At 45.7% G+C, this 57671-nt stretch carries 53 protein-coding genes (1 of these 53 only partly in view); 19 read left to right on the forward strand and 34 right to left on the reverse strand.

The genetic code is table 11. From position 1 onward, the window contains the following. Positions 1-277: 277 nt before the first annotated feature. A complete protein-coding gene (gene bioH, locus AB4375_RS05835; protein ID WP_017063077.1) occupies positions 278-1054 on the reverse strand; it encodes a pimeloyl-ACP methyl ester esterase BioH in 777 nt (258 codons plus the stop codon). Between the two features lie 93 nt (positions 1055-1147). Here bioH and AB4375_RS05840 point away from each other — a divergent pair, with 93 nt between their 5' ends. The 4 genes from AB4375_RS05840 to cysQ all read left to right on the forward strand — a co-directional run bounded on the left by AB4375_RS05840 (position 1148) and on the right by cysQ (position 4260). Then, positions 1148-1861, forward strand: a complete 714-nt coding sequence (locus tag AB4375_RS05840) for a ComF family protein (protein WP_170962812.1) — start codon at positions 1148-1150, stop codon at positions 1859-1861. 109 nt (positions 1862-1970) lie between these two features. Beyond that, positions 1971-2555, forward strand: a complete 585-nt coding sequence (nfuA, locus tag AB4375_RS05845; RefSeq protein WP_004741449.1) for a Fe-S biogenesis protein NfuA — start codon at positions 1971-1973, stop codon at positions 2553-2555. 289 nt (positions 2556-2844) lie between these two features. Further along, entirely contained in the window at positions 2845-3396 is a 552-nt protein-coding gene (nudE, locus tag AB4375_RS05850; protein WP_372051184.1) for an ADP compounds hydrolase NudE, read from the forward strand. A 36-nt stretch (positions 3397-3432) separates the two neighbouring features. Continuing rightward, positions 3433-4260: a 3'(2'),5'-bisphosphate nucleotidase CysQ gene (gene cysQ / locus AB4375_RS05855; protein ID WP_017062477.1), complete on the forward strand. Its 828-nt coding sequence runs from the start codon at positions 3433-3435 to the stop codon at positions 4258-4260. Between the two features lie 119 nt (positions 4261-4379). Here the strand turns inward: cysQ and AB4375_RS05860 are convergent, their stop codons facing one another. The 12 genes from AB4375_RS05860 to gspC form a co-directional block, all read right to left on the reverse strand. Then, a complete protein-coding gene (locus AB4375_RS05860; RefSeq protein WP_017063075.1) occupies positions 4380-5159 on the reverse strand; it encodes a type II secretion system protein N in 780 nt (259 codons plus the stop codon). Between the two features lies 1 nt (position 5160). Then, entirely contained in the window at positions 5161-5649 is a 489-nt protein-coding gene (locus tag AB4375_RS05865; RefSeq protein ID WP_017062479.1) for a type II secretion system protein M, read from the reverse strand. Between the two features lie 20 nt (positions 5650-5669). Further along, positions 5670-6899, reverse strand: a complete 1230-nt coding sequence (gene gspL / locus AB4375_RS05870) for a type II secretion system protein GspL (RefSeq protein WP_372051185.1) — start codon at positions 6897-6899, stop codon at positions 5670-5672. Continuing rightward, positions 6868-7917, reverse strand: a complete 1050-nt coding sequence (gene gspK / locus AB4375_RS05875) for a type II secretion system minor pseudopilin GspK (RefSeq protein WP_017062481.1) — start codon at positions 7915-7917, stop codon at positions 6868-6870. Before gspK ends, gspL begins: the two co-directional genes overlap by 32 nt. After that, entirely contained in the window at positions 7901-8668 is a 768-nt protein-coding gene (gene gspJ / locus AB4375_RS05880) for a type II secretion system minor pseudopilin GspJ (RefSeq protein ID WP_372051186.1), read from the reverse strand. The genes gspK and gspJ overlap by 17 nt, the downstream gene beginning before the upstream one ends. Then, positions 8655-9050 carry a type II secretion system minor pseudopilin GspI gene (gene gspI, locus AB4375_RS05885; protein ID WP_372051187.1) on the reverse strand — a complete coding sequence of 132 codons (396 nt, stop codon included), beginning with the start codon at positions 9048-9050 and terminating at the stop codon, positions 8655-8657. The genes gspJ and gspI overlap by 14 nt, the downstream gene beginning before the upstream one ends. Then, positions 9037-9630, reverse strand: a complete 594-nt coding sequence (gene gspH, locus AB4375_RS05890; protein WP_017062484.1) for a type II secretion system minor pseudopilin GspH — start codon at positions 9628-9630, stop codon at positions 9037-9039. Before gspH ends, gspI begins: the two co-directional genes overlap by 14 nt. A 78-nt stretch (positions 9631-9708) precedes the next feature. Next, on the reverse strand, positions 9709-10152 hold the full coding sequence (gspG, locus tag AB4375_RS05895) for a type II secretion system major pseudopilin GspG (RefSeq protein WP_017062485.1): 444 nt from the start codon (positions 10150-10152) through the stop codon (positions 9709-9711). An 88-nt stretch (positions 10153-10240) separates the two neighbouring features. Beyond that, positions 10241-11461, reverse strand: a complete 1221-nt coding sequence (gene gspF, locus AB4375_RS05900) for a type II secretion system inner membrane protein GspF (protein WP_017070113.1) — start codon at positions 11459-11461, stop codon at positions 10241-10243. Position 11462: 1 nt separating this feature from the next. Then, complete coding sequence (gene gspE, locus AB4375_RS05905; protein ID WP_017070112.1) at positions 11463-12965, reverse strand: type II secretion system ATPase GspE; 1503 nt, start codon at positions 12963-12965, stop codon at positions 11463-11465. After that, complete coding sequence (gene gspD, locus AB4375_RS05910) at positions 12965-14986, reverse strand: type II secretion system secretin GspD (protein ID WP_017070111.1); 2022 nt, start codon at positions 14984-14986, stop codon at positions 12965-12967. Before gspD ends, gspE begins: the two co-directional genes overlap by 1 nt. 41 nt (positions 14987-15027) lie before the next feature. Continuing rightward, positions 15028-15909 (reverse strand): type II secretion system protein GspC, encoded by an 882-nt coding sequence (gspC, locus tag AB4375_RS05915; protein ID WP_017070110.1) that lies wholly within the window; start codon positions 15907-15909, stop codon positions 15028-15030. A gap of 331 nt (positions 15910-16240) precedes the next feature. Between gspC and hslR the strand changes: the two genes are divergently transcribed. The 4 genes from hslR to AB4375_RS05935 all read left to right on the forward strand — a co-directional run bounded on the left by hslR (position 16241) and on the right by AB4375_RS05935 (position 21627). Beyond that, positions 16241-16627 (forward strand): ribosome-associated heat shock protein Hsp15, encoded by a 387-nt coding sequence (gene hslR, locus AB4375_RS05920; RefSeq protein ID WP_017062490.1) that lies wholly within the window; start codon positions 16241-16243, stop codon positions 16625-16627. Between the two features lie 18 nt (positions 16628-16645). Further along, the gene (hslO, locus tag AB4375_RS05925; RefSeq protein ID WP_372051188.1) at positions 16646-17539 is read left to right on the forward strand and encodes an Hsp33 family molecular chaperone HslO; all 894 of its coding nucleotides are present in this window, start codon (positions 16646-16648) and stop codon (positions 17537-17539) included. A gap of 337 nt (positions 17540-17876) precedes the next feature. Next, positions 17877-19502, forward strand: coding sequence for a phosphoenolpyruvate carboxykinase (ATP) (pckA, locus tag AB4375_RS05930; RefSeq protein WP_017062492.1), 1626 nt, complete (start codon positions 17877-17879; stop codon positions 19500-19502). 154 nt (positions 19503-19656) lie between these two features. Further along, positions 19657-21627, forward strand: a complete 1971-nt coding sequence (locus AB4375_RS05935) for an AsmA family protein (RefSeq protein ID WP_372051189.1) — start codon at positions 19657-19659, stop codon at positions 21625-21627. Between the two features lie 47 nt (positions 21628-21674). Here AB4375_RS05935 and AB4375_RS05940 read toward each other — a convergent pair whose 3' ends face one another. The 3 genes from AB4375_RS05940 to AB4375_RS05950 are packed head-to-tail and all read right to left on the reverse strand — an operon-like array spanning position 21675 to position 23974. After that, positions 21675-22610 (reverse strand): bifunctional GNAT family N-acetyltransferase/hotdog fold thioesterase, encoded by a 936-nt coding sequence (locus AB4375_RS05940; RefSeq protein WP_017070107.1) that lies wholly within the window; start codon positions 22608-22610, stop codon positions 21675-21677. A 16-nt stretch (positions 22611-22626) separates the two neighbouring features. Next, positions 22627-23061, reverse strand: a complete 435-nt coding sequence (gene dtd / locus AB4375_RS05945; RefSeq protein ID WP_010433531.1) for a D-aminoacyl-tRNA deacylase — start codon at positions 23059-23061, stop codon at positions 22627-22629. Then, positions 23033-23974 carry a virulence factor BrkB family protein gene (locus tag AB4375_RS05950; RefSeq protein ID WP_032546408.1) on the reverse strand — a complete coding sequence of 314 codons (942 nt, stop codon included), beginning with the start codon at positions 23972-23974 and terminating at the stop codon, positions 23033-23035. The genes dtd and AB4375_RS05950 overlap by 29 nt, the downstream gene beginning before the upstream one ends. A gap of 204 nt (positions 23975-24178) precedes the next feature. Between AB4375_RS05950 and AB4375_RS05955 the strand changes: the two genes are divergently transcribed. After that, entirely contained in the window at positions 24179-24820 is a 642-nt protein-coding gene (locus AB4375_RS05955; protein WP_029235679.1) for a DUF2959 domain-containing protein, read from the forward strand. 31 nt (positions 24821-24851) lie between these two features. Next, positions 24852-25382, forward strand: a complete 531-nt coding sequence (locus AB4375_RS05960; protein ID WP_017063061.1) for an AAA family ATPase — start codon at positions 24852-24854, stop codon at positions 25380-25382. A 163-nt stretch (positions 25383-25545) separates the two neighbouring features. Here the strand turns inward: AB4375_RS05960 and typA are convergent, their stop codons facing one another. Continuing rightward, entirely contained in the window at positions 25546-27381 is a 1836-nt protein-coding gene (typA, locus tag AB4375_RS05965) for a translational GTPase TypA (RefSeq protein ID WP_017070104.1), read from the reverse strand. Positions 27382-27943: 562 nt separating this feature from the next. Here typA and glnA point away from each other — a divergent pair. The 5 genes from glnA (at position 27944) to AB4375_RS05990 (ending at position 35598) form a co-directional block, all read left to right on the forward strand. After that, positions 27944-29353 (forward strand): glutamate--ammonia ligase, encoded by a 1410-nt coding sequence (glnA, locus tag AB4375_RS05970; RefSeq protein WP_017059221.1) that lies wholly within the window; start codon positions 27944-27946, stop codon positions 29351-29353. A 214-nt stretch (positions 29354-29567) separates the two neighbouring features. After that, complete coding sequence (locus tag AB4375_RS05975; protein ID WP_017059222.1) at positions 29568-30137, forward strand: DUF4124 domain-containing protein; 570 nt, start codon at positions 29568-29570, stop codon at positions 30135-30137. Positions 30138-30305: 168 nt separating this feature from the next. Further along, positions 30306-31382: a nitrogen regulation protein NR(II) gene (glnL, locus tag AB4375_RS05980; RefSeq protein WP_019826501.1), complete on the forward strand. Its 1077-nt coding sequence runs from the start codon at positions 30306-30308 to the stop codon at positions 31380-31382. Positions 31383-31503: 121 nt separating this feature from the next. Beyond that, positions 31504-32907: a nitrogen regulation protein NR(I) gene (glnG, locus tag AB4375_RS05985; protein WP_017059224.1), complete on the forward strand. Its 1404-nt coding sequence runs from the start codon at positions 31504-31506 to the stop codon at positions 32905-32907. Between the two features lie 108 nt (positions 32908-33015). Further along, on the forward strand, positions 33016-35598 hold the full coding sequence (locus tag AB4375_RS05990; RefSeq protein ID WP_372051190.1) for an EAL domain-containing protein: 2583 nt from the start codon (positions 33016-33018) through the stop codon (positions 35596-35598). An 83-nt stretch (positions 35599-35681) separates the two neighbouring features. On the opposite strand, the gene hemN is transcribed toward AB4375_RS05990, so the two are convergent. From hemN to AB4375_RS06015, 5 genes are all read right to left on the reverse strand, one after another. After that, a complete protein-coding gene (hemN, locus tag AB4375_RS05995; RefSeq protein ID WP_372051191.1) occupies positions 35682-37073 on the reverse strand; it encodes an oxygen-independent coproporphyrinogen III oxidase in 1392 nt (463 codons plus the stop codon). Positions 37074-37419: 346 nt separating this feature from the next. Then, positions 37420-37908: a DUF2489 domain-containing protein gene (locus AB4375_RS06000; RefSeq protein ID WP_017060164.1), complete on the reverse strand. Its 489-nt coding sequence runs from the start codon at positions 37906-37908 to the stop codon at positions 37420-37422. Positions 37909-37914: 6 nt separating this feature from the next. Then, a complete protein-coding gene (gene yihI / locus AB4375_RS06005; protein WP_017060163.1) occupies positions 37915-38472 on the reverse strand; it encodes a Der GTPase-activating protein YihI in 558 nt (185 codons plus the stop codon). After that, positions 38472-39110: a class I SAM-dependent methyltransferase gene (locus AB4375_RS06010; RefSeq protein ID WP_372051192.1), complete on the reverse strand. Its 639-nt coding sequence runs from the start codon at positions 39108-39110 to the stop codon at positions 38472-38474. The genes yihI and AB4375_RS06010 overlap by 1 nt, the downstream gene beginning before the upstream one ends. A gap of 557 nt (positions 39111-39667) precedes the next feature. Further along, a complete protein-coding gene (locus tag AB4375_RS06015; RefSeq protein ID WP_012602993.1) occupies positions 39668-40285 on the reverse strand; it encodes a cytochrome c in 618 nt (205 codons plus the stop codon). A 148-nt stretch (positions 40286-40433) separates the two neighbouring features. On the opposite strand from AB4375_RS06015, the gene yihA reads away from it, so the two are divergent. Next, the gene (yihA, locus tag AB4375_RS06020; protein ID WP_372051193.1) at positions 40434-41096 is read left to right on the forward strand and encodes a ribosome biogenesis GTP-binding protein YihA/YsxC; all 663 of its coding nucleotides are present in this window, start codon (positions 40434-40436) and stop codon (positions 41094-41096) included. Positions 41097-41314: 218 nt separating this feature from the next. Further along, positions 41315-41914, forward strand: coding sequence for a hypothetical protein (locus AB4375_RS06025; RefSeq protein ID WP_017081700.1), 600 nt, complete (start codon positions 41315-41317; stop codon positions 41912-41914). A 507-nt stretch (positions 41915-42421) separates the two neighbouring features. On the opposite strand, the gene polA is transcribed toward AB4375_RS06025, so the two are convergent. The 3 genes from polA to hemB form a co-directional block, all read right to left on the reverse strand. Then, positions 42422-45220 (reverse strand): DNA polymerase I, encoded by a 2799-nt coding sequence (polA, locus tag AB4375_RS06030; RefSeq protein ID WP_372051194.1) that lies wholly within the window; start codon positions 45218-45220, stop codon positions 42422-42424. A 679-nt stretch (positions 45221-45899) separates the two neighbouring features. Then, complete coding sequence (locus AB4375_RS06035; RefSeq protein WP_017070100.1) at positions 45900-46334, reverse strand: GNAT family N-acetyltransferase; 435 nt, start codon at positions 46332-46334, stop codon at positions 45900-45902. A 76-nt stretch (positions 46335-46410) separates the two neighbouring features. Next, the gene (gene hemB / locus AB4375_RS06040) at positions 46411-47454 is read right to left on the reverse strand and encodes a porphobilinogen synthase (RefSeq protein ID WP_017060158.1); all 1044 of its coding nucleotides are present in this window, start codon (positions 47452-47454) and stop codon (positions 46411-46413) included. 208 nt (positions 47455-47662) lie between these two features. Between hemB and AB4375_RS06045 the strand changes: the two genes are divergently transcribed. Then, positions 47663-48424: a TatD family hydrolase gene (locus tag AB4375_RS06045; protein ID WP_017063053.1), complete on the forward strand. Its 762-nt coding sequence runs from the start codon at positions 47663-47665 to the stop codon at positions 48422-48424. Between the two features lie 288 nt (positions 48425-48712). On the opposite strand, the gene tatC is transcribed toward AB4375_RS06045, so the two are convergent. From tatC to rmuC, 7 genes are all read right to left on the reverse strand, one after another. After that, a complete protein-coding gene (tatC, locus tag AB4375_RS06050) occupies positions 48713-49468 on the reverse strand; it encodes a twin-arginine translocase subunit TatC (protein ID WP_372051195.1) in 756 nt (251 codons plus the stop codon). Between the two features lie 148 nt (positions 49469-49616). Then, positions 49617-50024: a Sec-independent protein translocase protein TatB gene (gene tatB, locus AB4375_RS06055; RefSeq protein ID WP_017060155.1), complete on the reverse strand. Its 408-nt coding sequence runs from the start codon at positions 50022-50024 to the stop codon at positions 49617-49619. 3 nt (positions 50025-50027) lie between these two features. Beyond that, positions 50028-50282 (reverse strand): Sec-independent protein translocase subunit TatA, encoded by a 255-nt coding sequence (tatA, locus tag AB4375_RS06060; protein ID WP_017060154.1) that lies wholly within the window; start codon positions 50280-50282, stop codon positions 50028-50030. 53 nt (positions 50283-50335) lie between these two features. Continuing rightward, the gene (gene ubiB / locus AB4375_RS06065) at positions 50336-51970 is read right to left on the reverse strand and encodes a ubiquinone biosynthesis regulatory protein kinase UbiB (RefSeq protein ID WP_052880270.1); all 1635 of its coding nucleotides are present in this window, start codon (positions 51968-51970) and stop codon (positions 50336-50338) included. Continuing rightward, the gene (locus AB4375_RS06070) at positions 51967-52572 is read right to left on the reverse strand and encodes an SCP2 domain-containing protein (protein WP_017063051.1); all 606 of its coding nucleotides are present in this window, start codon (positions 52570-52572) and stop codon (positions 51967-51969) included. Before AB4375_RS06070 ends, ubiB begins: the two co-directional genes overlap by 4 nt. Before the next feature lie 98 nt (positions 52573-52670). After that, the gene (ubiE, locus tag AB4375_RS06075) at positions 52671-53450 is read right to left on the reverse strand and encodes a bifunctional demethylmenaquinone methyltransferase/2-methoxy-6-polyprenyl-1,4-benzoquinol methylase UbiE (RefSeq protein WP_026012235.1); all 780 of its coding nucleotides are present in this window, start codon (positions 53448-53450) and stop codon (positions 52671-52673) included. A 65-nt stretch (positions 53451-53515) separates the two neighbouring features. Continuing rightward, positions 53516-55048 (reverse strand): DNA recombination protein RmuC, encoded by a 1533-nt coding sequence (gene rmuC, locus AB4375_RS06080; protein WP_017070099.1) that lies wholly within the window; start codon positions 55046-55048, stop codon positions 53516-53518. Positions 55049-55186: 138 nt separating this feature from the next. Here rmuC and AB4375_RS06085 point away from each other — a divergent pair, with 138 nt between their 5' ends. Beyond that, entirely contained in the window at positions 55187-56080 is an 894-nt protein-coding gene (locus tag AB4375_RS06085; protein ID WP_017070098.1) for a DMT family transporter, read from the forward strand. A 145-nt stretch (positions 56081-56225) separates the two neighbouring features. On the opposite strand, the gene AB4375_RS06090 is transcribed toward AB4375_RS06085, so the two are convergent. Together AB4375_RS06090 and uspB are read right to left on the reverse strand one after the other, a co-directional pair. Beyond that, positions 56226-57419 carry an NAD(P)/FAD-dependent oxidoreductase gene (locus tag AB4375_RS06090; RefSeq protein WP_017070097.1) on the reverse strand — a complete coding sequence of 398 codons (1194 nt, stop codon included), beginning with the start codon at positions 57417-57419 and terminating at the stop codon, positions 56226-56228. 250 nt (positions 57420-57669) lie between these two features. Continuing rightward, positions 57670-57671: a 2-nt sliver of a universal stress protein UspB gene (gene uspB, locus AB4375_RS06095; RefSeq protein ID WP_009848060.1), read on the reverse strand. Its footprint extends 322 nt past the window's final position; only 2 of the gene's 324 nt are visible here; its start codon lies off the right edge, out of view; its stop codon straddles the right edge of the window (only 2 of its three bases are visible, at positions 57670-57671).

A 57671-nucleotide genomic window follows, 5' to 3' on the forward strand; every position in this document is an offset into this window, starting at 1 on the left:
AACTTACCGCAATCAGCTCAGGAGAGAGTTAGGTCTGAGTATCATGCTGTGCATTGGTGTTATACCAATCGTAGTAAATAACTGCTCATCCTAGCTTGTTAAAATGCTCGATAACTGCGTTAGAACTTTTGATTGTAGAATAACTACTTATCAAAACTACTTGTCAAAAAAAAAGCTGCCTTGTTCTCAAGCCTTTTTCCTACGCTATTTTTGAACACTTACTTACTGTGATTGGTATTAGCTTATATATCGACCAAGCCGGATATATATTTAGCAATTATTTTTGTGCGAAGCTGACAAGCTCACTGCAAAAGGCATCCGCTTCGGTCATAAACGGTGCATGCGAAGACTGGGTAAATATGTATTGCTCGGTATGAGGCAAGGCTGTGCCTAAGTCTTTCGCAACCTTGATTGGCACCAATCCATCTAATCGACCATACAAGCGTAGCATTGGTACTGAAATCTCAGGCAGTTGTTCACGCAGATCGACATCCGACAGCATCTTTAATCCTGCCAATAATGAGTCAGGGTTCGGCAACGGGCGAGACAGCACCGCTTGCTTGAGTTGTTTTACATCTTGCCTTGCTGAAGGGCTGCCCATGGCTTGCAATGCCATAAAGCGTTCGATGGTGGTTTGGAAATCTTCAACCAGTTGCTCGGTGAATGCGCTTAATACGTTGGGCTGAATGCCTCGCCATAACACGGGCTCTTTTGCAGCGGCGAATTTGGGAGAACTGGCGACAGTCACCAGCTTGCTCACGTAATCTGAGTGATGGAGAGCCATGTGCGTTGCGACCAAGCCTCCAAGTGACCAACCCACCCAAATCGCTTGCTTTGGTGCTTCGGCCAAAAGCTGCTGAGCAATCTCTTCAAGATCTTGAGCGTGGCAGTGCGCGCTGTGTCCATACCCTGGTAAATCGACAACATGCACTCGAAAATCAGCTTGTAATGCATTAACGGTTTGTTGCCATACCGCACCGTTCATTCCCCAGCCGTGAACCAGTACTAAATCAGGCCCTTGCCCAGAAACATGCCAATATAACGCGTCACTCATTCTCAATATTCCCTACTTTTTCCATCAGCGATAATCCGCGCTTTTCAGTATGGTGAGCAAAAGGAACACCATAACCCAAAAGCATCACGAGCTATGTTATCCGATTGGCTACAAAAACACACACCACGTCTGGTCACACCTCAATGCCACCTGTGCAAACTTGATAAACTGCCCAGTGATACACATCCTCGATGGTGCAATTCTTGTCTCAAACTCTTTCAGCCAGTACCACGCTGCCAACGATGTGGTTTAAAAACACTGCTCACAGTAGAGCAGTGCGGACAGTGCTTATCTCAACCTCCACCTTGGCATCGCCTCTACTGTGTCGGCGATTACACCTTCCCTACAGCAGGTTACATTCAGCAAATGAAGTACGCTGATAAGTTTTGGTTTGCACGTGATCTATCTAAGCTATTGGCATCACGTATCGAATATCCTGCTCCGCTGATCACCAGCGTGCCGCTGCATTGGCGTCGATATACTCATCGCGGCTTTAATCAAAGTAAGCTGCTAGCCGACTACACGGCTCAAGAGCTTGGCGTTGAAAGTGATGTGCTCTTTCGTCGAATTCGCTCAACGGCTTCCCAGCAGGGGCTGACTAAATCCGCACGATTACACAATCTAAAGAGCGCTTTTGCGCTGCGAAAACAAGACGTTCAAGGAACTATCCCCTCTCACGTCGCGATAATTGATGATGTTGTAACCACCGGCAGTACTGTGTATCAATTATGCCAATTACTACTTGAAGTGGACGTTAAAAGGATTGATATTTACTGCATCTGCCGCACTCCTGAGCCCTCTGGATAAAAGCTGTGAATCACTACTTGTACAGCAATCCAACAAAAAAGGGCTGAATTACAAATCTGACAGGAGTAGAATGGCGCTAATAACCTACAAATCTACTCAGGTATTCGTCGTGTCAAATATTACTATTACAGAAACAGCTCAAACTCATTTTGCCAATCTGCTGTCACAGCAGCCTGAAGGTACAAACATTCGTGTGTTCGTGGTAAACCCGGGTACACAAAACGCAGAGTGTGGTGTTTCTTACTGCCCAACAGATGCTATCGAAGCGTCTGACACAGAGCTTAAATTCGAAGCTTTCTCTGCATACGTAGATGAGCTAAGCCTACCGTTCCTAGATGAAGCTGAAATTGACTTCGTTACTGACAAAATGGGCTCTCAGCTAACGCTTAAAGCACCAAACGCTAAGATGCGTAAAGTCGCAGACGATGCACCACTTCTAGAACGTGTTGAATACGCAATTCAAACACAAGTTAACCCGCAACTTGCTGGTCACGGCGGTCACGTTAGCTTGGTAGAAATCACTGAAGACGGCGCAGCTATTGTAGCATTCGGTGGTGGTTGTAACGGTTGTTCTATGGTTGATGTAACGCTAAAAGAAGGCATCGAGAAAGAACTTCTTCAACAGTTTGAAGGTGAACTGACTGCTGTTCGTGATGCAACTGAGCACGATCGTGGTGAGCACTCTTACTACTAATCACTGATTTAGTGTTAGTTGTTATTTGAAAGGTTGATGCGCAAGCATCAACCTTTTTTGTTATGTGGATAAGCAAGTTAGGACTATCGCGTTCTCTCTATACTCTTTTGCTATACAACCATATTTTCACCTCGTTACCATCTTGAGTAAGGTATTCAAGTGATCGTAATCGATTCCTGCTTCAATAATTTTCGGATATGAAAACTCGGATCTAGGAACTCAAGGTCATTTCCCCTATATTAGAATGACTTTATAAGAAAGAATTCCAATGAGCTAAGGAGCGAGCGCAATGACGAAAAGGACCAAGCCAGAGATTTTGGCTAAACAAACTGTCGCTCAATCAAGACTATTCTCTATCGAGTCTCTCGACTTACGCTTTTCAAACGGCGAAGAGCGCACTTACGAACGCATGAAGCCCAGCGGGCGCAACGCAGTGATGATGGTTCCTATTACTGAGCAAGGCGATATTCTATTAGTACGTGAATATGCAGCGGGAACTGAACGCTACGAACTTGGCTTTCCAAAAGGGCTGATTGATCCAGGTGAGCAGCCAAACGAAGCCGCCATTCGCGAACTCAAAGAAGAGATAGGCTTCGGTGCCAACAAGCTTACTCCGCTGAAGGAAGTGATCCTTGCACCCTCTTACTTCTCTAGCAAAATGACGCTGTTTATTGCAGAAGACCTCTACCCAGAAAAGCTAGAAGGTGATGAGCCAGAGCCTCTCGATATTGTGCGCTGGCCACTTGCTCAAGCCGAAGAACTGTTAACACATCTCGATTTCTGTGAGGCTCGGAGTATTACAGCCCTGCTTTTAAGCCTTCGTGTATTAAACAATAACTAGAACATTCAGGCTCGCTCTAAGAGTAAGAGAACATTTATGCCAATAACAAAAGATTTGTCTCACCTCCTACCCTCTGTCATTGAGATTGCTCGCTCTGCTGGTCAACTCATCTTAGAGATCTACGAGAAAAAGGATTACGAAGAGTTCATTAAGAGTGATGACACTCCAGTAACCAGTGCCGATCTTGCAGCACATAAGCTGATATTAAAAAAACTCAGTGAATTGACGCCTGATATTCCCGTATTATCCGAAGAAGACGCCGACATCAGCCTAGAGCAACGCTCTCAATGGGATCGCTACTGGTTAGTTGACCCACTGGACGGCACCCAGGAGTTCATCGCACGAAGTGGTGATTTCGCGACAATTATCGCCCTAATCGAGCATAACAAGCCAGTGATGGGCGTGGTATACGCACCCGTTTCAGGTGTGAGCTATTACGCTTACAGTGGCAAAGGCGCTTGGAAGATCCCAGACCTTAATGACAGCGTGAAAATCAAAACGCATCGTCACGAGCTGCCAAACCAGTCAATCGCCATGGCGATCAGCCGTCGCCAGGACATCAATCGCATCACTAGCCGTATGAGCTCAGCATGGAATTATGATTTGGTTCCTCTAGGCTCAGCAGCGCTTAAGGCCTGTTTAGTCGCAGAAGGCGCTGTGGATTGTTATCTGCGCCTTGGACCAACCGGAGAGTGGGATACCGCCGCAACGCAGTGCATTGTTGAAGAAGCTGGCGGACGTATCTTAAGTACTCAACTAGAACCGCTTTCGTACAATGAAAGAGAAACGCTAGAAAACCCGAACTTCATTGTACTCGGTGATGCAGATTTACCGTGGGTAGAAATTTTGCAAGGCAAAGACTAGGCGAGTTTGCTCCCTTTAACTGTCAGATATCCTCTAGATTCTCAGAACAAACAAAACGGGCACCTCAGTGAGGTGCCCGTTTTTTATATCTCGTAATTTAGTGACCCTTAGCCGTTTAGCTAAAAACGACCTTGATAAGTAAACTGGTACTTACCTTGGCTATCAGGATTACCCAACCATTTAAGCTGATTTTGCATCGTTGGCGGGAATTCAACACCCGGTTTAAACCACGCTGCAGATGTGTAGCGCTGGTTAGATGTTAGACTCGCTGAGAACTCACTGTCTACTTGAGTGCTCTTCTGAACGCCTTTGGCTGCAATTGTACTGTCTTCACAGGTTATGTCCGCAATCACAGGACCAAGGTCTAACGAACCAACAGGTGAATCGACTGCAGCACCAGACCAAGCCACAGTACCTTCACCAGACTGACACCAAGGTTGAGCATGAACCGCATGCTTGATCGTCAGCTCAACCTTTCCACCAATTGAAACCGGGACTGGAATGGCTGGGGCGTATTTCATCACGTTCATAGCAGGCATTGAGGCCACTAAGTTCTCTGCATACGCGCCACTCATGCTGTACCCGACACGCCCTTTACCTGACAAGTTCATGTCGCTGTTACGACCAAAACGAACCGCTAATTCAGCTTTGGCTTGGAAGAGTTTAGAGAACTGAAAGTCCCACTGTACTGAACCGTAATTAACACGCTGCCAGGCGATATTATTGGCGCTGCCCTGCCAAACCGTTCCTTCAACACCTTCAATATTCAAGCCACGCACAGCCGGTGCATGTTTGAGTACAAAAGAGGCCGGTAGATGCAGCAACAGACTAACCGAGAAAAAGACAATAAAGATGCCGCCAAAAAGTAAACCTAACTTCAAAGATAAACCGCGTTTCACATTAACCTCGTTTAAACTGTAGTCGGTTGACCTCAATAACCCCTGGGTTATCGGAGCGATCAATGTCCATAAACTCAACTTCGACACCCTGCTTCTCTTTCAAGTATGTCAGCCAATCTAAGAACTGATTAAAAGGCACAGGTTTCACCCAGACTTGCAGCATCTCGCCACGTGGTTGCACACGTATCAGCTCGATATTAAAGCGACGCATAGAAGCAGGCACAGATTGATTCAGAGGTTGACTGGCACTAATGCCGCCACTGCCTCGTAGTTCAACCACTTCATTGGCTTTATTGGTTACCCAAGCCAGTAGTTGCTTCTCGCTTTGAATGCGGGTCTGCGCAAGTTCAGCTCGCTGACTGAGTGGCTGGATTAGCCCCCAATAAACGACACCGACCACCAATAGAATTGAGCAACCAATCACTAATCGTTGCTCTCTTTGACTTATTGAAGTCCACCACGCTTGGAGTGGCTCAATCATATTTCTCATCACTGATCTCCTTACGCAGTTTATTGACGGGGTTTAAGGGTAAAGCTACCAAATACGGCATCACCATTACGATTCAATGGCCCTTGCTCAACGGTAAACTTCTCTTCAAGTTTCACTCGCGCAGTCTCGAAATATTGGAAGTCAGTACTTTTCGCTTCCAATCTCACCTCTGAGCGGTTGCCGTCGTAGCGAATACTATTCACTTCGATGGCTTTCACTTGTCCTAAAGTTTCTGGCAGTAACGCTAGCCATCCAAGTAAGGAATCACCATCACCCGAGCCACCATACTTCTTAGCTTCGTCGTTCATCTGGCGCTTAAGGTAGCTGACCGTCGGAATACGTTGCTTGCCCGGAAGTACGCTTCTAAAAATACGTTCACTCTCCGTTCGGTACGCTTCGGCTTGTGCTTCGTACTGCTGAACCTTTAAGACTTGCTGAGTGACGATCACCGCCACCAGCAAACAAGCTGCGATCGCTACTTTTTGCCATACACGCCAGTACTTACTGAATGAAGATTTGGTTTTAAAGGTGCCAGTCAGTAAGTTTACGCCACTTGTAATGGCTTGTTGGCTCAGTAAAGACATCACCAGTTCCGCAGGTTTAGCTCGCCACTCAATGCCACTTTGCAGTTGAACGTCATCACTTGGCAGTGCGGTGTAGCTAAAAATCGTTGGTGATTGCTCTTCGTCATCTAAGGCAACCCAATCGCTTTGTAAGAACATCGCTAGCCACGCCTCATTGATCGACACTGCTTGATAGTTGCTTTGACGCAATAACCAATGTTGGTCGATCTGCAGCGCACTGATGCCCTGATCTTCTAAAGGCAACGCTAAGGTATCAGGCAATACTTTACGAAAGATAATGTTCGCTTCGCGGAAAGTATCCAGCGCCTGCTTAAGCCAATAACGTTCCACACCACACACTGTCGCGTGCGTTGCGTCTTTCTCTAAAATAGTCAGGTGTAAGTCTTCGATATCTTGTGCGACTTCGTCTTCTAATAAAAACGGCAGCATAGAATCGAACTGGCGAGCAGCACCTTTCGGGATCTCAACACGCTTAATTAAGCATTCATTTCCCGGCAATAAAGCGATACAGCTACGCTTTTCAGCGTAAGGCGTTAACTCATCCAGCTGCTCCCAGCTAGACAGTTCGCCACTTGCTATCACTTCTTGTTGGCTTGTCGACCAAACTAACCACTGCACAGGGCTTTGTGGTTCGCTACTCAGTCGAACGGTCAGAAACTCGCTCACTGATTCCTCCAAAACGACGGCGTACTACCGTCACTGTTTCTCGATTACTACTATAGAAAAGCGTCCGTATACGTACACGTGACTGCTCAACTAATACCTCTGCATCTAGCTCAAAATAGGCGCTATCTACAGTTAAATATGCTTTCGCTTTTTTGCTGACTTCGGCACTCACACCCACAATAGCAGGCTCAGCCATAAACGCATCCACCGTATCCCAACCATCGAATGGGCGTTTGTCTATCAGCTGTTTGGCATCCGATTCACTTAAGCCGGGGGCAAACATCGCTTCCAATAACGGCGCCTGCTTTTCCGTAAGAGTATTCACATTCAAACGGAAATCGTCGCTCGGCAGAGCACAAACAAAGGGGCGAACCTTATTCATCACCTCACCAGTGACTTGATAAACCGAGCGTAGCTCGGACTCATCGGCCATTAAGCCATTCGCTGCCAAATAAGATGGCTTCATCGCCTCATAAGTACTGTCTTCTACACCAGCTGAAGAGGTGGTTCGGGTATCACTATCAACAAATTCCCAGCTTGAATGTGCAATAACCTCGGCCTGATAAGGCTCAACATCTTGGTTTTCCAACAAGGTTTGCCAAACCGTAATTAAATAAGGTGTTTGGTTACTTGAAGTCGTCGCCACACCAGCCAACGCATTGAGATTAAAACATGCCTGAGCATCAACAATACGGCCTTTAACTTGACCATAATCCAACGGGTATACCTGTTCTTCTAACGCCCATGGTTGACTCAAGTTGACGGTATCACTGTCTTTGTAGCTTTGCCTAATGCCGTCTTGCACCAGCGCTTCGACACCAATGCTGTACCAGTAAGCCTGTTGGTAATTCAGTTGATTGCCCACGCGCTTAAATTGAGTAAACAGGCGTTCCGACATACTGCCTGCGATGGTTGCCATTATCGCCAGTAGCATCAGGATAATGATCAGCGCAACACCTCGCTGCTTGCGCCCCATGGCAGACCTTGTCAGTGCAAACTTATTAGTTCGATGAGTCATTATTCCCCTCATTACTACTTGAAGAGTCACTGTTTGAAGAATCATCGGCCTGATCTAGCGTGCCACCAGGGGTGAGATAAATACGCTCTATCTCACCATAATCTTTCAAGGTTAGCTTTAACCTTACCGCTTTCGGTAGCGATTTGTCGGCTTGCCACTCTTTCCCCCAGCGGCTTCCGTCATAAAACTCGAATTCCAAGCTTTCAACATCATCAAGCAAAGGCGTAATCACACCTTCTTGTCCTGCAGGAGTATCGGGGTAGCGCCACCACACACGCTCAAGCGTTTCTTCTTTAATGCGGTAACCCACTTTGGTGACTTCTCCGCGAGGAAACTGCTGCTGTGGGTTATGCCAGCCAAGGCGAGTAAACATGATGCCAACGCTGTCGGAATCCAGTAAATACTCTTTAATTAAGATCAGCTTAGATGATGCTTCTTCACCGTTGGTACGAAATTGTCGTACCGCCATCTGGCGAAAATCATTATCTAAAATGACTAAGCTACGTTGCAGTTGATTTAAACGAGCACTGCGCTCGATTGAAAGCTCGTTGCTGCGCTGAACCTGATTGACTACCTGATAAGCCGCCATGCTTAACGTGGCAAAGATAGCGATCGAGACCAAAACCTCAATTAAGGTAAAGCCTCTCCCTTTCGAAGATAGTCCTTGTTTACGAGGCACACGCTTATTGGCGGATATGCTCTTACTTAGCGACTTGCTCTGAGCTAACGACACGCTTTTACTTGACCACATAACTGCGCACCGTGACCACTGGAGAAGCTTGTTTACTGGTTGCCACACTCACATCAAACGCCTTTAATAAATCATCGCTAGTATCGATTGGCGTGACCTTCCAAAACCACTCTCTCTCGGCCAACTCTTGTGTGCCCTGCTCTTTTTTTAGCTTCTCAGGATGCAGCATCACCAAAGCCATTTGATTATCAACGACCATAGCCGCGAAGGTTTTTTCTTCGAGATAACTGAGGGTATTGATGTGCTGAGTAACAGCACGAATCACACTGATCGCCGCAGTCGCAAAGATAGCGAGCGCAACCAATACCTCAAGCAGCGTCATTCCTCGAGAACCAAGGGGCATACCACGAAAACGATAAGGAGAACGGTTATTCCTCTTCATCTTCTTCTCCCGGTTCTAGCAGTCGAATCACACCATTGTCCAATACTCGAATACGCCAACCATCTTGTATGGTGTCTCCGGTATTTGGATAAAACGACAATACAAATGGCGTCATTTCAGCACTCGACAAGATGTAGATCTGTGGTGGTTTCGGCTTCTTTTCCTCTTCAAGATCAGCAAACATATCTTCATCAAACAAGCTTCCTGGGTTGAACAACCGATCATCGTCTTCCCATGCGCCACCACCTAAGGTCAGTGACAATGCGAGTTCTTCCGGTAGTTCAGTTAAAGAGGGGATTTTTTCAAAATCGACTTCTTGCCAGCCTTCAGACTTAAGCGCCATCAGTACATAGGTCGATTTCTTTTCATCAACTCGAACGCCAAAATCTAAGCCGCTCAAAATAGCCTCTTCATTGAGTAATTGAACTCGCTGATAAAAGCTTTGAGCGTATTTTTTAGCAACATCTTTGCTATTGGTAGGAATGGTCGCGATCACCGCAACCGCCGTTACTGACAGTAGTACCAACACCAAGAGAATCTCAATCAAGGTGAAACCTGGCTGTGTTTGCTTAGTTTTCACCTTTAGACTCCATCTGTTTACGTCCTACCATCAATAACGTATCAAGCATCAATAACGAATCAAACAATAAGCTGAAGCTTATTGGAAATCCTGCATGTTCCAGTTGCCGATATCCGCCGCAATACCTTCACCACCTTCTTGGCCATCAGCACCAAGAGTGAAAATATCAATAGTGCCGTTATCACCAGGGCTTAGGTATTGGTACTCGTTACCCCATGGGTCGTTTGGCAGACGCTTGATGTAGCCACCGTCGCGGTAGTTACGAGGCTCTGGGCTGCTTGGCTTAGAAACCAATGCATCAAGACCTTGATCCGTTGTTGGGTAAACGCTGTTATCCAGTTTGTACATATCTAGCGCGTTCTCTAGCGCCACAATATCAGTGATGGCTTTTTGTTGGTCAGCCTTCTCTTTGTTACCCAATAGGTTAGGTACAACAAAGCTCGCCAATACGCCAAGGATAACCACAACAACCATCACTTCTAATAGGGTAAAGCCTGATTGTTTCTTCATTCTGTTTTTCATTATTTTCTCCAAATTACAGACAGCGAGTTGAAGGTAATAATGTCCTTCTTCTCGTTAATCCAAAAACTAACGTCTTATGAGCAGTTGATTAACCACTCATCAAATTATTCATTTCAAGCATCGGCATCAGAGTCGCCATCACAATGAACAGCACTAAGCCTGCCATCAAAGCGATAAGTGCTGGCGTAAAGATACCTAACGCGATATTCACGGTCGATTCAAAGCTTTGATCCTGGTTATCTGCCGCTCTTGTTAGCATTTGCTCTAACTGACCACTCTGCTCACCACTGGCGATCATATGCAGCATCATTGGAGGGAAGAGTTTGGTTTGATCGAGCGCTTTACGCAGGCTTGCCCCTTCTCTAACACTGTCTGACGCCTGCAGTACTTGTTGCTTCACATGGTGATTCGACATTACATCAACCGCAACCTTCATCCCCTCAAGGATAGGAATCGCACTCGAGGTACAGATAGAGAGTGTTCGTGCAAAACGAGAGGTATTAATTCCTTTCGCGATCTTGCCGATCAGTGGAATGCTTAATAGCTTGCGATCCCAACTCATGCGAACACCCGGCTTTTTCAGAGCGGTCTTAATCAACACAATCACACCGATGATCAACAACAGTAATTGGATGCCCCAATTCTGGATAAATTCACTCGATGCCAATAAAAATTGTGTCGATTGAGGAAGTTCTTGGCCCATTTGGATAATCGGTTCAACGATCTTAGGTACCACGGTTGCCAGCAGGAACGAAACAATCGTCACCGCAAACACCACCAGCACCACAGGGTAGATCATCGCTTGCAGCAACTTAGAGCGCATCTTCTGACGGTTTTCTGCGTAATCAGCCAGTCGCTCCAATACCGCATCTAAGTGACCCGATTTCTCACCAGCCGCGACCATGGCTCTAAACAGTTCATCAAAGATATGTGGGTAATCAGCCAAGCTATCGGCTAGCGAATAACCTTCCGTTACCTTCGAACGAACCGCCAGTAACATGGTTCGAATACGTGGCTTTTCAGATTGCTCCGCCACGGCTTTCAAGCACTCTTCTAGCGGCATGCCTGATTGCACCAAGGTGGAAATTTGGCGAGTAATCAAAGCAAGGTCTGGCGTGCTGATACCACGCTTAAAGCTGGTCGAAGGCTGTGCACCTTTCGTCGTTTTAGCTTTAGCTTCGGTCATCTCAACCGGCATCAAGCCTTGTTCTTTGATTCTTTGGCGAGCCTGACGAGCATTATCTGCTTCAATTGAGCCCTTTTTGCTCTTACCCTTGGCATCCAGCGCTTTGTATTCAAATGCCGCCATACTAGACTTCCTTGGTCACACGCATCACTTCTTCTAAGGACGTTACCCCTTTCAGAACTTTGCTCAAGCCATCATCTCGAATACTTGGTGTTGTGCCACGAATTGCTTTCTCAATCGCCTGTTCGCCAGCCTCACTGTGAATCAGTTCTTGTACCGAATCGTCAATCATCAATAGCTCATGAATACCAGTACGACCTCGATAACCCTTATGGCCACACTCTTCACAACCTTTGGCATGGTAAAGCGTCAGGCTTTCTTTCTTCTTCAACCCAAACAGTTTCTTCTGCTCTTTATCGGCTTCATAAGGTTCTTTACATTCGTTACATAAAGTACGAACCAGGCGCTGAGCCAAAACACCCAGCAGTGAAGAAGAGATCAAGAAAGGTTCAATGCCCATATCACGCAGACGTGTAATCGCACCAACGGCAGTATTGGTATGCAGAGTCGACATAACTAAGTGACCTGTCAAAGAGGCTTGGACAGCGATCTCTGCGGTTTCCAAATCACGGATCTCACCAATCATGACCACATCAGGATCTTGACGAAGAATCGCACGTAAACCACGCGCAAAGGTCATATCAACCTTAGGGTTCACTTGTGTTTGACCAATGCCATCGATATCGAATTCGATCGGGTCTTCAACGGTTAAAATGTTTCGTTCATTGCTGTTGAGTTCTTGCAGGCCAGCGTACAAGGTCGTCGATTTACCTGAACCTGTCGGGCCGGTCACCAAGATAATGCCGTGTGGGCGCTGAATCAGCTTACGGAAGTTTTCATGGTTTTCTGCTGTCATACCTAAACTGTGCAAGTCTAGACGAGTGGCGTTTTTGTCCAACAGACGCATTACCACACGCTCACCGTGCGAAGAAGGCATGGTTGAAACACGAACATCAACCGCTCGGCCACCAATACGCAGAGAGATACGGCCATCTTGTGGCACGCGCTTTTCCGCAATATCCAGTTTAGCCATAACCTTGACACGTGAAACCAATAGCGGAGCCAGTTTACGGCTTGGCGCTAGAACATCACGCAGCACACCATCAACTCGGAAACGGATACAAAGTGACTTTTCAAAGGTTTCGATATGAATATCCGAAGCACCTTCTTTGATCGCCTCACCCAGCATCGCATTGATTAACTTGATGATTGGCGCGTCGTCTTCTGATTCAAGTAAGTCTTCGTCTTGAGGCAGTTCTTCCGCTAGTGAGAAGAAGTCATCACTATCAGCACCAATGTCTTCCATGAGCTGACGAGCTTCTGACGAGTCACGCTGATAAGCATCGGTCAGTTTTTTATCAAACTCATCGAGAGTAATCGCTTGTGGCGTGAAACCATTTTTCACCACTCGACTCACTTCAATGATCGCCGCCGATTTCAGTGGCTCAACATAATAAAGTATCGGTGCGCGCTCTGGATGTTGATACTCCAACACCATCTTATAGCGATTCGCAAAGCTAAACGGCAAGCGCTGATAAGTACGTGCCGCCCCTACCAATTCAGCCATTATTCTGTTTCCATCTGATCAATGAAGGCTTGAAGTTCAGCCGGGTAATTCATGCTTTCGCCAAATTTAGGCAGTACCGGGATGTTATCGTCTGCCATTAATTTCAGTCCTTGCTCAGCCTTGTACAACTGCTCAGCACGGATGAAGTTGTATTTACGCTGCGTGATACCATCGGCTGTCATACCATCACGAATAATGGTTGGTTTGATGAAGACCATTAGGTTCTTTTTCTCAACCTGAGTACTGGTTGATTTGAACAGGTGTCCTAGAACAGGGATATCGCCCAAGAACGGCACCTTAGATTCACTTTCCAGCGCTCGCTCGTCAATCAAGCCACCCAGCACCAGCATTTGACCGTCTTGAACAATCACTGACGTATTTAGCTGACGCTTAGCAAAACGAACATCTACTGCCCCGTTTGCGCCTAATACGTTCGATACTTCTTGTTCTATTTGCAGCTGAACTGAGTCACCTTCATTGATTTGTGGCACGACTTTTAGCTTGATACCCACTTCTTTACGTTCAACCGTTTGGAATGGGTTATCGTTACTTGAGCCTGCGGTCGAGCCAGTTAAAACAGGCACTTCTTCACCAACGATAAACGATGCTTCGCCGTTGTCCATTACAGTAATACTTGGAGAAGATAGAATATTTGAGTTGGAATCGGTGGCTACCGCGCTGATCAAGGCAGTCCAATCCCCCAGAGCAAGGCTCACGGCTGCACCGTTTACACCGGAAAGTGCAGAGGCTAACGTTGAATAGTCACCTGGAGTTGTCTTTTCGATGGCAACCGGATCGCCATTACTGTCAAAAGTATAATCTGTTGTGGTTGTGTCTTTCGCTTCTTCTAGACCCACCATCACACCGCCAATCGACGCACCGGTATTGCCATACTGAATCACAGCACCAGTATCAAGGTTACCCCATTGCACACCAAGGTTAATGCCATCACCCTCTGCCATCTCGACAATTAGGGCTTCAATCAATACTTGAGCACGACGAATATCCAACTGTGCGATCACATCTTGCAGCGCGTTCATGATGTCTGGTTGGGCGGTAATAACCAAAGAGTTTGTATCACTGTGAGCTGAGATCACCACTTTGTCACGTTGAGATGAGCTACCTTTAGTTGATGTTTGCTTCTCTGATTGCAGGTTGTCCGACACGCCTTTCAGCACATCGACTAAATCTTCTGCTTTGGCGTATTTAAGGTAAATTACTTGGTTGTTGCCCTTGGTTGCCATTTCCACATCAAGCTGTTCAATCAACCTTCTTAAACGGCTACGTACCTTAGGGTCACCTGAGATAAGGATCGCATTGGTACGTTCATCGGCAACTAATTTAGGTTGTAGGAAGGCTGGTGTGTTTTGGGCATCTGTGGTTTTGCTTAGTGCATCAACGATACGTACCATTTCTGCCGCAGAAGCATTCTTTAGCTCAACGACTTCAATCTCTTTATCACCCGCTTGGTCAACACGCTTGATGATTTCAGCTAAACGGTTTACTACCGCCGCTCGGCCTGTAATAAGGATGATGTTGGCTGGGTCGTAGTGCACAACGTTACCCGCGCCTGCATTGTCGTTTAGTTGACGAAGCAGAGGAGAAAGTTCACGAACCGATACATTACGAACCGTCACTACACGCGTCACTACGCTATCACCAGTGATTGAATCACGGTCACCAACAACGGGGATCGCCGAAGTTTTAGAGTCTTTGGCTTTGATAATCTTAAGAACACCCGAGTCCATTTCAACGACTGCGTAGCCATACACCTCTAGTACGTTTAAGAAGAAGCTGTAATATTGCTCTTCATTCAATACGTCGTAGCTGCGTACATCGATTTTTCCGCGCACCGATGGATCAACGATGATGGTCTTCTCTAGGTTACGACCAACAATATTAATAAACTCTTGAATATCAGTGCCTTTAAAGCTGGCACTAAAATCACTCGCGATGGCTGCGGGTGTGCAGATCAAGCTTCCTGCCAATAACCATGCACTTTTCTTAAACCAATGCTTCACGTACTTCTCCTACACTTTCGTCCTTCGTTAGACGCAAAGTTTTAAAATTCAATAAACACTTCATGTTGTTGACCATCTCTCTCGACCACCAGATTTAGCTCTGTTAGTTCTGAGATGGAACGGAATATGTTGCCCATAGCAGCAGGGTCTGTCAGGTCTTGTCCATTTAACTGAGTGGCAATATCTCCGTTTTGGAGCCCAACAGAGTTAAAAAGTTCTGAATCTTTGCCAGGGCTCACACGATAACCGATCACTTTATCGTCACGCTTCACCTGAGACAGTCGAACATATTGGAAGATTTGTTGCGGATCTTTCATTATCTTCGCTTTAATTTCATCAAGCTTCTCTTCTGCTGAAGCCGGATTATTACCACGAACCGAAGAAGAGCTACGAGGTGGCGCAGGCGTTGATACAGCCAAACGCTTGTACTCAATACCTTCAAGCATCAAGGTTTCGTCTCGTCCTGAGTTATCAATGATAACGCGGTCGATTAATACCGCTTTTAACTTGGCTCGAGTGCCTTCAATCTCTTCATTAATTCCGTAGGTCGCTTGCGTGCCGCGATTGGCGATCACCGCTAAGCTCAGTTTTGGATTCGAGCTCGCGACTGCACCCACTAAAACGAGGTTTAATCGCGTCTTAGGCGCATCTTGGATAACTTGCTGTTCAACCACAGCGGGCGTGCTTGGGTTGTAAGCACCAAACATGTTGCTCTGCTGCAAAGAAGAGATATCAAGGGTCGATTGAGGTGCTGAAGACGATGAAGCCGTTGCTGTCCAAGGCGCGATAGTTTGCTCAGCAGGTTCGATAAACCATGCAAGCTGCCCTAAGATCCATGCGGAAGCTGCAATCAATACACAACAGGTCGCTAAGCTTAGTTTCTGCTGAAGTACAAATCCATTCTCTAATAAGCGGCTCAACATAGGAGAATTCCCTACGCGATTTTTGAGCTCTAAAAAGTTCACTTTCCTAGTCCCTTTTCATGACGACAAACGCTGCAAATCATTAAACTTTCAGCTTTTTTATTCATTCGTTCGATACCAAGCTTATTTAAGCAATAAGATCCTGAACTATATCATAGCAAATCGATAAATCGGCATAACATGGCTATTTTGTATTATGACTTGAAAAAAATGCCAACCGCCTCCACTTTAAGCTTCTACTTAATGTGATAAGCATCATCAAAAACATGTTGCGCACTGTTCGTTACAGTTAAACCGCATTCATTTCTCACTTAATAAGGCACAGCCCTATATGAAAACTGCTAATGAAGCTGTCAGACTCGATAAATGGTTGTGGGCAGCTCGTTTTTACAAAACCCGGTCTATTGCTCGCAACATGGTCGATGGTGGCAAAGTCCACTATAATGGTCAGCGCAGCAAGCCAAGTAAAATTGTCGAACTTGGGGCTGTGATTACACTGCGCCAAGGTAATGAAGAAAAGACGGTAACGATCGAGAAAATCTCAGCCCATCGTGGTGGAGCCCCGATCGCTCAAACCCTCTATGAAGAAACCACCGAAAGCTTGGCAAAAAGAGAAGAGTTTGCACAACAGCGCAAGCTAAATGCTCATAGCCCAGCACCAGAACGTCGTCCAGATAAAAAGCAACGTCGTGACATCATCAAGTTCAAGACTCAATAAGCTAGAAGGAATAGCCAAATGGCAGACCCAATGTCTACAAGTAATGTTTTAAATCGCTACCTATTTGAAGACCTATCAGTACGTGGTGAATTGGTACAGATGGACGAAGCGTACCAACAGATTATTTCTAGCAAGGAATACCCAGCTCCAGTACAAAAGCTGTTGGGTGAGCTACTGGTTTCAACGACGCTACTAACGGCGACCCTAAAGTTTGAAGGTTCTATCACGATGCAGCTGCAAGGTGACGGCCCAGTATCTCTAGCAGTTATCAATGGCGATCACGATCAGAAGATCCGTGGTGTTGCTCGCTTTGAAGGCGATATCGCAGACGACGCAGGTCTACACGCCCTAATGGGTAAAGGTCATCTAGTGATCACTATCGATCCTAAGAAAGGTGAGCGTTACCAAGGTATCGTTGGTCTGGAAGGCGAAACGCTTGCTGACGTTCTTGAAGGTTACTTTGCTAACTCAGAACAGCTTAAGACTCGTCTATGGCTGCGCACTGGCGAACATGAAGGCAAAGCTCACGCTGCAGGTATGCTTTTACAAGTTATGCCTGACGGCACCGGTACTCCAGACGACTTCGAGCACCTAGAGCAACTAACCGACACCGTTAAAAACGAAGAGTTGTTCTCTTTAGAAGCTAACGAACTGCTTTACCGTCTATACAACCAAGAGAAGGTTCAGGTATTTACACCTCAACCGGTTGAGTTCTTCTGTGGCTGTTCACGTGATCGAAGCGCTGCGGCTATCATTACTGTTGCTCAAGAAGAGATTTACGACATCCTAAGCACCGAAGGAAGCGTTGGTCTACACTGCGATTACTGTGGCACAAACTACTCGTTCGACAAGAATGATGTTGATGCACTGTACGCAGAAGCAGCAGATAAAGGCAGCAATACGGTTCATTAATTTACGGCGTACCAAAAACACGTAATTTACCCCAAAAAGGTCAGCCCTCAGCTGGCCTTTTTTGTGATCAAAATAGCGCAAACTCCGTAACATCTCGTAATAAAATCACCGCTTAATTTTAATCAATTAATAATGTTCTCGCCCCTAGCGCAAAGGTTTGCGTACAGGATAGACTAGTTGGGCCAATATGTGACGAGACGCTTAAAACCCCATGGCTAATATGGATATTTTTTGAGCTATATCCCTGTTTCCCCCGAGCCTCGTTGCTAGCATGGTGAGCAGATAACAATAAAAAATTATTACAAAATCCCTACAAAATATCCTACAAGGAGCACCTATGACCGTTATGGAACATACTAAGGCTGCACAAATTGATCTAACTAAGCACGGACTGACTGGCGTTACCGAAGTTCTTCGTAATCCTAGCTACGAGCAGTTATTCGTTGAAGAAACACTGCCAGGTTTGGAAGGCTACGAAAAAGGCGTAGTAACGGAACTAGGCTCCGTTGCGGTTGATACTGGTATCTTTACTGGCCGCTCACCAAAAGATAAGTACATTGTTAAAGATGACACGACCCGCGATACCATGTGGTGGTCAGATCAAGGCAAAAATGACAACAAACCGATTACAACTGAAGTATGGAATGAGCTGAAAGAGCTTGTGACAACTCAGCTATCTGGCAAGCGCCTGTTTGTCATCGACGGTTATTGTGGTGCTAACCCTGATACGCGCTTAAGCGTGCGTATTATCACTGAAGTAGCGTGGCAAGCGCACTTCGTTAAGAACATGTTCATTCGTCCAACTGACGAAGAGCTAGCAACGTTCGAACCTGATTTCGTGGTAATGAACGGTGCTAAAACAACTAACCCTAACTGGGAAAAGCAGGGTCTAAACTCTGAAAACTTCGTTGCTTTCAACCTAACAGAGCGCGTTCAAATCATCGGTGGTACTTGGTACGGCGGTGAGATGAAGAAAGGCATGTTCGCAATGATGAACTACCTGCTTCCTCTGCAAGGCATTGCTTCAATGCACTGTAGTGCAAACGTCGGCGAGAAAGGCGATGTAGCCATCTTCTTCGGTCTATCTGGTACAGGTAAAACTACGCTTTCAACCGATCCTAAGCGTGAGCTAATCGGTGATGATGAGCACGGTTGGGATGACGATGGTATCTTCAACTTCGAAGGTGGTTGTTACGCGAAGACGATTCGTCTATCTAAAGAAGCAGAACCTGAAATCTACAATGCAATCCGTCGTGATGCACTACTAGAAAACGTAACAGTTCGTGGTGATGGTTCTATCGATTTTGATGACGGTTCAAAAACTGAGAACACTCGTGTTTCTTACCCAATTCACCACATCGATAACATCGTTAAACCAGTATCAAAAGCCGGTCACGCTCAAAAGGTTATCTTCCTGACTGCTGATGCATTCGGTGTACTGCCACCCGTTTCTAAACTGACTCCAGAGCAAACGAAGTACCACTTCCTATCTGGCTTCACTGCAAAACTAGCGGGCACTGAGCGTGGTATTACTGAGCCAACGCCAACGTTCTCTGCTGCATTTGGTGCGGCATTCTTAACTCTCCACCCAACTCAGTACGCTGAAGTGCTTGTGAAGCGTATGGAAGCAGCTGGCGCTGAAGCTTACCTAGTGAACACAGGTTGGAACGGTACTGGTAAACGTATCTCTATCCAAGATACGCGAGGCATCATCGACGCTATCCTAGATGGCTCAATCGACAACGCTGAAACTAAGGTTATCCCTATGTTTAACCTAGAAGTGCCACTAGCGCTGCACGATGTTGACCCAGCGATCCTTGACCCACGCGATACGTACACTGACCCTCTACAATGGGAAAGCAAAGCGAAAGATCTAGCCGAGCGCTTCATCAACAACTTTGATAAGTACACAGACAACGCTGAAGGTAAGTCACTGGTTGCAGCTGGTCCTCAACTGGACTAATCCAACCATCTGCTCGGGCTTAGCCAAAAGCAAACGCCCAATTTAAAATGATATTTTTGTAGCAAGCCCCTCTTTTGAGGGGCTTTTTTGTTGATGCTTGACCCTTTTTGTTCCACTCTGTTTTAAGACTATTGAAATTTAAGGCTTTCAGGGAATGAAAAAGGTATTCATGGTGTTCGGCATTGTGTTGGCTATCGCCGTTGCAACTATCGCAGCGCTGCTATTAAGCCTGCAGACCCAATACCGTGCGGATGTTGCCAACTTTTTTATCAAACATACGATTGAACAACCTGTATTCATTGAAGATGTTGAGTATCAGGCGCCTTATCACATCACCTTAATGGGCATTACCCAAAGCCAACCAGAAAAGCAAACACCTCTGTATATCGACAAGATCGATCTTTGGTTCAGCCCCAGCTCGATGACAGAGGCCAAACTGGTCTTTGAATCTGTTTTGATCAGCGGCCTACAATTAGAGGCAGACGTTCTAAAAACACTGACTTCTTTATTTACCCAACCAAACATCAAGCTCCACCAGCTGGCCATCAACAATCTCGACTTTTCGACGCCAGAGTTTAATGCGCGAGGCATCGACCTACAGATCTCCGCCCCAACGTGGAACAACGATAACTCGCTGCTACCTTATGGAAAAACCCAACTCTCTGCCTCACAACTGTATTGGCAAGGTGAAGCATTCGATAATCTGTTGATTGACCTAGACTTAAAACCTAGCGATAGCACGCTTTATGGTGCTTCGTTTGACTGGCGTGGCGCCAAGATTTCTGGGCAAGCTGAACAATATCAACAAGATTGGTCGTTGGTGAATGTGACCGTCGATGGCTTACGACTCAATCAGAAACAGACCCAAAACCTACTAAGCAAAGAGTGGGATGTTGCAGGCATTAAGATTAATCACATCAATAGCTTAGATATTCTGCGTAGCGACGTAGAGTGGCAAGATGGCCACCTCGCTGCCTTTGATGCCTCATTAGAAAATATCCAACTGCCTTTTGAAATCTGGAAACAACAGAAAGCCATTTTTTCTCTACAGGCAGAAGGAGTGACCATTGATGATGACATGTTCATCGAGCCAAGCCTCAAGCTCAACCTAGAAGCAAACCGGATTCTGATTGAGGATTTCTATACTCAATTCCTGCAGGGCACTGTTCAGCTCAATGGCGAAGTCGCCCCTAGCAGCATTCAATTGGCGCAGCTCGACCTGCAAGGCATCAAGTGGATTACCGAAAACCAAGATAGCCCTCTACCGGCCGCTCGCCTATTGCCTTGGCTCACACAGCTCCAGAACGTCGAGATTAACCGACTTAATATAGAACGCAGCCAACTTATCCAACTAGCACAAACGCCTTACTGGCAGGTCTCTGGATTACATGTCGAGGGGCATCAAGTTCAACTGCTGCAAGATAGAAAACTGGGCTTGTGGCAAGGGAAGCTGATGGCGAGCGCCAATGATGCCAGCTACCAAAATATTCTCAGCGCACAGCCTGTGGTTGAGATGAATAGCGAACAAGGAAAATGGACGCTGACTCGTCTGTTTGCACCACTCAGGAATGGCTACATTGAAGCCAATGCAACGCTCGATTTTAACCAAATCAGCAAGCCATGGAGCTTAGATATTTCTGCCGATGGGTTACCCATTGCGCCTATGCTGCAGCGACTTGAATTACCACTCGATGCAACCGGCTATGGCGAGTTTGAACTTCAAGCCGCAGGTTTATATGGCGACTCACTGATGCTCGGTTACTCAACCACAGGGCAACTCACTGGCAGCGTTCGCCAGGGTGTGATGACCTTTAATGACAAGCTTTCTGAAACATCGACTGATAACGTGTTTGAAATTCCAGAGCTTAATGCGCATTTTGACCGTGGGCGCTTCACTCTCGAACCGATGCACATTATTGGTGCGTCAGCAGCAGAGCAAGGCGAACAAAGGGTTCAAACGCTCAATGGCGAGGCTTCTGGAGAACTCGACTTGCTTAAAGCCGAGCAACACACCCTCTCGATTACCCTATCGGACCCATGCCATCAAATCTCAGGAAAGCTCACCCAAGCTGAGTATTCGGAGATTAACGACTGCCAACAAAAAAGCGCCACTCCACAGGAGTAGCGCTTTTAATCAATATCTTACCAAATCAACGGAGTGCTAGATGTGGGCTATTCGCTCACATTAGAATCTGTCGAGAGTATCTTTTTATAATCAGGGATCAGCATATAGGTTCCCGTAAACTCAACCGCTTCCACATCGCCACTGTTAATGGTCACGTGAATGATGATACGTGCCTTTCTTCCTGACGCAAGGCGGTCCAAGTCACCACTGATCCCATCCAATGAAGTAGAGGCAACAGGGTTTTGCTCAACTGGGTGACGATAACGAATATTACTGTCTGCCAGCACGATATCACCGGTCAACCCACGCTCTTTCATCAATAGCCAAGTCATACCCCAACCAGTTAAGGTTGCTAAGGTAAAGGCAGATCCTGCAAACATGGTGTTATGCGGGTTCAAGTTAGGATTCAGCTGAGCACTACACTCAAATTGGTAACCCGTGTATTGGTTGATCTTGATGCCCATCTTGTCACTGATCGGGATCTGATGTTCCCAGCGCTGTTGTAGCTCATTACACCATTCAGGCTTACGCAGTACATCAGCCATCGGATCAAGGTGCTTCACCATCTGCTGATGACGAACAGGACCACGCTGGTCATTAATTTCACCACGACGCTCAAATTCGTTTTTCTCATAGAATGAGATCGCATCTTCACGTGCATTACACACTAGACGTTTGGCACCCTCTTGGCGAGCCAGTGACTCTAACGCCACTAAAATCAATGAGCCCATGCCTTTACTTCGACGAGAGTTCTTTACCGCCATATAACGGATCTGACCTTCGAGGTCTGGAGTGATGTAAAGGCGGCCAATCGCCATCGGACGGCCACGACCATCGACAATCATGCGATGGTGACTCATGGCATCATATTCATCACGCTCGGAACCTACCGGCATTCGCCAAGGTTCACGCAGCATCTGCCAACGAAAATGGTAATACTTGTTCAGTTGATTTTCGGTGGTCGGTGTTATCAGTTTAAACATGCTTATCCTTTTAAGTTTAAACCTGCAGCCAGAATGTTACTGGGCCATCATTAACCAATGACACTTTCATGTCGGCTGCAAATCGGCCACGTTCCGTTGGCAATACTGATTCACATTGGTTAGAGAAATAATCGTAAAGACGCTCCGCATCTTCAGGGTTTGCTCCACGAGAAAAGCCCGCTCGAGTTCCCTTTTTTGTATCGGCTGGCAGTGTGAATTGAGAAACCACCAACACTTTACCTTCAACCTGTTTTACGTTGAGGTTCATTTTTCCGTCTTCATCTTCAAAGACACGATAAGTTGTTACTCGTTCCATCAAACGTTTGGCTTTGGCTTCGTCATCACCTTTTTCTACGCCTAATAGAACCAATAAGCCTTGTTCAATCTCACCAACTACTTCGCCATCAACTCGAACGGCAGCTTCACTTACTCTTTGAATCAGGGCTATCACTGTTGTTTCCTTGTTCTGGAATTTCATCGTTATCCGCTGAGTGTACCATTTCTTGCGAGTCACTCCACTGTTCGTGCTCACCCAATGCAGCGGTCACCTCAGCACCCACCAGCACAATCAACCAGCACAAATAAACCCAGACAAAAAGAATTGGTATTGCCGCCAATGCGCCATAAATCAACTGGTAAGAAGGGAATTGAGTAATGTAGGCCGCGAAGCCTTTCTTACTGAGTTCGAACAACAGAGCCGCCACTAGAGAACCTGCAGCCGCATGAAAAAAGTGTATCTTTTTGTTGGGAACCAACAGGTACAGACCGAAAAACGCAAAGAAAGAGAGAATCAAAGGAAGTTTGCGAATCACGGTGTTAAAGGCGCCAGACACCACTTCGTTTTGCAACAAGCTCAATGATGTCACATAAGAAGTGGCTGCAATGCTCGCCCCAACTAAAATAGGTCCAAGCGTGAGCACCATCCAGTACATTGAGAACGACAATACCGCACGTCGCTTCTCATTAACACGCCAGATGTAGTTTAAGTTCTTATCAATATTCGAGATCAGCATCAGCGCTGCAATGAATAAGAACACACTACCGACCGCCGTCATTTTTCCGGTATTGGCAACGAACTCTAACAAGGCACCGTGTACGGCATCCCCAGACGCGGGAACAAAGTTGGTAATAACGAAGTTTTGAATCACGATACCAACATCAGCAAAGATGGAGAATGACGACAAGATAGAGAGCAGAACCGTCAACATCGGTACGATCGAGAGCAAAGTAATGTACGCCAAGTAGCCCGCATTCACGTTGACTCTATCGTGCGTCATTCGCGCCAAAAGATAGCGAGAAAACTGAATACTGAGTGTGGCGACCTTTTTTATCTTCAACTTGTAACTCCCTTGTAACTCGTTCATAGTCCTAATTAATATTCCGACATATTAATCACAGTAAGTAAATGTTCAAAAATAGCGCAGGAAAAAGGCTTGAGAACAAGGCAGATTTTTTGATAAGTAGTTATTCTACAATCAAAAATTCTAACGCCGTTATCGAGCATTTTAACAAGCTAGGTTGGGCAGTTATTTACTACGATTGATATTATTTAACTATAGGAAACTAGGATGCCTTATTTAATAGTTATAGTCCTCTCTATTTTTACTCTTACTGGATGCCAGTCAGCTTATTACTCCGCCATGGAGCAAGTGGGTTACCACAAGCGTGACATTATGGTCGATAGAGTGGAAGACGCTAAAGAGTCGCAGCAGGATGCTCAGGAAGAGTTTACCAGCGCACTTGAAGCCTTGAGTAGCCTGACTAATTTCAGTGGCGGCGACCTTGAAGACATGTACAACCAAATCAATGATAAATACCAAGACAGCGAGAAAGCCGCGCAAAATGTCAGTGACCGCATTGCTGCGATTGAAGATGTGTCGGATGCGCTGTTTGAAGAGTGGCAGAGTGAGTTAGATCTCTACACCAGTGATTCACTGCGCCGCTCGAGCGAGCAAAAGCTTCGTGAAACTAAATCGTCTTACCAAAAGATGCTGTCAGCAATGAAGCGCGCCGAGAAGAAAATGGACCCCGTGCTCAATACCCTTCGCGACAACACGCTTTACTTGAAGCACAACCTCAATGCGAGCGCTGTCGGTTCACTGCAAGGTGAGTTTATGAGCTTAGAAAAAGACATCGCCTATGCAATAGAGCAGATGAATGCAGCGATTGCCGAGTCGGATAAATTCCTTGCTCAGCTAAATCAGAAGTAACGCCTGAAAAGACAAAACAAGATAAGCCCGTATGAACCCAATCATTATAACTGGCGGCCCTGGTGCCGGAAAAACCACACTGATAAATGCGTTGGCTGGTGCGAGTTACCCCACCTTCGCAGAGTCCTCTCGCCAGTTAATAGAACAGCAAAGTCAGCTTGAAAACGGTATCTTGCCTTGGGTAGACCTTCCCGGCTTTGCTGAGCTTTGTTTAGGTGTGATGAGCGAGCAAAAAGACCAAGCCAATCAACATCCGATTGCCTTTCTCGATCGCGCTATTCCAGACATTTGTGGCTATTTGGCTCAGGCTAACCTAGAGATAGATGCGGCCTACCGAGAAGCAAGCAAAGGCTACCACTCACAAGCCTTGTTCTGTCGCCCTGAGGCTTCAATTTATGTACAAGATGATGTGAGACCTTATCCGTTTGAGGAAGCGCTAGAGATTCACCACGCTTTAGAAAGAGTCTACCAAGAACTTGGCTATGAGGTGGTTGAAGTGCCGTTTATGCCAGTCGAAGAACGGCTTCAATTCGTTGAGCGTTACTTAGGTATCAAAAGCTAGATCCCCAACTCGGTCGTTCCTCCCTCTTGAGGATGACGAAATCTCGTTTAACCGTATCTAAACAAACTAAAAAAACAAAAGCCCCGAGCAGCTAGGCTACTCGGGGCTTTCTTACTTATTCTAAAACGTATTGCTTGTTAGCTAGAAGCTAGTCAGCTGGCAATTAAGCCTTAGCTGGACGTGCTGCACGCTTACGTTCGTTTTCAGTAAGAAGCTTCTTACGGATACGAATGCTTACTGGCGTTACTTCTACTAGTTCGTCTTCGTCGATGAACTCAAGAGCTTGCTCTAGAGTGTGACGGATAGGTGGCGAAAGAACCTGTGCTTCATCAGTACCAGATGCACGAACGTTCGTTAGCTGCTTACCTTTCAGACAGTTTACTGTTAGGTCGTTTGAACGGTTGTGAATACCGATGATTTGACCTTCGTATACTTCATCCGCGTGCTCAGCAAATAGACGACCACGTTCTTGTAGGTTGAATAGTGCGTAAGTCAGAGCTTTACCAGTTGCGTTCGAGATTAGAACACCGTTGTTACGTTGACCGATTACGCCGCCTTTGTGAGGACCGTAGTGATCAAATGAGTGGTAAAGAAGACCAGAACCAGACGTTAGAGTTAGGAACTCAGTTTGGAAACCGATAAGACCACGAGAAGGCATCATGAAGTCCATGCGAACACGGCCTTTGCCATCTGGAGACATATCAGTTAGCTCACCTTTACGTAGACCGATGTTTTCCATGATGCCACCTTGGTGCTCTTCAAGCACGTCGATAGTCACAGTTTCAAACGGTTCAGTTAGGTTGCCATCTTCGTCTTTCTTGATGATAACTTCTGGACGAGATACAGCTAGCTCGAAACCTTCACGACGCATGTTTTCGATCAGGATAGATAGGTGAAGTTCACCACGACCTGAAACACGGAAACGATCTGGGTTATCAGTTTCTTCAACACGTAGTGCAACGTTGTGTACTAGTTCTTTCTCTAGACGCTCAAGGATGTTACGTGAAGTAACGAACTTACCTTCTTTACCCGCGAACGGAGAAGTGTTTACTTGGAACGTCATTGTTACTGTTGGTTCATCAACAGAAAGCGGAGTCATTGCTTCAACATTGTTTTGGTCACAGATAGTGTCTGAAATCTTCAGCTCACCAAGACCAGTGATTGCAATGATGTCGCCAGCGTTAGCTTGCTCAACTTCGTGACGGTCAAGACCTAGGTAACCAAGAACTGTACCTACTTTACCGTTACGTTTTTTGCCTTCTGCATTCACGATAGTTACTTGTTGGTTTGGTTTAACTGAACCACGAGTAACACGAGCAACACCGATAACACCTACGTAAGAGCTGTAATCAAGTTGCGAAATTTGCATTTGTAGTGGACCGTCAAGGTCAACTGCAGGCGCGTCTACTGTATCAACAACAGCTTGGAACAATGGTTCCATGTTCTCGCCAGTTTCGCCTTCAGTCATTGTTGCCCAGCCGTTTAGAGCTGAAGCGTAAACAACTGTGAAGTCTAGTTGCTCATCAGTAGCACCTAGGTTGTCGAAAAGGTCGAATACTTGATCCATAACCCAATCAGGACGAGCGCCTGGGCGGTCAATCTTGTTGATTACAACGATTGGCTTAAGACCGTGTGCGAATGCTTTTTGCGTTACGAAACGAGTTTGAGGCATTGGGCCATCAACTGCGTCAACGATAAGCAGAACAGAGTCAACCATAGACATGATACGCTCAACTTCACCACCGAAGTCCGCGTGTCCCGGAGTATCTACGATGTTGATGCGGTAATCATTCCAGTTGATTGCTGTGTTCTTAGCAAGAATGGTAATGCCACGCTCTTTTTCGATGTCATTCGAATCCATGACACGCTCTTCAGCTTCACCACGAGACTCAAGAGTGCCTGACTGTTGTAGCAGTTTATCAACCAAAGTCGTTTTACCGTGGTCAACGTGCGCGATGATCGCGATATTTCTTAACTTATCAATCTGTGGAGTAGACATGGATTCTCGATTCACTCATAAAAGTAGCCGTCACTTATCTCAAAAGTTTGGATAATAACCGCTAGCTTGATTTAAAAAACGGTCAATAATATACCAGATTCTAGACAAAAACCCAGAAATATGTGATCTGAACCGGGGCTTTTTTCTTTATTAGCGATTCATATCCGCTTAACTTTGATTCAGTACAGTGTTGAACAGCCCAATTCGTAGGACTCTAAAAAAGTATCACCTGCGAGTGGCGAACCAAATCTCCCGCAAAATAACAAAAGTGGATTGACAACTTAGGCAATTCATTGCTGAATGGTGCTCGCTTATGTCTCATATTGGTGCACAGACAAACAATTGCACCAATAAGGTGCGCCCGGAGATCATTTTGGTGCAAAAACCAAATTAAGCAAAACCGAAAAACAAGTAAATCATTGAAATTAATGGAATAATTTTTTTGGCACGTTTTTGGCTATAGATAAATCAGCATCGATTAATGCACTTATAGACATTAATCAATGCTAGTTTCAACCGAATCGAGCTAATACCGAATTAATAACACTGGAGGTTATCCAAGATGTCAGTAGAAAATGTACTATCCCTGATCCAAGAGAACGAAGTTAAATTTATCGACTTACGTTTTACTGATACAAAAGGTAAAGAGCAGCATATCTCTATTCCTTCTCACCAAGTTGATGCAGACTTCTTCGAAGAAGGCAAAATGTTTGACGGCTCTTCAGTAGCTGGTTGGAAAGGCATTAACGAATCTGACATGGTAATGATGCCAGACGCAGCATCTGCTGTACTGGACCCATTCACAGAAGACGCAACACTAAACATCCGTTGTGACATCCTTGAGCCTGCAACAATGCAAGGCTACGACCGTGACCCACGCTCTATCGCTAAACGTTCTGAAGAGTACCTACGTTCTACAGGTATCGCAGACACAGTTCTAGTTGGTCCAGAGCCAGAATTCTTCCTATTTGACGACGTTAAGTTCTCAAACGACATGTCTGGTTCTTTCTTCAAGATCGATGACGTAGAAGCAGCTTGGAACACAGGTTCTGACTTCGAAGGCGGTAACAAAGGTCACCGTCCTGGCGTTAAAGGCGGTTACTTCCCAGTAGCTCCAGTAGATTCATCTCAAGACATCCGTTCAGCAATGTGTCTAGTAATGGAAGAGATGGGCCTAGTTGTTGAAGCTCACCACCATGAAGTAGCAACTGCGGGTCAAAACGAAATCGCTACTCGCTTCAACACGCTAACAGCGAAAGCTGATGAAACTCAAATCTACAAGTACGTTGTACACAACGTTGCTCACGCATTTGGTAAAACAGCGACATTCATGCCTAAGCCACTAGTTGGTGACAACGGTTCTGGTATGCACGTTCACCAATCTCTAGCAAAAGACGGCGTTAACCTGTTTGCTGGTGATAAGTACGGCGGCCTATCTGAAATGGCTCTTTACTACATCGGTGGTGTAATCAAGCACGCTCGTGCAATCAACGCGTTTGCTAACCCATCAACTAACTCGTACAAGCGTCTTGTACCTGGTTTCGAAGCACCTGTAATGCTTGCTTACTCAGCACGTAACCGTTCTGCTTCTATCCGTATCCCAGTAGTACCAAGCCCTAAAGCACGTCGTATCGAGCTACGTTTTGGTGACCCAGCAGCTAACCCATACCTATGCTACTCAGCAATGCTTATGGCTGGCCTTGACGGCATCAAGAACAAGATTCACCCAGGCGAAGCTATGGATAAAGATCTATACGACCTTCCTGCAGAAGAAGCAGCTGAAATCCCAACAGTTGCAGAATCTCTACAAGAAGCTCTAGCAGCGCTTAGCGAAGACCGTGAGTTCCTAACAGCTGGCGGCGTATTCTCTGACGATTTCATCGATTCTTACATCACTCTGAAATCTGACGACGTACAACGCGTGAACATGGCTACACACCCACTTGAGTTTGAACTGTACTACTCAGTTTAATCTCCTGTAGAGATAAGCCATTTCTTACTGCAACCTTGTAAGAATCGCTGACTAAATATTAGGCTCGCCTCGCAGGCGGGCCTTTTTTATATTCTTCCAACCTTCACTTCCTCGTAACATACCTTAAACAAAAGCCCTCAGAGGCTGTCGCGCTAAATACAATAAAACCAACGCCAAACGTGAAATCACCTAGCGGTGAAAAGAGGCTAAAGATATGAAAAACATACTGTTCCTAATCGGGTTAACAGTCGCGCTCTCGTGCTCTGCTCAAACGGTGTATACCTGGATAGATGAAGATGGCGTGCTCCACTTTAGTGATAACCCTAGCGCTCAAGATGCCGAGGCTCTTCGCCTGCCAGATGTGCAAGCTTCAGCACCCGCCCCTAAATTTGAGGCCTCAACTCCGGTTGACGCTGCTGCTTCCTCTACAACTAAAACGGCAACGCCAGCCAAAACTCAGGCAGAAACCGAAACCACAAAGCGCGAGGTTCCTACTCAATTAGCCCTCACCATGTTGACTCCAGTTCATGATCAAACCATTCGTAGTAATCGCGGCTTAATCCCGATTCAGATAGAACTCAACCGAAAGCTTGGTATAGGTGAACAATTACAATTGATGCTCGATGGCCGTCGATATGGCGCCCCACAGACCCAACCTATTTGGGAATTAAAAGGTATCGATCGAGGTACTCACACCATTGCAATTCAAGCACATAGAAGCGGCAAGCTTATTGCATCTACTAGTCCAGTCACCGTGTATTTACATCGAGCGACGCTCAAGTAGGCCAATGTGTTAAAAGAGGCCAAATAACCTCTACTTTTCACCTAATCGAAGCAGCTTTCAGCGACTCTAATGAATTATCTTTAGCTTCTGGTTGATATGCGCCATACTTGAACTTAGCCACGCACCAATTTGGTGCAGTGAGAAAAACACCAGTTCAAGGACGAAATAGTGAATCGATCAGCCAAAAGCGACAGCATAGATACACATCATCTTTCCAGCGCCATTCTCGACAATATGGTGACTTCGACATTGATGCTCGATGAGCAATTGTATGTCCGATACGCCAATCCGGCCGCTGAGCAGCTCTTTTCACAGAGCGCACGACGCATCGTTGATCATCCACTGAGCCAACTTATCCAACACGCTTCACTTGATTTGGCACTGTTGACGCAACCGCTACAAAGTGGCCAGAGCATTACCGACAGTGACGTTACCTTCGTTGTTGATAACCGCCCACTGATGCTTGAAGTCACGGTTAGCCCAATCTCTTGGCAACGAGAGACGCTGTTATTGGTTGAGATGCGCAAGATAGACCAGCAAAGACGCCTCAGCCAAGAGCTCAACCAACATGCACAACAACAAGCGGCTAAGTTGCTGGTACGCGGGTTAGCACATGAGATCAAAAATCCACTCGGTGGCTTAAGAGGTGCGGCGCAGTTACTTGGCAAAATGCTTCCTGATCAGTCTCTTAATGAATATACGCAGATCATTATTGAGCAAGCCGACCGCTTAAGAGCATTAGTCGACCGTCTGCTTGGCCCACAGAAGCCGGGGACTAAATCAGAAGAGAACCTTCACCAGATACTTGAGAAAGTCAGGCAGCTCGTAGAGCTCGAATCGGGTTCAACGCTCGCCATCGAAAGGGATTACGACCCGAGCCTACCGGACATCTTGATGGATTCGGCACAGGTTGAACAAGCGATGCTCAATATCGTGAGCAATGCAGCGCAGATTCTAAAGACTCAAGATTCTGGCAAAATCACCATTCGCACCAGAACGGTGCATCAAGCAAATATTCACGGGCAGCGACACAAACTCGCGGCTCGTATTGAGATCAGCGATAACGGTCCGGGCATCCCCGATGATTTAAAAGACACGCTGTTTTACCCAATGGTCAGCGGACGAGAAGGTGGAACAGGGCTGGGGCTATCGATTTCTCAAAACCTGATCGATCAACACAATGGGAAAATTGATGTTGAAAGCTGGCCAGGCAACACCACATTCACGATTTATCTACCGATTTAGGTCATAAGAACCTCGCTATTGGACAGCGAGATGAAAGGCTTAGCTCGGTAACACAAAGATTAAGACATCATAAAAACAACAATGATTATCACAATAGATTTGGCTGTAAAGGAATTGAATTATGAGTAAGGGATACGTTTGGGTCGTCGATGACGACAGCTCTATCCGCTGGGTAGTAGAGAAAACACTTTCATCTGCGGATATTAAGTGTGAAACATTTGCTGATGCTGAGAGCGTGTTGCTTGCGCTTGAGCGCGAGACACCGGACGTATTGGTGTCTGACATTCGCATGCCCGGCATTGACGGGATTGAGCTGTTGCATCAGGTTCATCAACGCTCTCCCGACCTGCCCGTGATCATTATGACCGCGCACTCAGACCTTGATGCGGCGGTGAATGCTTATCAAAAAGGCGCCTTTGAATATCTTCCAAAGCCGTTCGATATTGATGAAACACTGACTCTAGTCGAACGAGCGATCGCGCACAGCCAAGAGCAGAAACGCGAACAAGCCAGTGAGGTCGCTGAAGACACCAACGCGCCAGAAATCATCGGTGAAGCACCGGCAATGCAGGAGGTTTTCCGAGCGATTGGCCGTTTGTCTCGCTCATCCATATCCGTGCTGATCAATGGTGAATCGGGTACCGGTAAAGAATTGGTCGCTCACGCTCTGCATCGTCACAGCCCAAGAGCTAAGAAGCCCTTCATTGCCTTGAACATGGCAGCAATCCCCAAAGATCTGATCGAGTCTGAACTGTTTGGCCACGAAAAAGGTGCCTTTACCGGTGCTAACAGCGTTCGCCAAGGACGCTTTGAACAAGCCAACGGCGGCACCCTATTTCTGGATGAGATCGGTGACATGCCACTCGATATCCAAACTCGCTTGTTGCGTGTACTTTCTGATGGTCAGTTCTATCGTGTCGGCGGTCACTCTGCAGTTAAGGTAGACGTTCGTATCGTTGCCGCAACCCACCAAGATCTTGAGCGCTTAGTGCATGAAGGCGACTTCCGTGAAGACCTTTTCCACCGACTCAACGTTATCCGAATCCATATCCCGGCACTTCGCGAACGTAAACAAGACATTGAAAAGCTGACTCATCACTTCCTAGCATCCGCCGCCGAAGAGCTCGGTGTTGAAGTGAAGACACTGCATCCTGAGACCATTTTGAAGCTCAACCAGCTCAATTGGCCGGGTAACGTGCGTCAGCTTGAAAACATTTGTCGTTGGCTTACCGTGATGGCCAGCGGCAGCGAAATTCTTCCTTCAGACCTGCCACCAGAGCTGCTAGAAGAAAAAGTGGTGACCACCTCAGGAACTGGAGATAACTGGCAACAACTGCTCGCTAATTGGGCAAAGTGTGCGCTTGATTCAGGAGAAAAAGAGCTGCTAACTTATGCTCTGCCAGAATTTGAACGTATACTGCTAGAAGCTGCACTCCACCACACTAATGGTCATAAACAGGATGCAGCTAAGGTTTTGGGATGGGGAAGAAACACCCTAACTCGTAAACTCAAAGAACTGTACTAGACCTTATATGATTCTCGATGCAGCTACTTTTTAACCAAAAAAGTGTCGCTTGGTTTGAATAGTGTCGGTACAATTACAGTACACTATTCACCAAAGTTGTAGCTAAAGATGTCTTTGAAAACACAAATTACTTTGAGAACCGCAGTGGTTCTGCCATTCGTGATGATTTTTCTGTTCACTATGGGTGTAATGGTTTTCACTCAAAAGCTAAGCTACAAAGAGATGGTGAGTGATGTTAGTGCACGCCAGCTGACATCACTGACTGACAATGTTCATCAAAGCCTGTCTAATTTTTTAGAAAAGCCATTTCACGCCAACCTCTCGCTCAGCCATAACATCGGCTACCACCATCTTTATCAAGCAGGCAATCTTAGTAAGGTCCAAGACTATATTTTTTATACGTTTTCAGACCATTACACTGCTGTACCTCAACTCGATGCGATCGGCTTTGGTTCTGAAGATGGTAACTACGTCGGTTTCCGCAAAGAAGCCAACAAAGGCTACACCTTGATGGTGCAAGACGAACGCACCAATGATCAGCTGGTCATTTACCGTGGCAGCAAAATTAGTGAAGACATTCGATCGGTGATTTCAGGTTACGATCCTAGAATCCGTCCTTGGTACACACCCATTGCGACACAGAAAAAACCGTTATGGTCACCAATTTATGCCAATGCTGACGAACGTCAAGAAATCACCTTATCTGCTCTAGCGCCTATCTATGATGATAATGAATTCAAAGCCGTCGTAGTCAGCGACATCAAAATCAATACCTTCAATGCGTTTCTCAGAAAGCTCAAAGATAGAACGGATGCCTCTGTTTACATCATCGATAAGCAGCAACGCTTGGTCGCGCACTCAGGCGGAGGCAGTGTCGTTTCATGGGGCACAAGACAAACCAACAAAGGGCAACGCAAACTAGCAACAGAGAGTGCTAATCCAGTCATACGTGAGAGTGCTAGCTACGTAGAGCAATTCCACCTAATCGAGAATTTGGGCGAGCAGCGCTTTAGTTTTAGCCTAGACAACGAACGCTACTTCAACCAAATCACCCCATACGAAGATGAGCACGGGCTCACGTGGTTTATTGGGGTGTCGATCCCTGAAAGCAATCTGCTCGGTGAATTGCCAGAAAATCAAAGAAACAGTTGGTTGCTTGGGCTAGCACTGAGCTGCATTGGGGTCATTGCAGGATTAATTGCCTTTAATCGCGCAACCCAACCCATCACCTCGACAGCGGATGCGGCAAAACGCCTTGCTAAGGGCGATTGGGACGCGAGCATGCCAAAAACAGGGCATATATATGAAACCAGCATGTTGGTCGAGTCATTCAATGAAATGACCAACAACTTAAAGGCTTCGTTTCATGCATTACAGTCTCAACTTACCTATGACTCATTAACCAAGCTATACAGCCGTGAAGGCTTTATTGACGCTGCCAAGAAACACCCCGACAACGAAAAAGGCACACTGTATTTGATTGGTATTGATCGCTTCCGAGACATCAATGACAGCCTAGGTCATTACAATGGCGACCAGCTACTTATCATTGCGGCTGCTCGTTTAAGAGGCACACTGCCATCCGAATACCTACTAGCTCGCACTGGTGGTGATGAGTTTGCCATCTACGCGCCAAACGTAACGCAAAGCGATGATGTTCAGCTGCTGACTAACCGCTTACTTCAAACCTTCGCTTCCCCATTTTCAATGGAATCGGAAAGCGTGGTGATTAAGGTATCGATGGGGATAGTGAATGTCTCGAATCTTCACGACATTACACTCCTGCTACGCAGCAGCAGCATTGCATTGAGCAATGCGAAACAAGACAAAACCAGTGTCTGTATTTATAGCCTTGAAATGGGCAAAGCATCGAGACATCGCACCAAGATGTTAGCGCGGATGAACCGAGCGATTGAGCTTCAACAGTTCGAACCGTTTTATCAGCCTATTATTGATCTGGAATCTGGCTCGACCATAGGAGCAGAAGCTTTAGCTCGCTGGATAACGGATGAAGGGGTGATCTCGCCACTCGAGTTCATTCCTCTCGCGGAAGAGAGCGGGCTCATTGACGATATCGGAAAACAAATTCTGCATAAGTCGTGTCGAGATACAGCCATCGCGATTGAGTCAGGAAAATGGAGCAAGGACTTCTCGATTCACGTTAACCTGTCGGTCGATCAACTGAGTGAAAGTGGCTTTGTGGAACAAGTAAAAGGCACGTTGCGAGACACAAATCTGCCAGCAAGCAACCTGACACTAGAGATCACCGAATCACGCATCGTCGACAACGACCCGACCATCATCGATAACATGCTGACTCTAAAAGCACTAGGGATATCAATTGCGATTGATGACTTTGGTACCGGCTATTCGTCACTGGCTTACTTACACAAACTGCCATTCGACTGCCTTAAGATCGACCGCAGCTTTGTCAGCAAACTTGATAAAGAGAACCTAGATAGCTCCATCGTCGCGGCCATCGTTAACATCACTAAGGGCTTCAAAGTAAGCTTGGTGGCAGAGGGCGTTGAAACACAGCAACAGGCTGAACTTCTCAAGCAGCTGCAGTGCCCGCTTGCTCAAGGCTTCTTATACAGTCGCCCAGTTCCGTTTGACCAATGGCCTACCGACCTCATCAACTCCAAGCAAAGTGCCAAGGTCAAACAAAATACCACTGAGAGTCTCACCTAAACCAGGCAGAAATCGAATGAGTCAGATACAAAAATGCCAGCATGATGCTGGCATTTTTTATTGTTCTATTCTCTATCGAGCGATTAGATAACGCGAGAGAATTGCTGTTGGCGAGCCTTGGCACGTAGGTATTTATCAAAACACATACAGATGTTACGGATCAGCAAGCGGCCACGCAAAGTCACGCGGATTTCTTTGTCATCGACTTCAACCAACTCATCGTTGATAAAAGTTTGTAGAAGCTCTAAATCTTCTTTGAAGTAGCGATTAAAGTTAACCGAGAACTCAGATTCGATCATTGTTTTATCAAGCTTGAAGTTACAAATCAGCTGCTTGATCACTTCACGACGTAGAAGGTCGTCACTGTCTAGAGCAACACCTTTCCAAAGTGCATGACGCAGGTCATTCACCTGAGCGTAGTACTTCTTCAGCTCTTTCTGATTTTGTGCGTAAGCATCACCAACCATAGAAATCGCAGAAACACCGAAACCAATTAAGTCAGCTTCACCTTGGGTGGTGTAGCCTTGGAAGTTACGATGCAGAATACCTTCACGCTGTGCTACGGCTAGCTCATCTTCAGGTAGTGCGAAGTGATCCATACCAATGAACTGGTAACCCGCTCCCGTTAGCGTCTCGATGGTATCTTGCAAGATAGCCATTTTCTCTTTCGCTTCAGGTAGATCTTCGTCTTTAATCTTACGCTGCGCCGCAAACAGCTGAGGCATGTGTGCGTAGTTAAATACCGATAAACGGCCCGGCTTCATTTCTAACACTTGCTTCAATGTTTCAGCGAACAAAGCTTGAGTCTGCTTTGGTAGGCCGTAGATCAAATCCAGGTTAGTTGAACGGAAACCTAGCTCTTTCGCACGTTTAACCATCGCAATGATGAACTCTTCATCTTGCTCACGGTTAACCAGCTTCTGTACTTCTTTATTGAAGTCTTGCACGCCAATGCTCAGGCGGTTGAAGCCTTCGTTACGCAGGTGGTCAAGTACGTCTAGCTCAATCTCACGCGGGTCAACTTCAATACTGATTTCAGCGTCAGCGGTGAAGTTAAACTCTTCACGCAAAATACTCATCAAACGAGTGATTTGTGTTTTGGTCAAGAACGTTGGCGTACCACCACCGAAGTGCAATTGCGTCACTTCACGGCCATTCAATAAAGAGGCGCGTTGGCGGATTTCATGTTCAATCACATCAAGGTACTCATCCGCTTTATGCGAGTGACGAGTAATGACTTTATTACAACCACAGTAGTAACAAAGCTTGTGGCAGAACGGGATATGCACGTAAAGAGAGAGTGGACGCTCAAGATATTGAGTACACGCCATGTCGTAATCAGCGACGGTAAACGCTTCATGAAACTCCAACGCAGTTGGGTATGAGGTGTAACGAGGTCCCGAATAGTTGTACTTGTTTAAGATCTCTTGATCCCAAACGATTTGCTGATTCGTTGTTACTGGCTTGCTCGACATAGCGGTATTTCCAATTTAGATCCGCGAGAACCTAAGGTCTCTCAAATCATTTTACATACATTAAAATATAGACGGGTTATTTTGCCACACGACCTGTAAGGTCGTTCCAAGACAAAATCAATTTTTTAGACAAAAACTCAGAACTGCTAGCTTGATCACTAACAAAGCGTCGGGATTAACGAGACGCAAAAGGTAAGAAGGCTCATTTAACATTGTCTATTAAAAGATAAGGCGACTTAAAAACAAGATGCATTTAAGATGAAAAGTCTTAAATGCATAGGTATTAAAAGCAGCGCGTCTAAAAACGGAATGTTAAACAAGCCTCTATATTTAAAAGTCTTAGTGACTAGATCATCTGAATGTTGATTTGGTTATTGAGAGGCTTAACCTTCTCCTGCAACCTTTTCAAATCTTCAATGACCGCATCATTCAAGCGAGTCTCCGCCTTATGGCGTGTGAGATTCTGCTGCATGCGCTCTTTCTTCGTCAGTTCCTGCCTTGCCTCTCCGCGAGCCATATCTTTTACGATATGGTACAGCTCAGAAAGAGCAGGATACTCAGAATCAAAATCGACACGCTCATCACCCTGAACATTATCCATAATGATACACACTCGAATACTGATCTCAGGTAAGTCACATTGCCCTTGAATGCCCGCTAAGCACAAAGTATTTACGTTTTCGTAAATCGTCGCGTTGCGTTTTTCAATGGCTAGTGCTTGATGCTGCTTTTGCAACTCCGTCTGCTTCTTCACTTGAAGTAGAAGGTAACCTGCGTAAGAGCCCAAGCCGAGAATGATAATTCCACCAGCAATTGCTAATAAGGTTACGTTCACTGGCTATTAACCTTTAAAGCTGTCTAAATCGAAATCTTCGAATTGAGATAGCAAGTCTTCGTCAGAGCTCGCTTTCTTCTTAGAGGCAACCGGTGCTTCTTCGAAGATCTCTTCTTCATCGTCTTCTGGCTCTAGTAGACCTAAGCGTCCCATTAGGTGTTCGATACGATCAAGTTTCTCATCAACAAACTTCTGTAGACCAGCACCTAGGTTTTCACCATTTTCGATACGATCTAGGAGTGTGTTCAGTTGAGCGTCATTCTCAAGCATCTCTAACTCTTGTTCGTTAGATAGCTTGCGCTCTTGTTTAGTCGGCTTCTTCGCTGGTTCAACGATCAGCGGAATTTTTTTCTTGCTGCCTAAACGTGGATCACGAGCTTGTGCAGCTTTACGCTGTTTTGCTTCGCTACCATCTGAGTGACGGCTGCCAGACTTAAGGCCTTTACGCTTTTTAACACGCTTACGTTCACGACCTTCAACATCAGATTCACTACGGTTACGAGTAACCATAGGCTCCGGAGCGCCAAGTGCTCCCGGCTTTCTTGATTTCTTACTACGACCCATTACTGCACTTTCCTCAGTAAAATTACATCATTTCCAAAAAATTCTAGTTCGAGCTTATCCCGCTCTGCCAAAAACTGGAATGTTTGACGACTAAAGAAGACGACATGTGTCGGGTCATTCTTGTAGTGCCAACCAGCAAACGCGTCTACGTCTATTACTAGTTTAGTCATAAGACCAATCCAGCCCTTGGGTTTAACTAAATTCAACCATTGCTGCCACACTTTGTCTGGTTGATAAAGATGCTCTATCACCTCCGTGGCAGTCATAAAGTCATACGTTTTTTCCAACACAGAGGGTTCTGGGTGGTAATAGATATCGTACAACTCCATGGTGTGTCCGGCTTCTTCTAACATAATAGATAGCGTAGGGCCTGGGCCACAACCAAAATCCAACCCGTGTGAGTTAGATGAAATTTTGTCTGTTAGTGGATCCGCGATGCGAGATAAAAAGCGGCGATAGCCTGCATCACTAGGATCGTTCTCATGGAGATCATAGTGTGCTTTTTCTTCTTTTGCTTCTAACCTTTGTTCAGGTTTAACAAATACCAGTTCACATTGCTGACACTGCAGATAGGCTCTGCGTTTGTCTTCAAAATAGTGATTCACGCCTTGGTGATGGCATAAGGGACAAGTATACATAGCACATCCTTAAACAGGGATGCGAAACATACCAGAAACTGAGTTTATAGTGGAGAGGTATTGGGTGTTTTTTCATCAAATCAATAAAAAAAGCGATAGGAAAACCTATCGCTCTCTAAATCTGCCTATATCGGCCAAAATTTGCATACTCAACTTGGTACACAAATCTCCATTTGTTATTGGTGCTTTCCATGCCAAATTTGTTTGTTGTTCATCGTCCTGATGAGTTTTGGCTATCCTTTTCTAACACCTTGTTGCTGGGCTGTCCTAGCCTGATCCATTTCTGTCTATACCGTTAGACTAGATGATCATCCATATCTAAGTCAGCTCCTAGCTGATGGCGGTTACTTTACCGTGTTACAAAAAGACTACAAGAGTGCGACTTCACACTTTTGTACACAAATCGATCACACATTGATAAATCAGACATAAACACAAAACGCATTAATAAAACCAATACAAAAGAAAACGCCCCGACCATTACTGATCGGGGCGTCTCTTCAATCTCGCTCGAACGTACATTCCTTTACTCTGGCTAAGAGCAAGAAACCGACAAATTAGTGTAAACCACCAACGTACTTCGATAAGGTATCAATATCAGCGTCTGTTAACTTTTTAGCTACATCACGCATCATCGCATTCATGTCGTTATTACGGTCACCATCGCGGAATTTTTCAAGTTGAGCCTTGATGTAATCTGCGTGCTGACCTGAAATCTTAGGGAAACCAGAAAGTTCGGTACCATTACCACGAGGGCCATGACAAGCAATACACGCCGTTACGCCGCGTTCTGCGTTACCCGCTGTGTAAAGAACCTTACCTTCATCTACTACATTTTCAGGAGTAGAGTTACTAGAGATAGGTAGAGAGGCGTAGTATGCCGCTAGGTCAGCCATATCTTCTTCAGATAAAGGCATCGCCATTGCACCCATTACAGGTTCGTAACGACCTTGCTTACCACCACTTGTCATACCTAGCTTAAGCTCTTTTAACTGCTTCTCTAGATACTTCTCATGTTGACCAGCCAGCTTAGGGTACTGAGTGATCAGGCTGTTGCCGTCAGCACCGTGGCAGGCAACACATGTTTGTGATTTGGCTTTACCAGCTTCAATACTACCTTGAGCCCATACTGAGCAGCTGGCTAAAAGACTCAAAATTAGCGCTAATTTCTTCATGACATTCCATTATAATTATCAAGCTTCCAGTACCACTCTATGTTGCCACTCATGGTACAATAGGCGACCTTATGCCGAGCACGGTTATTTTACACAAATTCACAAAAAAGTAATCAATCGACTACACAAAGTCGAGATGGAGTTAACAGTGAGCGTAAAAATTCATTATCAAAACACGCATTTCATTACCAGTGCACCTGATATTCGTCATTTACCAGAAGACGAAGGGATCGAAATTGCGTTTGCAGGACGCTCCAATGCTGGTAAATCTAGCGCGCTAAATCGCGTTACAAACCAAAAAAGCTTGGCGAAAACCAGTAAAACACCCGGTCGAACTCAGCTAATCAACCTATTTAAGGTAACGGACGGTTGTCATATCGTCGATTTACCTGGATATGGCTTTGCTCAAGTACCACTTGAGATGAAGAAAAAATGGCAGAAGTCGCTAGGTGAATACCTACAACGACGTGAAAGCCTGAAAGGTTTAGTGGTATTGATGGATATCCGTCACCCAATGAAAGACCTTGACCAACAAATGATCTACTGGGCTATCGATAGCCGCATCCCAGTACAGGTTTTGTTAACAAAAGCAGACAAACTGAAAAGTGGTGCGCGTAAAGCACAGCTACTGAAAATCCGTAACGATGCAAAATCTTTCGGTGGTGATGTTGCTGTTGATGTCTTCTCTTCAATGAAGGGCATCGGCGTTGACCAACTGCGTGCCAAGATGGATGAGTGGTTTGCGCCTGCGCTTCTTGCTGATCAAATCATTGATGAGTTAGCAGACGAAGAGCACAACGACTCAGAGTAGTTCCTCTACTTATCGCTATAGGTTAGAGCACTTACAACACGTGATTTAGCCTTATCAATGCCCCTCCTTATATAGGTGGGGTATTTTTTTGCCCAAAAATGAGTGAGTTAAGCATAAGTTTTTAGTGTTAAAAATCGGATTTAGCCACTAAAACCAATAGAAGTGAACCATACTAAAAGACACATCTAAATAATCAGAACAATGAGAAAGGAATACTCATGTGGAAAACACCATTGGCCATCATTGCACTTATGTTGGTCTCACTGACAGGGTTTGCCTCTGAAGCAGAACAAGAACAAGCCCCACTGATCAATGTTGATATGACCTTGGACTTGGATGGTATGGAAAAATACGCTCAAGATGCGAGTGAGTCTCTTGAGGTGATATCGCAATCTTTGCAGGCGATCGTCAACAACCCCAACCTTAGTGAAGACCAACAACAAGCTCTTAACCAAACCGTTGAAAGCATCAACAAGCTTGCGAGCTCTACCAAAACATCACTCAATCAACTCCCACAAGCCTTAGACCAATCTCGACTCGCCTTTAAAAAGACCAGTCAAATGCTGTTGGATGATATTCAGACCAAGATCATCATTGCGTTAGCAGCCGTTATCGCTGTCATTGTTATCGCTTTGACTGCTATCTACCTACTCATCCTAAAACCCATGCAGCAAACCTTGGTGAAAGCGACCAACAATATCTCTTCGATGGCGCAATCCATCCAAATCACCGCCGAAGCGCTGAAATACAGTACTGAGAAACAACAAGAAATCATGGATTACATTGAGCATTCACCCACTCAATACACTGATAAATAAGGTGTGAACAATCAATCCTTTATCGGCAACTTGTAAAATAAAAGTTATTTTAAATGATAAAACAATCAAATTAGAGACGGATTTAAATTACCAAATGCTGATCGAGTTCCAGCTCTAAGGCAAATCAGGTGTTTATCACTGTGCTTGAGAAAGCGTAAGAAAAGACACTAAAAAGGGCGGGTTTACGGGAGTAATAGTAGGTTAGAAATATTTTTCTTTCGCACAAGAAAAAACGCCCCAGTCAAATACTGACTGGGGCGGCTGAATCAGCCTAATCCAATAACGTGAAACAAAAGGTCTGAAAGATAGAACATCTTACCTCTGTACCCTACAAGATTTAATGTACAACAATTGCTCAGAAATGAAAACAATTTTTGTAGTTTTTTTTCATGAATGTTTTATTAAAACACCTAAATTCTTCTTACAGCTCAACTTTATTCGAGACAAAAAAAAGCCAGTGTTTGTGCACTGGCTCATACTAATTCACTCAATAAGGTCAAAAACTGATTAGTGGGCTTGATCCCAGTTGTCACCGTGGCCTGCTTCCGCGACTAACGGTACTTCTAGATCAGCGGCTGACTCCATCAATTGTTGTACTTTACTTTCAATTTCGGCTAAAGCTGACTCTTGAACTTCAAATACCAATTCATCGTGTACTTGCATCAATAGCTTCACACGACCATCGCCTTCCGCTTGAATCCATTCATCCACTAACAGCATCGCTTTCTTAATGATGTCTGCTGCCGTACCTTGCATTGGTGCATTGATCGCCGCACGTTCAGCGGCTTTACGACGCATGCCATTACGAGATTGGATTTCAGGCAGGTGCAAACGACGACCGTAAATGGTTTCAACGAAGCCTTGCTCTGAAGCCGCGCTGCGTGTGTCTTCCATGTACTGCATTACACCAGGGTAGCGTTCAAAGTAAGTGTCCATGTAGTGCTGTGCTTCACCACGAGGAATACCCAGTTGCTTAGCCAAGCCAAAGGCACTCATGCCGTAAATAAGGCCGAAGTTAACGGCTTTAGCACGACGACGCTGTTCAGTGGTAACTTGATCAATAGCCACGCCGATAATCTCAGCAGCCGTTGCCGCGTGAATATCTTTGCCTTGTTGGAACGCTTCCAACAGCGCTTTATCACCCGATAGGTGCGCCATGATACGCAATTCAATTTGAGAGTAATCGACCGCTAGGATCTTCCAACCATGTTGTGCAACGAATGCTTGGCGAATACGACGACCTTCTTCATTACGAATTGGGATATTTTGTAGGTTTGGATCAGTCGAAGACAAACGACCGGTTGCCGTTACCGCTTGGTGGTAAGACGTATGAACGCGACCCGTTTCAGCGTTGATCATCTTCGGTAGTTTATCTGTGTACGTCGACTTAAGCTTCGCAAGACCACGATACTCAATGATCAGCTTAGGCAACGGGTAATCAAGGGCCAGCTCTTGCAACACTTCTTCGTTAGTTGAAGGCGCACCTGATGGCGTTTTCTTGATAACCGGTAGACCCATTTTTTCAAACAAGATCGCTTGCAGCTGTTTTGGCGAGTTCATGTTGAACTCTTGCTCTGCAATCTCGTAGGCTTTCTGTTCTAACTCATCCAGACGAACCGCAATCTCTTGTGATTGAGCCCCTAAGAGCATGTCATCGATGAATACGCCAGTACGCTCAATGCGAGACATCACAGGAATCAGTGGTACTTCGATTTCTTCATAGATGGTTTTAAGCTTTTCATCTTGCTCGATGTTTTCCATCAGGCGGTTATGCAGACGTAGTGTCACGTCAGCATCTTCTGCGGCGTATGGAGAGGCTTCACCTAGTTCAATCTGGTTGAAAGTAAGTTGTTTCTTACCTTTACCTGCGATTTGCTCAAATGAGATGCAGCTATGCTGTAGGAAGCGTAGCGCTAGGCTGTCCATATCGTGCTTGCCACCTACGCTATTGAAAACGTAAGAAGCCAACATAGTGTCGTGTTTGATGCCCTTCATCTCGATACCGTAGCGCGCTAGCACACTCATATCATACTTCAGGTTTTGACCCACTTTTGCTTGAGCATCATCTTCAAGAATCGGCTTAAGCTGTTCAAGTACCCAATCACGGTCCAGCTGCTGCGGTGCATCTAGGTAATCATGAGCAACCGGCACGTAAGCGGCAACGCCTTCTTCGGTTGCGAATGATAGACCAACAAGGTTAGCCACCATGTAGTCCAAGCTGTCTGTTTCAGTATCAAAGGCAAACACCTCTGACGCTTTCAGTTTCTCTAGCCACGCATTAAAAGAGGCTTCATCTAAGATGGTTTCGTAGTTGCTGCGATCAATCGTCACTGCAGAGGTGTTCATTTCTACGGTAGAAGTGGTTGATGCCGTGCTGCTACGCACAGCACCCGACTTTTCATCCGCCTCAACCACGCCGCTGCCGCCGTCAAGTAGCTCATTCAACCAAGATTTGAAGACCAGTTGACCGTATAGCTTAATCAGCTCATCCGTGTTTGGTTGGGTTTTTACGAGTGACTCTGGTGTCTCTTCTAGCTCGACGTCCAGTTTGATCGTTGCAAGCTCGTAAGACATCTCAGCGTTGTCTTTATTATCAATCAGCTTCTTAGCCATGGTCTTTGAACCACGGAAGCCAAGCGCCGCAATATCATCCAGGTTTTGGTACAGCTTTTCGATGCTACCAATGCCTTGCAGCAGAGCCGTCGCTGTCTTGTCACCGACACCCGGAACACCTGGGATGTTATCGACTTTATCGCCCATCAGCGCAAGGTAGTCGATAATAAGCTCTGGCGGAATGCCAAATTTCTCAATCACGCCTTCACGATCCATTACCACGTTGGTCATGGTATTGATCAGAGTAACGTTGTCATCGACAAGCTGCGCCATATCTTTATCGCCAGTACTAATAAGCACAGGCATACCCATCGCAGAAGCTTGAGAAGCCAGCGTACCGATCACGTCATCCGCTTCAACTCCGGGAATAGAGATAAGTGGCAAACCCATTGCACGAATCACATTGTGCAAAGGTTCGATCTGACAACGTAGATCATCCGGCATAGGTGGACGATTTGCCTTGTACTCTGGGTACATGTCATCACGGAACGTCTTTCCTTTTGCATCAAAAATAACCGCAATACGATCAGAAGCAAATTGACGCATCATGCTGCGCAGCATGTTAACTACACCGTAAACAGCGTTAGTTGGGATATCACCATTGCTCATGGTGCCAGGGTAAGCATGAAACGCGCGATATAGGTAAGAAGAGCCATCGATCAGAATCAATGGATTATCAGGAATACGAGCCATAATGTTTGTGTATCCAGTAAGTACAGAAATTATCTGTTAAGAATGCCACGTCTGTTGGTTGGATTCCACGTTGTCGATCTGTATCCGTTCACTCGGTTGTGTTCGTTATAATCGATTTGTTGTTATTTTTTGTTCTTAGACGCAAGCGTTCTGTGGATAACTCTGTTTATATTATTTATCCACCCTGTTGAGAACTACGGTGAACAACTCAAAAAACACCAATAAACAACTGAAAATAAAGAATAATTTTACAGATCGAACAGATGATCAACGATCTTTTCTCGATCTTGCGTTGTGGAAAAGAATGCTGATGGCGTTTTATTCATAAAAATACGTGCCACTAAATATGCATCTTGTTGAAATGGTAGGTATAAAAAAAGCGACACCCGAAGATGTCGCCTAGCAAAAACCGGTAAAGCCATTCAAATTGAATACCACAGCTTTACCTAAAAGCTATAAATTACACTGGAAGCAATGTGAGCAATGTCGTGTCAAAAAGAACTTAGTACAAGTTCGCGAGAATTCTGTTGGGTAACCAAGTAGATACTTGAGTACTTAACATCCTTGTGAACATTTCCTCATTCCCTAAGACGAAGTTAATAATAATGATTCTCATTTAATAGTCAACAATTAAATGATAATAAATCTCATTTGATTTATAAACCGTTAACAGCAGTGCTTAAATTTGCTTCAAAAAATGGATTCTATGGTCATTAATGTCTTCTTTTTCTTCAAATCTTTCGATTAGGTAACCGTTTCTCAATAACAGGCGCAACATTGCAGGGAACTGGTTACGAGACTTAACCTTTAACTGTCTGTAGCCCTGCTCTTTCGCCCACTGTTCCTGAACGTCTAATTGCGCCTGTGCAACGCCTTTGTTCCTCGCGAGCGGTGACACGCCACCAAACCAGCTGTAAAAAGTATCTTGATCCAATTCATAGCCGATCTTAAAGCCAAGCAACACGCCAGCTTCTTCAGCCACTAAGATAAGGCTCTTTTTCCCTGCCAGCCGCTCTGACAGAGAAGCGAAACTCTCTTTTTTAGCGAACTCAGAGATCTGCTCGACCACAGACACCACTTCTTCTAAAGAACCTTCACGTACGACAACTGACATCTTATTCATCCTTATAAACGAAAGGGCTGGCACAATGGCCAACCCTTTACTGATCACTTAAGTGAGATCTACACGGTTACTTTTCTTTTAAATGCTCAGCAGCTTGTGCGTTATCTTCAGCAAGCCACTCTGCGACATCTTTAGCGAAGTAAGTAAGAATGCCATCAGCGCCAGCACGCTTAAAGCACAACAGTGATTCCATGACGGTTTCGCGCTCTTTCAGCCAGCCGTTTTGAATCGCCGCTTTGTGCATCGCGTATTCACCAGATACTTGGTAAGCAAACGTAGGCGCTTGCAGTTCGTGCTTAACACGACGAACAATATCAAGGTAAGGCATGCCTGGTTTCACCATCACCATGTCCGCACCTTCATTAAGATCCATCGCGACTTCATGAATCGCTTCATCGCTGTTGGCTGGATCCATCTGGTAGTTCTTCTTGTTACCACCTTTCAGGTTCGAAGCACTGCCAACTGCATCACGGAATGGGCCGTAGTAGCACGATGCATATTTTGCAGAGTACGCCATAATCTGAGTATGAATATGGCCCGCTTCTTCTAACGCTTCACGGATCTTACCAATGCGACCATCCATCATATCCGATGGGGCAACTACGTCAGCACCCGCTTCAGCGTGTGATAGTGCCTGCTTGATCAAGACTTCAGTCGTCTCATCATTCATCACGTAACCATCTTCATCGATGATGCCGTCTTGGCCGTGAGTGGTGAACGGGTCTAGTGCTACGTCAGTAATAACGCCAATGTTTGGCACATGCTCTTTTAGTAAACGTACAGCGCGCTGCACCAAACCTTCTGAGTTATGAGCTTCAGCTGCGCATAAACTTTTAGCATCTTGGTTCACGACTGGAAATAGAGCAATCGCAGGAACACCCAGCTTTGACAGGTAATCTGCTTCCTCAAGCATGTAGTCGATCGACAAGCGTTCAACACCTGGCATTGACTCGACAGGCTCGCGGCGGTCTTTACCCATCAGGATAAACATTGGGTAGATTAGATCATCCACAGACAATTGATTTTCTGCCATTAGGCGACGGCTAAAGTCGTGCTTACGCATACGGCGCATACGGCGACCTGGGAATTGACCTTGAATTGAAACAGACACTAGATTCTCCTTGCCTAGTCTAAGCACCGAAATACTTAGATATGAAAAGTGCTAAATACAGGCAAAAGCATATCACTGATGGCTCAGGACGCTAGCAGTAAAATATGAAACCCACTCAAAAATAGGGATAAATGGCAAAAAATGACCTTCTCCTCACACTGCCGTATACTCATGACAACTCAGTAAAGACCGCTTTCAGGACAAAACAATGATCGACACCCATGCTCATATTTACGCTAGTGAATTCGATGAAGACCGCGAACAAGTTGTGCAGCGCGCACTGGCTCAAGGGATTGATACCATTCTATTGCCGAACATCGATTTAGAATCTATCGAACCAATGTTAGCAACGGAAGCGCAGTTTCCTGATGTGTGCCGTTCAATGATGGGCTTACACCCTTGTTATGTGGATGCGAATATCGAGCAAACCCTCAAAACCATTCGAGCTTGGTTTGATAAGCATGACTTTATCGCCGTGGGTGAGATTGGTATCGACTTGTACTGGGATAAAACCTTCAAGGCTGAACAAGAGATGGCGTTTGTGACTCAACTGCAGTGGGCAAAAGAGCTTGATCTACCTGTGGTGATCCACACTCGTGATTCCATTGAAGAGACACTTGCCCTACTTCGTAAAGAACAAGATGGCAGCTTACGCGGGGTATTCCACTGCTTTGGTAGCAGCTTAGAGGAAGCTCAAGCGATCAACGAGCTAGGCTTTCATTTAGGTTTAGGCGGCGTTTCGACCTTTAAGAACTCTGGGATGGACAAGGTGATCCCACATCTCGATATGGATTACGTCATTCTAGAGACAGATTGCCCATACTTGGCACCAACACCGAATCGCGGTAAACGCAATGAACCAGCCTACACAGAATTAGTAGCAAAACGCATCGCCGAATTACGCGGAATTACCCTTGAAGAAGTCGAAAACATAACCACCAAAAATGCTAAGGCATTGTTTAATTTATGATAAATCTATTAATAAGTAATTGTTACGGATTTTTCCTGAATTTATTTGAGAAAGCTAAGTGACATGTATAGTATCAACCACCTGCATATGGAGGTAGTTGATTATGTGTGACCATTCACAACACTTACAACGTCAACATCGAACCCTATGGCATAAAATTTTGGGCATCAAAGAGCTCTATATATGTCAGAACTGTGGCTATCAGTTAAAGATTCGATAAACAGACATAATAAAAAAGCGGCCCTAGGCCGCTTTTTTATTATGTGATTTTTACTGAAGCATTCCGAATCAAGATTCAGCTTCTTCCTCTTCATCCGCATCTGGCTTACGCGTATAAAAGCGTGCGAAAAACAGACCAATCTCAAACAGAATACACATTGGGATCGCCAACAGTGTTTGCGAGATCATATCTGGTGGTGTCAGCATCATACCGATGATGAAAGCACCCACCACAATGTAAGGACGCTTTTCAGACAGAGATTGAGGCGTTGTTGCCCCCGTCCAACACAACAAGATAATCGCAACAGGCACTTCAAAGGCAATACCAAAAGCAAAGAACAGCGCGAGTACAAAATCAAGATAGCTTGAGATGTCGGTTGCGAACTCTACTCCCCCTAATGATATGGCCGTAAAAAAGCCAAATACCAACGGGAATACAATAAAGTAAGCGAACGCCACACCACAGTAAAACAGCAATGAACTTGAAGCCAATAGCGGCATGATCAAGCGTTTTTCATGCTTGTATAAACCCGGAGCAACAAAAGCCCACACCTGATACAAAATAAACGGAACCGCGAGGAATATAGACGCGATCAAGGTTAATTTCAGCGGTGTGAAAAATGGCGATGCAACATCGGTTGCGATCATCGTCGCCCCTTCCGGTAGACGCTCTACCAAAGGTGCTGATACGAATTCATAAATATCATTAGCAAAATAAATTAGCCCGACAAATATCACTAGCACCGCGACAATCGCACGTAGTAGGCGATTACGTAGTTCTAGAAGGTGGCTAATTAAAGGCTGTGTCTGCTCAGTCGAAGACATGTCAAACCTCTTAAACAGGAAGATCGAAAAGGAGCCGCGCGTGTATCTATCCACTTGAATTGGTATCCACTTGAATAGTTATTTACTTGAATAGATATCTATTTAAACATCTAGCGAATCAAGTATCCGGCGACTCCTCCTTGCGAGACTATTCGGCTTTCTTATCTGACGGTGCTGAAGCTTCACTGTTGACCTGAATGGTTTCAGATTCCACAGTTTCCATGACACTAGGTTTAGTCTCACTTGGCTTATCAGACTCAGGCTTAGCATACGGACGTTGAACCTCAGCAGCGGCCTGCTTGAGTTCATCGACTGACGCTTTAAGGTCTGGAGATAAATCTTCCATACCCATTTTTTCCGCCTTGCGTAGGTTTTCTTGCAGCTCTTGCACCTTAAGCTCATGAGAAAGTTCATCTTTCACACTGTTTGCCATGCTTTTCGCTTGTCCAACAAACTTGGAAATACTGCGAATCGCCACGGGCAAACGCTCAGGCCCTAAAACTACTAACCCAACGACAGATATTAATACCAGTTCCCAAAAACCGATATCAAACACGATTTACGCCTGCTCTTTGTCTTTCTTTGTTTCAGCAGTTGTTTCAGCGTGAGCTTCTGTCTTCTGCTGTTCAATATTCTTTGGTTCGAAGTCTGCATCTTTCTTATCTGCAGGCTTGTCTTCATCGCTCATCGCTTTTTTGAAGCCTTTAACCGCTGAACCTAAGTCACCACCCATACCGCGCAGTTTCTTTGTTCCGAATAGCAAAATTACAATTACAGCAATGATTAGAAGTTGCCAAATACTGATACCACCCATTGTCATTGTCCTCGGGTCTGTCTACACATAAAAATATTAAGAGAGTCTACTGTCTAACGACGGTAAGCTCGCCAACTAAGCAACCAAAATGTGACACCTGCGATGCCACAGCCCATAGATAGCTGCTCATAAGGGCTTGAAACTAATATTGCGGAGCATACGACTAAAGTGGCTCCAACGCCAAACAAAAACTTTCCAGTTGCTTGCTGACGCTTACTATCTCGGTAACCTTGATAAAGCTGATCCATTCTGTGGTTCATCGCTTTACCTTGGCGCAAGCTGTCATAAAGTAGCTCTGGCAGCTCTGGCAGTTTTTCTGCCCAGAATGGCGCACGCTCTTTTACTGCGTTGATCACAGCTTGCGGCCCCACCTGATTCATCATCCAGGTTTCAAGGAAAGGCTTCGCCGTTGCCCACAAATCAAGTTGCGGATACAGCTGACGGCCTAGGCCTTCGACATACAACAAGGTCTTTTGCAGAAGCACCAACTGAGGTTGAACCTCCATGTTGAAACGTCTTGCTGTATTAAATAAGTTTAGCAACACATGGCCAAATGAGATCTCGCCAAGTGGTTTTGCAAAGATTGGCTCACACACCATACGGATCGCGAACTCAAAATCATTGACGTTGGTGTCGTGTGGCACCCACCCCGAATCCACGTGCAGCTCGGCAACTTTACGGTAATCTCGATTGAAGAAAGCCAACAAGTTCTCTGCTAAATAGCGCTTATCTTCGCTATTGAGCGTACCAACAATGCCACAATCCAAACCAATCCACTGAGGGTTATCTGGATTCTCTGGGTTAACAAATACGTTGCCCGGGTGCATGTCTGCATGGAAAAAGCTATCTCGGAATACTTGGGTGAAGAATACCGTCACACCGCGTTCCGCGAGCAATTTCATGTTGGTGCCGTTGGCTTCTAGCGTCTCAATATCGGAGACTTGAATACCATAGATTCGCTCTGACACCATCAGGGTTTCGCTGCTTAGATCAGGGATAACCTCTGGAACATACAGCTCTTCACTGCCTTCAAAATTACGTCGCAGTTGAATGGCATTGGCCGCCTCACGGCGCAGGTCGAGTTCATCAAGTAACGTTTTCTCGTACTCGTGAACCACTTCAACCGGTTTCAAACGACGTGCTTCAGGAAGCGACTTAGCGACTATACGCGCCATTCGGTGCATCAGTTTTAGATCTGCGTCAATCACCGGGCGAATATCAGGTCGAATGACCTTCAGAACAATCTCACGACCGCTCTCTTTAAGCTTTGCGGTATGCACCTGAGCGATAGAAGCAGAAGCCAGTGGCTCGATATCAAAGTCGGTAAACCAGTTGTCTAAACTGCCACCCAACGCCTTTTCCATATCTTGCTTCGCCAATTGACCATCAAACGGCGCAACTTGGTCTTGCAACAACGCCAACTGATCGGCGATATGAGGAGGGAACAGATCACGACGTGTCGACATCATCTGTCCAAACTTGATCCACACTGGACCAAGTTCTTGCAGCGCAAGGCGCAAGCGATGACCCAACTCTTTATCTTGATGCTTGTTCTTGAGCCAAAACAGTGACTTTCGCGCCAACAAAGGGGCTTTAGTCAGTTGGTGTTCCGGCATCAACTCATCAAGGCCGTATTCCAACTGTACCTTGATAATATGATAAAGACGTTTCAGTTCTGTTGGGGTCATGCTTTCTCCAACAGAGCGTTCAACTTAGCTTCAAGACGTGCTGCAGAGCTTTTCACGTCATCAACCTGATCGCAAAAGTGCGCGACTTCTAATGGCGCTGGTGCGATCTTCCACTCTTCAGTCAGAACTTGAGCAACATGATTTTGATGCTTAGTTGCCTGTTTTGCTACAAAGCCACCGACGTTTTTAACGCCTTGCACCAAGGTATGCGCAACCACATCACCCGTTACGCGCGATAACCACTCTTCCAAATCAGGCTTGCAGTCTGTCATCAGTTGAGCGAATTTCTGAGCCAGTTGAATATCACCTTCTAAGATCAGCTTATCTTGCTTGATCAGCTTGGTGATGTTCGATTGCTCACGCAGTTCAGGTAACACCGATAGGTTCAAAGATAGGTAGCAGTCAGGCTGCCCTTCGTATTCTGACAACACATCAATCTGTTGGCTGAAAACGAAAGTGAGTGTTTTATTCAACTCTTTTAAATTGACTTGAATGATCTGCCCCTTTAAACGAGACAAACGACGAACCAGTGCTGGATCATCGTTCACGAAAGTATTTAAAGAGGTTTCAATAACCGCGGTTACCAATGGATCAAATGGCATGACTGTCCTTACCTTTGAAAACGGATAAGCCTTAACCTATCCGTTCTATCTTTATTCTTATTGTTTAGCACGCTCAGCGAGCCTGCTACCAAGCTCGACTAGAACTTGTAACCGCGGTGCAGCGCAACAATGCCGCCCGTTAGGTTGAAGTATTTAGTATTCTCGAAACCCGCTTCTTGCATCATGCCTTCCAAAGTCTCTTGATTTGGGTGCATACGAATAGATTCTGCAAGGTAACGGTAGCTGTCTGCATCGTTAGCAATCAACTCACCCATTTTTGGCAACAGGTGGAAAGAGTATGCGTCGTAAACCTTTGATAGTGGCTCAAGCACTGGCTTAGAAAACTCAAGAACCAACAGACGGCCACCCGGCTTAAGTACGCGGTACATAGAACGCAGCGCTTGGTCTTTATCGGTTACGTTACGCAGACAGAAGCTGATCGTAATGCAATCGAAGTAGTTATCTGGGAATGGCAACTCTTCAGCGTTCGCTTGTACGTAGTGTACGTTGCCAACAATGCCGCTATCACGCAGCTTATCACGGCCAACATTCAGCATTGAGTTGTTGATATCAGCAAGAACCACGTGGCCTTTTTCACCAACGATACGCGAGAATTTCGCAGTAAGGTCGCCAGTACCACCACCAAGATCTAGGATACGCTGACCAGGGCGAACGCCACTGCAATCAATCGTGAATCGCTTCCACAAGCGGTGAACACCACCCGACATTAAGTCATTCATGATGTCGTATTTAGCGGCTACAGAGTGAAATACCTCTGCTACTTTCGCGACTTTTTCGTCTTTCGCGACTGTTTCGAAACCAAAGTGTGTGGTTTCTGACTCTACTGCTGAATTTGTCTGCACGCTTGTGTCCATAATGCTGTTATCTACCATGGTAAGTTCTCATCGACAGCACGCTCCGTGTTTAGAGGCGCTGCGGCCGATTAGTTTACTTTATCCTCAGCGGGTTGTCTTTCTACTAAGGAGGCATTTTCTGAAAAAGCCTCATTTTGCGCCATTTCGGCCAAACCAATCGAGATCGGTTTCTTCACTTCAACACCCAATTGCTTGAAGCTTTCGGCCTGACGAATCACGTTGCCTCGCCCTGTGACTAGCTTATTCATCGCCCCTTGATAACTTTGGTTTGCTCTATCAAGTGAGCTGCCAAGGCCTTCCATATCATCAACAAACAGGCGCAGCTTGTCGTAAAGCTTGCTCGCACGTTCTGCGATAACCTGTGCGTTCTGGTTCTGTCTGTCGTTACGCCACAGGTTATCAATGGTACGCAGTGCCACCAGCAAAGTGGTTGGGCTAACCAAGATAATGTTTTGCTCCATCGCATCTTTAACTAAGCTAGGGTCGGCTTGAATCGCCACCTGAAACGCAGGTTCTACCGGAATAAACATCAACACATAATCAAGGCTCTGTATGCCTTTGAGTTGATGATAATCCTTCTGGCTCAATCCTTTAATGTGTGCGCGCAATGAAGCCAAGTGATCACGTAATGCAGCATCACGTTGTTGATCAGTTTCAGCATTGAAGTAACGCTCAAACGCCACCAAAGCCATTTTTGAATCCACCACCACTTGCTTGTCTTGTGGCAGATGCACAATCACATCTGGCTGGTAACGCTTGCCCGCATCGTTTTGCAGGTTCACTTGCGTTTGGTATTCGTGCCCTTCGCGCAGTCCTGATTCAGCAAGCACGCGAGCCAGCACCACCTCGCCCCAGTTACCTTGTTGTTTGTTGTCACCCTTTAGCGCTTGAGTCAGGTTCACCGCTTCACGCGTCATACTCTCATTAAGACGCTGCAGGTTTTTAAGCTCATGCACCAAAGTATGACGCTCTTTGGCTTCTTGGCTGAAGCTGTCGTTCACTTGTTTCTTAAAGCCTTCCAACTGCTCTCTTAGTGGAGACAACAAACCTTCTAGGCTCTGCTTATTCTGCTGATCGACCTTGGCGGTTTTGGTTTCAAACAGTTGGTTCGCTAACAATTCAAACTGCTGCTTAAGTCGTGATTCAGCTTGCTCTAGCAACTGCAGCTTTTCGCTATTGGCGAGGTTTTCTTGGTCATGCCTTGCTTCTTGCTCGCGCAGCTCGGCTTCTAATTCAGACTTATGATCTTTAAGCACATTGATCTCATCAGCGTACTGCTGGCGCTCTTGCTTTACCGCCTCAAAGTAGCGCAGTTTTTCCATTGCAGCCATCACCTTACCGTGCGCCTGCTTGAGCTCGAATGCCGCTTTGTCTCGGTCATCATCTAACTCATCGAGCTCTTGTTGCGCCTCTGCGAGTGATGCTTTGAGCTGAGCTTGCTGAGATTCATGCAACAAACGATCGGACTCTAGCTGCTGCTCGAGCAATCGCTGCTGAAAAGAGAGCTTCTGTTTAATCCACCAACCCACGACACCGCCGCTGACGAGCGCGCCAGAAATTGCAGCAATAAGCGTTGCCTGATGTTCGATAATCCATTGCATGATAATGATTTAGCCTAATTTGAAATAACTCATTAAATGGTATTTTGATACTGGATAAATGTCCAGTTTGCCGTATTAAAATTCGACAGATAGACTAGGCGCTCCGTATTCTGTCCCATCAAATTAGAATGAGTTGCCATGAACGAACGTCGTGCCTTGGGCTTTGGCCTTTCCGCAGTACTGCTGTGGTCAACGGTCGCTACTGCTTTTAAGCTGACCCTTGCTGAGTTTTCACCGATTCAAATGCTGACCATTGCCAGTATTGTGTCGTCGATTGCGCTGATCGCAGTCTGCGCCTTTCAAGGTAAGCTCTCTCAGCTGAGTACAACGTTCCTTTCAAACCCTTGGTATTACCTGCTGCTCGGCTTGGTTAACCCATTGGCTTATTACCTGATTCTATTCAAAGCCTACGACCTGCTGCCCGCTTCTCAAGCTCAAGCCATCAACTACAGCTGGGCTATCACGCTAACCTTAATGGCGGCGGTTTTTCTGGGGCAAAAGATTCGTAAGCAAGATTGGATTGCGTGTACCTTCAGCTATGCGGGTGTGGTAGTTATTGCCACCAAAGGCGATGTGTTAGGCATGCAGTTCGATAGCCCACTCGGTGTGGCACTGGCGCTGCTTTCTACTCTGCTTTGGGCAGGATATTGGATTCTCAACACCAAAAACAAGGCTGACCCAGTGGTTGGCGTACTGCTTGGTTTCTTAGTGGCATTACCTTTCGCGATCGGTTTAACCCTTTTTGAAGGCGAGAGCTTTAGCCAAATTACGGCGAAGGGTTGGATGGCGGTGACTTACGTTGGTCTGTTCGAGATGGGCATTACCTTTGTATTATGGTTATCAGCACTCAAGCTAACCAACAATACGGCGCGTATCAGCAACCTAATTTTTGCCTCGCCGTTTATCTCGTTGATGCTACTTTCCACTATTATCGGCGAAGAGATTCACCCAGCGACCCTGTTTGGCTTGGTACTGATCATTGCTGGCTTAGTGATTCAACAGATCAAGTTTTCAAAAAACAAACCGGCGTAAATAAGAGCTAAAAGATTCAATTGAGCACGAAAAGCTATCGATAAAGTCGAATCTAGAGCTAGAGCACAATGTTAGATACAAAAATGGCGAGTCGTATGACTCGCCATTTTTATATAATTTAAAATCTAGTGAGTAAGCTAAAAGCTTAAACCCACTGACCAGCAGTAAAGCCTGAACTCCAACACCATTGGAAGTTGTAACCACCAAGCCAGCCCGTTACGTCCATCACCTCACCAATGAAATAGAGGCCAGACACGCTCTTACATTCCATGGTTTTTGAAGATAGGTGATTGGTGTCCACGCCACCTAGAGTTACTTCGGCAGTACGGTAACCTTCGGTGCCGTTTGGCGCGATTTTCCAGTTCTCTAAATGCTCTACAATGTCATTCAGCTGTTTTTCATTGAACTGCTTGAGCGGCTTGTCTTCAAGCTCTTTGCGGTCAATCAGTACTTCTACAAAACGCTTTGGTAATGCTTTCGCTAAGGTGTTTTTCAGGCTCTGATTTGGGTGTTTCTCTCGAGAGTTTTCAAGTAGTTCAGCAACGTCCACTTCTGGTACTAGATTAATCGAAACCGATTGACCCGCTTTCCAGAACGAAGAAATTTGCAATACCGAAGGACCCGATAGGCCGCGGTGAGTAAACAGCAACGCTTCTTTGAACAAGGTTCCGTCTTGCGCGGTGATCTCAGCAGGAATCGCGATTCCTGAAAGCTCAGCGAAATCTTCTTTATCTTCTTTATGCAGAGTAAATGGTACTAAGCCTGCGGTAGTTGGCATCACAGACAAACCAAATTGCTCGGCAATCTTGTAGCCAAATGGCGTTGCGCCCAGCTTAGGCATCGACAAACCACCTGTCGCCACAACCAGTGAGTCACACTCAACTTCGTCGGTATTGAGGTGCATCTTGAAGCCAGCGTCTGTTTTTTCGATGGAGTGAACATCACAACGGTAGCGTTGTTCGACTTTCGCCTGCTTACACTCGTCAAGCAGCATGCTCACGATATCTTTTGCTGTGTGGTCATTCACACAGAACAACTGGCCGTGATCACGCTCTTCGAACTCAATACCGTACTTGCTCACCATCGAGATAAAATCCCAGTTGGTGTATTGAGATAAAGCTGACTTCACGAAGTGAGGGTTGTTACACAGGAAGTTGTTGGCTGAAACATCATAGTTAGTGAAGTTACAACGGCCGCCACCTGAGATTAAAATTTTTCTGCCTGGTTTCTTTGCATGATCAACCACCAGCACTCGTCGGCCACGTTTACCCGCTTCCGCAGCACACATTAAGCCCGCGGCGCCCGCACCAATTACGATTACATCAAACTTTTCACTCATTGGGGTTCTGCTTTCTTCACTTTTGCACCTCGAGTACGCCCTGTTCTCGAAATGCCATCAATAAAAAAGGATGTGCATAAACAGCACATCCTTACTAATTGCTCGCTATTCTAGCGGCAATTTTAAACTTTGCAATTGATGTTCAATTGTACAATTTGCAGACAGCAGCAAAACCACTACTTGGCTTAGCGAACCAACAACCGAAGCTTTACACCAAAACCTAAACTCTACTTCACACGTACTAAATAACTT

Source organism: Vibrio sp. 10N.261.51.C6, from assembly GCF_041471785.1.
GTDB lineage: Bacteria > Pseudomonadota > Gammaproteobacteria > Enterobacterales > Vibrionaceae > Vibrio > Vibrio crassostreae_C.

Bases quoted from the DNA above. Each gene is read 5' to 3' on its own strand.
- bioH (WP_017063077.1), bottom strand. From the start codon at position 1,054: ATGAGTGACGCGTTATATTGGCATGTTTCTGGGCAAGGGCCTGATTTA.
- AB4375_RS05840 (WP_170962812.1), top strand. From the start codon at position 1,148: ATGTTATCCGATTGGCTACAAAAACACACACCACGTCTGGTCACACCT.
- nudE (WP_372051184.1), top strand. From the start codon at position 2,845: ATGACGAAAAGGACCAAGCCAGAGATTTTGGCTAAACAAACTGTCGCT.
- cysQ (WP_017062477.1), top strand. From the start codon at position 3,433: ATGCCAATAACAAAAGATTTGTCTCACCTCCTACCCTCTGTCATTGAG.
- AB4375_RS05865 (WP_017062479.1), bottom strand. From the start codon at position 5,649: ATGAGAAATATGATTGAGCCACTCCAAGCGTGGTGGACTTCAATAAGT.
- gspK (WP_017062481.1), bottom strand. From the start codon at position 7,917: ATGACTCATCGAACTAATAAGTTTGCACTGACAAGGTCTGCCATGGGG.
- gspJ (WP_372051186.1), bottom strand. From the start codon at position 8,668: ATGTGGTCAAGTAAAAGCGTGTCGTTAGCTCAGAGCAAGTCGCTAAGT.
- gspI (WP_372051187.1), bottom strand. From the start codon at position 9,050: ATGAAGAGGAATAACCGTTCTCCTTATCGTTTTCGTGGTATGCCCCTT.
- gspG (WP_017062485.1), bottom strand. From the start codon at position 10,152: ATGAAAAACAGAATGAAGAAACAATCAGGCTTTACCCTATTAGAAGTG.
- gspF (WP_017070113.1), bottom strand. From the start codon at position 11,461: ATGGCGGCATTTGAATACAAAGCGCTGGATGCCAAGGGTAAGAGCAAA.
- gspE (WP_017070112.1), bottom strand. From the start codon at position 12,965: ATGGCTGAATTGGTAGGGGCGGCACGTACTTATCAGCGCTTGCCGTTT.
- gspC (WP_017070110.1), bottom strand. From the start codon at position 15,909: ATGTTGAGCCGCTTATTAGAGAATGGATTTGTACTTCAGCAGAAACTA.
- hslR (WP_017062490.1), top strand. From the start codon at position 16,241: ATGAAAACTGCTAATGAAGCTGTCAGACTCGATAAATGGTTGTGGGCA.
- hslO (WP_372051188.1), top strand. From the start codon at position 16,646: ATGGCAGACCCAATGTCTACAAGTAATGTTTTAAATCGCTACCTATTT.
- pckA (WP_017062492.1), top strand. From the start codon at position 17,877: ATGACCGTTATGGAACATACTAAGGCTGCACAAATTGATCTAACTAAG.
- AB4375_RS05935 (WP_372051189.1), top strand. From the start codon at position 19,657: ATGAAAAAGGTATTCATGGTGTTCGGCATTGTGTTGGCTATCGCCGTT.
- AB4375_RS05940 (WP_017070107.1), bottom strand. From the start codon at position 22,610: ATGTTTAAACTGATAACACCGACCACCGAAAATCAACTGAACAAGTAT.
- AB4375_RS05950 (WP_032546408.1), bottom strand. From the start codon at position 23,974: ATGAACGAGTTACAAGGGAGTTACAAGTTGAAGATAAAAAAGGTCGCC.
- AB4375_RS05955 (WP_029235679.1), top strand. From the start codon at position 24,179: ATGCCTTATTTAATAGTTATAGTCCTCTCTATTTTTACTCTTACTGGA.
- AB4375_RS05960 (WP_017063061.1), top strand. From the start codon at position 24,852: ATGAACCCAATCATTATAACTGGCGGCCCTGGTGCCGGAAAAACCACA.
- typA (WP_017070104.1), bottom strand. From the start codon at position 27,381: ATGTCTACTCCACAGATTGATAAGTTAAGAAATATCGCGATCATCGCG.
- glnA (WP_017059221.1), top strand. From the start codon at position 27,944: ATGTCAGTAGAAAATGTACTATCCCTGATCCAAGAGAACGAAGTTAAA.
- AB4375_RS05975 (WP_017059222.1), top strand. From the start codon at position 29,568: ATGAAAAACATACTGTTCCTAATCGGGTTAACAGTCGCGCTCTCGTGC.
- glnG (WP_017059224.1), top strand. From the start codon at position 31,504: ATGAGTAAGGGATACGTTTGGGTCGTCGATGACGACAGCTCTATCCGC.
- AB4375_RS05990 (WP_372051190.1), top strand. From the start codon at position 33,016: ATGTCTTTGAAAACACAAATTACTTTGAGAACCGCAGTGGTTCTGCCA.
- hemN (WP_372051191.1), bottom strand. From the start codon at position 37,073: ATGTCGAGCAAGCCAGTAACAACGAATCAGCAAATCGTTTGGGATCAA.
- yihI (WP_017060163.1), bottom strand. From the start codon at position 38,472: ATGGGTCGTAGTAAGAAATCAAGAAAGCCGGGAGCACTTGGCGCTCCG.
- AB4375_RS06010 (WP_372051192.1), bottom strand. From the start codon at position 39,110: ATGTATACTTGTCCCTTATGCCATCACCAAGGCGTGAATCACTATTTT.
- AB4375_RS06015 (WP_012602993.1), bottom strand. From the start codon at position 40,285: ATGAAGAAATTAGCGCTAATTTTGAGTCTTTTAGCCAGCTGCTCAGTA.
- AB4375_RS06025 (WP_017081700.1), top strand. From the start codon at position 41,315: ATGTGGAAAACACCATTGGCCATCATTGCACTTATGTTGGTCTCACTG.
- polA (WP_372051194.1), bottom strand. From the start codon at position 45,220: ATGGCTCGTATTCCTGATAATCCATTGATTCTGATCGATGGCTCTTCT.
- AB4375_RS06035 (WP_017070100.1), bottom strand. From the start codon at position 46,334: ATGTCAGTTGTCGTACGTGAAGGTTCTTTAGAAGAAGTGGTGTCTGTG.
- AB4375_RS06045 (WP_017063053.1), top strand. From the start codon at position 47,663: ATGATCGACACCCATGCTCATATTTACGCTAGTGAATTCGATGAAGAC.
- tatC (WP_372051195.1), bottom strand. From the start codon at position 49,468: ATGTCTTCGACTGAGCAGACACAGCCTTTAATTAGCCACCTTCTAGAA.
- tatA (WP_017060154.1), bottom strand. From the start codon at position 50,282: ATGGGTGGTATCAGTATTTGGCAACTTCTAATCATTGCTGTAATTGTA.
- ubiB (WP_052880270.1), bottom strand. From the start codon at position 51,970: ATGACCCCAACAGAACTGAAACGTCTTTATCATATTATCAAGGTACAG.
- AB4375_RS06070 (WP_017063051.1), bottom strand. From the start codon at position 52,572: ATGCCATTTGATCCATTGGTAACCGCGGTTATTGAAACCTCTTTAAAT.
- rmuC (WP_017070099.1), bottom strand. From the start codon at position 55,048: ATGCAATGGATTATCGAACATCAGGCAACGCTTATTGCTGCAATTTCT.
- AB4375_RS06085 (WP_017070098.1), top strand. From the start codon at position 55,187: ATGAACGAACGTCGTGCCTTGGGCTTTGGCCTTTCCGCAGTACTGCTG.
- AB4375_RS06090 (WP_017070097.1), bottom strand. From the start codon at position 57,419: ATGAGTGAAAAGTTTGATGTAATCGTAATTGGTGCGGGCGCCGCGGGC.